The organism is Blautia sp. XA-2221, assembly GCF_028767025.1.
In the GTDB taxonomy this organism is placed as follows: domain Bacteria; phylum Bacillota; class Clostridia; order Lachnospirales; family Lachnospiraceae; genus Blautia_A.
Window position 1 is genome coordinate 1 of record NZ_JAJQXX010000009.1, and the last position, 57671, is coordinate 57671.

The 57671-nt window shown below is 40.8% G+C and carries 56 protein-coding genes and 6 pseudogenes; 38 read left to right on the plus strand and 24 right to left on the minus strand.

What is annotated here, in order from left to right:
- The first annotated feature begins 119 nt into the window (after window positions 1–119).
- Window positions 120–1340, plus strand: coding sequence for an MFS transporter (locus tag LU279_RS08630; RefSeq protein ID WP_002584949.1), 1221 nt, complete (start codon window positions 120–122; stop codon window positions 1338–1340).
- An 80-nt stretch (window positions 1341–1420) separates the two neighbouring features.
- On the opposite strand, the gene LU279_RS08635 is transcribed toward LU279_RS08630, so the two are convergent.
- Together LU279_RS08635 and LU279_RS08640 are read right to left on the minus strand one after the other, a co-directional pair.
- A complete protein-coding gene (locus tag LU279_RS08635; protein WP_002575858.1) occupies window positions 1421–2221 on the minus strand; it encodes a helix-turn-helix domain-containing protein in 801 nt (266 codons plus the stop codon).
- 78 nt (window positions 2222–2299) lie between these two features.
- The gene (locus tag LU279_RS08640; RefSeq protein WP_002575859.1) at window positions 2300–2563 is read right to left on the minus strand and encodes a hypothetical protein; all 264 of its coding nucleotides are present in this window, start codon (window positions 2561–2563) and stop codon (window positions 2300–2302) included.
- A 228-nt stretch (window positions 2564–2791) separates the two neighbouring features.
- Between LU279_RS08640 and LU279_RS08645 the strand changes: the two genes are divergently transcribed.
- The 6 genes and pseudogenes from LU279_RS08645 to LU279_RS13545 all read left to right on the plus strand — a co-directional run.
- Entirely contained in the window at window positions 2792–3205 is a 414-nt protein-coding gene (locus LU279_RS08645) for a cysteine-rich VLP domain-containing protein (RefSeq protein WP_002575860.1), read from the plus strand.
- Window positions 3206–3316: 111 nt separating this feature from the next.
- Window positions 3317–3712 carry a replication initiator protein A gene (locus LU279_RS08650; RefSeq protein ID WP_002575861.1) on the plus strand — a complete coding sequence of 132 codons (396 nt, stop codon included), beginning with the start codon at window positions 3317–3319 and terminating at the stop codon, window positions 3710–3712.
- A gap of 173 nt (window positions 3713–3885) precedes the next feature.
- On the plus strand, window positions 3886–4830 hold the full coding sequence (gene mobV, locus LU279_RS08655) for a MobV family relaxase (protein WP_002575862.1): 945 nt from the start codon (window positions 3886–3888) through the stop codon (window positions 4828–4830).
- 40 nt (window positions 4831–4870) lie between these two features.
- Window positions 4871–5026: a hypothetical protein gene (locus LU279_RS08660; protein ID WP_002575863.1), complete on the plus strand. Its 156-nt coding sequence runs from the start codon at window positions 4871–4873 to the stop codon at window positions 5024–5026.
- Between the two features lie 94 nt (window positions 5027–5120).
- Entirely contained in the window at window positions 5121–6632 is a 1512-nt protein-coding gene (locus LU279_RS08665; RefSeq protein WP_002575864.1) for a recombinase family protein, read from the plus strand.
- 58 nt (window positions 6633–6690) lie between these two features.
- Window positions 6691–6939: pseudogene (locus LU279_RS13545) on the plus strand (DUF4825 domain-containing protein); the annotation flags it as partial.
- A 140-nt stretch (window positions 6940–7079) separates the two neighbouring features.
- On the opposite strand, the gene mobQ reads toward LU279_RS13545, so the two are convergent.
- The 9 genes from mobQ to LU279_RS08715 all read right to left on the minus strand — a co-directional run bounded on the left by mobQ (window position 7080) and on the right by LU279_RS08715 (window position 16307).
- Window positions 7080–8789: a MobQ family relaxase gene (gene mobQ / locus LU279_RS08675; protein WP_274422167.1), complete on the minus strand. Its 1710-nt coding sequence runs from the start codon at window positions 8787–8789 to the stop codon at window positions 7080–7082.
- Window positions 8790–8926: 137 nt separating this feature from the next.
- The gene (locus tag LU279_RS08680) at window positions 8927–9148 is read right to left on the minus strand and encodes a DUF3847 domain-containing protein (protein ID WP_028087226.1); all 222 of its coding nucleotides are present in this window, start codon (window positions 9146–9148) and stop codon (window positions 8927–8929) included.
- Window positions 9149–9340: 192 nt separating this feature from the next.
- Window positions 9341–10174: an ATP-binding protein gene (locus LU279_RS08685; RefSeq protein WP_028087227.1), complete on the minus strand. Its 834-nt coding sequence runs from the start codon at window positions 10172–10174 to the stop codon at window positions 9341–9343.
- A complete protein-coding gene (locus tag LU279_RS08690) occupies window positions 10171–10887 on the minus strand; it encodes a replication initiator protein A (RefSeq protein ID WP_021739289.1) in 717 nt (238 codons plus the stop codon). The genes LU279_RS08685 and LU279_RS08690 overlap by 4 nt, the downstream gene beginning before the upstream one ends.
- A 22-nt stretch (window positions 10888–10909) precedes the next feature.
- A complete protein-coding gene (locus LU279_RS08695) occupies window positions 10910–11293 on the minus strand; it encodes an adenylate cyclase (RefSeq protein WP_274422168.1) in 384 nt (127 codons plus the stop codon).
- A 3-nt stretch (window positions 11294–11296) separates the two neighbouring features.
- Window positions 11297–12214 (minus strand): ParM/StbA family protein, encoded by a 918-nt coding sequence (locus tag LU279_RS08700; protein ID WP_274422169.1) that lies wholly within the window; start codon window positions 12212–12214, stop codon window positions 11297–11299.
- Window positions 12215–12528: 314 nt separating this feature from the next.
- On the minus strand, window positions 12529–13512 hold the full coding sequence (locus LU279_RS08705; RefSeq protein WP_274422170.1) for a zf-HC2 domain-containing protein: 984 nt from the start codon (window positions 13510–13512) through the stop codon (window positions 12529–12531).
- Window positions 13505–13969, minus strand: a complete 465-nt coding sequence (locus LU279_RS08710) for an RNA polymerase sigma factor (protein ID WP_330684617.1) — start codon at window positions 13967–13969, stop codon at window positions 13505–13507. Before LU279_RS08710 ends, LU279_RS08705 begins: the two co-directional genes overlap by 8 nt.
- 91 nt (window positions 13970–14060) lie before the next feature.
- Window positions 14061–16307, minus strand: a complete 2247-nt coding sequence (locus LU279_RS08715; RefSeq protein WP_274422171.1) for a tetratricopeptide repeat protein — start codon at window positions 16305–16307, stop codon at window positions 14061–14063.
- A gap of 279 nt (window positions 16308–16586) precedes the next feature.
- Between LU279_RS08715 and LU279_RS08720 the strand changes: the two genes are divergently transcribed.
- Window positions 16587–16748, plus strand: coding sequence for a hypothetical protein (locus tag LU279_RS08720; RefSeq protein WP_021739274.1), 162 nt, complete (start codon window positions 16587–16589; stop codon window positions 16746–16748).
- Window positions 16749–16790: 42 nt separating this feature from the next.
- Here LU279_RS08720 and LU279_RS08725 read toward each other — a convergent pair whose 3' ends face one another.
- Together LU279_RS08725 and LU279_RS08730 are read right to left on the minus strand one after the other, a co-directional pair.
- Complete coding sequence (locus tag LU279_RS08725; RefSeq protein WP_274422172.1) at window positions 16791–17399, minus strand: GNAT family acetyltransferase; 609 nt, start codon at window positions 17397–17399, stop codon at window positions 16791–16793.
- A gap of 1 nt (window position 17400) precedes the next feature.
- Window positions 17401–17577, minus strand: a complete 177-nt coding sequence (locus tag LU279_RS08730; protein WP_274422173.1) for a hypothetical protein — start codon at window positions 17575–17577, stop codon at window positions 17401–17403.
- A gap of 352 nt (window positions 17578–17929) precedes the next feature.
- Between LU279_RS08730 and LU279_RS08735 the strand changes: the two genes are divergently transcribed.
- Window positions 17930–19684, plus strand: coding sequence for a recombinase family protein (locus LU279_RS08735; protein WP_274422174.1), 1755 nt, complete (start codon window positions 17930–17932; stop codon window positions 19682–19684).
- 204 nt (window positions 19685–19888) lie between these two features.
- Here LU279_RS08735 and LU279_RS08740 read toward each other — a convergent pair whose 3' ends face one another.
- On the minus strand, window positions 19889–20338 hold the full coding sequence (locus LU279_RS08740; RefSeq protein WP_274422175.1) for an Rrf2 family transcriptional regulator: 450 nt from the start codon (window positions 20336–20338) through the stop codon (window positions 19889–19891).
- 229 nt (window positions 20339–20567) lie between these two features.
- On the opposite strand from LU279_RS08740, the gene LU279_RS08745 reads away from it, so the two are divergent.
- Complete coding sequence (locus LU279_RS08745; RefSeq protein WP_274422176.1) at window positions 20568–21194, plus strand: DUF3786 domain-containing protein; 627 nt, start codon at window positions 20568–20570, stop codon at window positions 21192–21194.
- Here LU279_RS08745 and LU279_RS08750 read toward each other — a convergent pair.
- On the minus strand, window positions 21116–21763 hold the full coding sequence (locus LU279_RS08750) for a TetR/AcrR family transcriptional regulator (protein WP_059085498.1): 648 nt from the start codon (window positions 21761–21763) through the stop codon (window positions 21116–21118). The genes LU279_RS08745 and LU279_RS08750 overlap by 79 nt on opposite strands.
- Before the next feature lie 168 nt (window positions 21764–21931).
- On the opposite strand from LU279_RS08750, the gene LU279_RS08755 reads away from it, so the two are divergent.
- The 12 genes and pseudogenes from LU279_RS08755 (at window position 21932) to LU279_RS08820 (ending at window position 30844) form a co-directional block, all read left to right on the plus strand.
- Entirely contained in the window at window positions 21932–22702 is a 771-nt protein-coding gene (locus LU279_RS08755; protein WP_117739801.1) for an ATP-binding protein, read from the plus strand.
- A gap of 85 nt (window positions 22703–22787) precedes the next feature.
- Window positions 22788–23720 carry an AAA family ATPase gene (locus LU279_RS08760; RefSeq protein ID WP_274422177.1) on the plus strand — a complete coding sequence of 311 codons (933 nt, stop codon included), beginning with the start codon at window positions 22788–22790 and terminating at the stop codon, window positions 23718–23720.
- 6 nt (window positions 23721–23726) lie between these two features.
- Window positions 23727–25544 (plus strand): cobaltochelatase CobT-related protein, encoded by a 1818-nt coding sequence (locus LU279_RS08765; protein ID WP_274422178.1) that lies wholly within the window; start codon window positions 23727–23729, stop codon window positions 25542–25544.
- Window positions 25545–25560: 16 nt separating this feature from the next.
- Window positions 25561–25755, plus strand: a complete 195-nt coding sequence (locus LU279_RS08770; RefSeq protein ID WP_274422179.1) for a hypothetical protein — start codon at window positions 25561–25563, stop codon at window positions 25753–25755.
- Window positions 25713–26081, plus strand: coding sequence for a TnpV protein (locus LU279_RS08775; protein WP_118601697.1), 369 nt, complete (start codon window positions 25713–25715; stop codon window positions 26079–26081). Before LU279_RS08770 ends, LU279_RS08775 begins: the two co-directional genes overlap by 43 nt.
- A gap of 122 nt (window positions 26082–26203) precedes the next feature.
- Window positions 26204–26371 (plus strand): annotated as a pseudogene (locus LU279_RS08780) (helix-turn-helix domain-containing protein); the annotation flags it as partial.
- Window positions 26372–26381: 10 nt separating this feature from the next.
- Window positions 26382–27098 carry a ParM/StbA family protein gene (locus tag LU279_RS08785; protein WP_274422180.1) on the plus strand — a complete coding sequence of 239 codons (717 nt, stop codon included), beginning with the start codon at window positions 26382–26384 and terminating at the stop codon, window positions 27096–27098.
- A 275-nt stretch (window positions 27099–27373) separates the two neighbouring features.
- Window positions 27374–28075 (plus strand): annotated as a pseudogene (locus LU279_RS08790) (ATP-binding protein); the annotation flags it as partial.
- A 9-nt stretch (window positions 28076–28084) separates the two neighbouring features.
- Window positions 28085–29253: pseudogene (locus LU279_RS13620) on the plus strand (hypothetical protein).
- 20 nt (window positions 29254–29273) lie between these two features.
- Window positions 29274–29402: a hypothetical protein gene (locus LU279_RS08810; RefSeq protein WP_274422184.1), complete on the plus strand. Its 129-nt coding sequence runs from the start codon at window positions 29274–29276 to the stop codon at window positions 29400–29402.
- A 392-nt stretch (window positions 29403–29794) separates the two neighbouring features.
- The gene (locus tag LU279_RS08815) at window positions 29795–30253 is read left to right on the plus strand and encodes an Hsp20/alpha crystallin family protein (protein WP_274422185.1); all 459 of its coding nucleotides are present in this window, start codon (window positions 29795–29797) and stop codon (window positions 30251–30253) included.
- 135 nt (window positions 30254–30388) lie between these two features.
- Window positions 30389–30844 (plus strand): Hsp20/alpha crystallin family protein, encoded by a 456-nt coding sequence (locus tag LU279_RS08820; protein ID WP_274422186.1) that lies wholly within the window; start codon window positions 30389–30391, stop codon window positions 30842–30844.
- Between the two features lie 73 nt (window positions 30845–30917).
- On the opposite strand, the gene LU279_RS08825 is transcribed toward LU279_RS08820, so the two are convergent.
- Entirely contained in the window at window positions 30918–31946 is a 1029-nt protein-coding gene (locus LU279_RS08825; protein ID WP_274422187.1) for a LacI family DNA-binding transcriptional regulator, read from the minus strand.
- Window positions 31947–32168: 222 nt separating this feature from the next.
- Between LU279_RS08825 and LU279_RS08830 the strand changes: the two genes are divergently transcribed.
- From LU279_RS08830 to LU279_RS08860, 7 genes and pseudogenes are all read left to right on the plus strand, one after another.
- Window positions 32169–33107 (plus strand): ABC transporter permease, encoded by a 939-nt coding sequence (locus LU279_RS08830; protein ID WP_274422188.1) that lies wholly within the window; start codon window positions 32169–32171, stop codon window positions 33105–33107.
- Window positions 33108–33123: 16 nt separating this feature from the next.
- Window positions 33124–34017 carry a carbohydrate ABC transporter permease gene (locus LU279_RS08835; RefSeq protein ID WP_118697337.1) on the plus strand — a complete coding sequence of 298 codons (894 nt, stop codon included), beginning with the start codon at window positions 33124–33126 and terminating at the stop codon, window positions 34015–34017.
- A gap of 21 nt (window positions 34018–34038) precedes the next feature.
- A complete protein-coding gene (locus LU279_RS08840) occupies window positions 34039–35718 on the plus strand; it encodes an ABC transporter substrate-binding protein (protein WP_274422189.1) in 1680 nt (559 codons plus the stop codon).
- A gap of 25 nt (window positions 35719–35743) precedes the next feature.
- Window positions 35744–37228 carry a glycoside hydrolase family 32 protein gene (locus tag LU279_RS08845; RefSeq protein ID WP_173750285.1) on the plus strand — a complete coding sequence of 495 codons (1485 nt, stop codon included), beginning with the start codon at window positions 35744–35746 and terminating at the stop codon, window positions 37226–37228.
- Window positions 37229–37363: 135 nt separating this feature from the next.
- Complete coding sequence (locus tag LU279_RS08850) at window positions 37364–38323, plus strand: carbohydrate kinase family protein (RefSeq protein ID WP_274422249.1); 960 nt, start codon at window positions 37364–37366, stop codon at window positions 38321–38323.
- An 86-nt stretch (window positions 38324–38409) separates the two neighbouring features.
- Window positions 38410–38964, plus strand: a pseudogene (locus LU279_RS08855) (DUF5131 family protein); the annotation flags it as partial.
- On the plus strand, window positions 38952–39860 hold the full coding sequence (locus tag LU279_RS08860; protein ID WP_015567824.1) for a radical SAM mobile pair protein B: 909 nt from the start codon (window positions 38952–38954) through the stop codon (window positions 39858–39860). The pseudogene LU279_RS08855 and the gene LU279_RS08860, both read left to right, overlap by 13 nt.
- 124 nt (window positions 39861–39984) lie before the next feature.
- On the opposite strand, the pseudogene LU279_RS08865 reads toward LU279_RS08860, so the two are convergent.
- Window positions 39985–40902 (minus strand): annotated as a pseudogene (locus tag LU279_RS08865) (Archaeal ATPase); the annotation flags it as partial.
- Window positions 40903–41153: 251 nt separating this feature from the next.
- Between LU279_RS08865 and LU279_RS08870 the strand changes: the two are divergent.
- Window positions 41154–41288, plus strand: a complete 135-nt coding sequence (locus LU279_RS08870) for a hypothetical protein (protein ID WP_274422191.1) — start codon at window positions 41154–41156, stop codon at window positions 41286–41288.
- A gap of 39 nt (window positions 41289–41327) precedes the next feature.
- Here the strand turns inward: LU279_RS08870 and cptIN are convergent, their stop codons facing one another.
- On the minus strand, window positions 41328–41816 hold the full coding sequence (cptIN, locus tag LU279_RS08875; protein ID WP_274422192.1) for a type III toxin-antitoxin system CptIN family toxin: 489 nt from the start codon (window positions 41814–41816) through the stop codon (window positions 41328–41330).
- 288 nt (window positions 41817–42104) lie between these two features.
- Between cptIN and LU279_RS08880 the strand changes: the two genes are divergently transcribed.
- From LU279_RS08880 to LU279_RS08890, 3 genes are all read left to right on the plus strand, one after another.
- Window positions 42105–43790 carry a recombinase family protein gene (locus LU279_RS08880; protein WP_274422193.1) on the plus strand — a complete coding sequence of 562 codons (1686 nt, stop codon included), beginning with the start codon at window positions 42105–42107 and terminating at the stop codon, window positions 43788–43790.
- 338 nt (window positions 43791–44128) lie between these two features.
- Window positions 44129–44614 carry a Panacea domain-containing protein gene (locus LU279_RS08885; protein WP_274422194.1) on the plus strand — a complete coding sequence of 162 codons (486 nt, stop codon included), beginning with the start codon at window positions 44129–44131 and terminating at the stop codon, window positions 44612–44614.
- Window positions 44607–45407: a hypothetical protein gene (locus LU279_RS08890; RefSeq protein WP_274422195.1), complete on the plus strand. Its 801-nt coding sequence runs from the start codon at window positions 44607–44609 to the stop codon at window positions 45405–45407. Before LU279_RS08885 ends, LU279_RS08890 begins: the two co-directional genes overlap by 8 nt.
- A gap of 132 nt (window positions 45408–45539) precedes the next feature.
- On the opposite strand, the gene LU279_RS08895 is transcribed toward LU279_RS08890, so the two are convergent.
- From LU279_RS08895 to tnpA, 3 genes are all read right to left on the minus strand, one after another.
- On the minus strand, window positions 45540–47156 hold the full coding sequence (locus LU279_RS08895; protein WP_274422196.1) for an IS66-like element ISRgn2 family transposase: 1617 nt from the start codon (window positions 47154–47156) through the stop codon (window positions 45540–45542).
- Window positions 47157–47307: 151 nt separating this feature from the next.
- The gene (gene tnpB, locus LU279_RS08900; protein WP_009246070.1) at window positions 47308–47652 is read right to left on the minus strand and encodes an IS66 family insertion sequence element accessory protein TnpB; all 345 of its coding nucleotides are present in this window, start codon (window positions 47650–47652) and stop codon (window positions 47308–47310) included.
- Window positions 47646–48059, minus strand: a complete 414-nt coding sequence (tnpA, locus tag LU279_RS08905) for an IS66 family insertion sequence element accessory protein TnpA (RefSeq protein WP_274422197.1) — start codon at window positions 48057–48059, stop codon at window positions 47646–47648. The genes tnpB and tnpA overlap by 7 nt, the downstream gene beginning before the upstream one ends.
- Window positions 48060–48314: 255 nt before the next feature.
- Between tnpA and LU279_RS08910 the strand changes: the two genes are divergently transcribed.
- A complete protein-coding gene (locus tag LU279_RS08910) occupies window positions 48315–49235 on the plus strand; it encodes a serine/threonine protein kinase (protein ID WP_274422198.1) in 921 nt (306 codons plus the stop codon).
- Window positions 49236–49270: 35 nt separating this feature from the next.
- Window positions 49271–50560: a hypothetical protein gene (locus tag LU279_RS08915; protein ID WP_274422199.1), complete on the plus strand. Its 1290-nt coding sequence runs from the start codon at window positions 49271–49273 to the stop codon at window positions 50558–50560.
- A gap of 29 nt (window positions 50561–50589) precedes the next feature.
- Here LU279_RS08915 and LU279_RS08920 read toward each other — a convergent pair whose 3' ends face one another.
- Complete coding sequence (locus LU279_RS08920) at window positions 50590–51312, minus strand: hypothetical protein (protein WP_274422200.1); 723 nt, start codon at window positions 51310–51312, stop codon at window positions 50590–50592.
- A gap of 300 nt (window positions 51313–51612) precedes the next feature.
- Here LU279_RS08920 and LU279_RS08925 point away from each other — a divergent pair, with 300 nt between their 5' ends.
- A complete protein-coding gene (locus LU279_RS08925; protein ID WP_274422201.1) occupies window positions 51613–51747 on the plus strand; it encodes a hypothetical protein in 135 nt (44 codons plus the stop codon).
- Window positions 51748–51788: 41 nt separating this feature from the next.
- Here the strand turns inward: LU279_RS08925 and LU279_RS08930 are convergent, their stop codons facing one another.
- Complete coding sequence (locus tag LU279_RS08930) at window positions 51789–52397, minus strand: GNAT family acetyltransferase (protein WP_274422202.1); 609 nt, start codon at window positions 52395–52397, stop codon at window positions 51789–51791.
- Window positions 52390–52575 carry a hypothetical protein gene (locus LU279_RS08935; protein WP_274422203.1) on the minus strand — a complete coding sequence of 62 codons (186 nt, stop codon included), beginning with the start codon at window positions 52573–52575 and terminating at the stop codon, window positions 52390–52392. Before LU279_RS08935 ends, LU279_RS08930 begins: the two co-directional genes overlap by 8 nt.
- Before the next feature lie 353 nt (window positions 52576–52928).
- Here LU279_RS08935 and LU279_RS08940 point away from each other — a divergent pair, with 353 nt between their 5' ends.
- Window positions 52929–55901, plus strand: coding sequence for a TOTE conflict system archaeo-eukaryotic primase domain-containing protein (locus LU279_RS08940; RefSeq protein WP_274422204.1), 2973 nt, complete (start codon window positions 52929–52931; stop codon window positions 55899–55901).
- A complete protein-coding gene (locus LU279_RS08945; protein ID WP_274422205.1) occupies window positions 55894–57576 on the plus strand; it encodes a recombinase family protein in 1683 nt (560 codons plus the stop codon). The genes LU279_RS08940 and LU279_RS08945 overlap by 8 nt, the downstream gene beginning before the upstream one ends.
- Window positions 57577–57671: the final 95 nt, after the last annotated feature.

Sequence of the window (57671 nt, forward strand, 5' to 3'; positions counted from 1 at the left end):
GTCTTTAGACTCCAGTGCCGGTAACAGACCCTTATAGGGTCAAAGCAAACCACCGGCTAAGCCGGTGGTCGTGATTGCAGAAACAAAGGAACAATGCAATAAAAAAGGAGGTTCGCATTATGACCCAAAACAACAATTCATGGAGAAAAACTTATTTTACACTTCTTGCCGGACAAGCAATATCCTTTATTAGCAGCGGTATTTTGCAAATGGCCATTATCTTTTATTTGGTTGCGAAAACTAATTCTGCAATCATATTGACGGCGGCAACACTGATTGGATTTTTGCCGCAAGCCTGTTTAGGCCCGTTTGCAGGTGCTTTTGTTGACCGGCACAGCCGTAAAAGCGTAATGATTGGTGCGGATTTGATAATTGCCGCCGCTGGCGGTATTCTGGCGCTGGTGGCGTTTTACATGGAATTGCCCGTATGGTCTATTATGGTTGTCCTGTTAATCCGAAGTGCGGGAACTGCTTTTCATTCTCCAGCATTCAGCGCAGCAACACCTATGATTGTGCCAAAAGAGGAACTTACAAAATGCGCTGGTTACACGCAGACCATGCAAGCAGTAAGTGCGATTATCAGTCCAGCTGCCGCAGCGTTTTTATATGCTGTTTGGCCTCTTAATGCAATTATATTGTTAGATATTGTGGGTGCAATCCTTGCCTGTGTGACTGTTGCGATTTCGTCCATACCAACGCCTGAACTATGTCCAGAAACGAAAAGACAACAGTTTTTACAGGATATGAAAGAGGGGTATGTGGTATTAAAGCAAAACAGGGGCCTCTTTGCTCTGCTCTGGATTGGTGTAATTTATATGTTCTTTTATATGCCAATCAGTACGCTTTTTCCTCTCATCTGTATGTCATACTTCAAAGGAACACCGGCCCATGCCTCTGCCGCTGAAATTGCTTTTGCGGTTGGTATGCTGCTTGGCGGAGTCATTCTGAGCATTTGGGGCGGTTTTAAGAAACGGCGGTACACCATCGGTCTTTCCGTTCTCCTGATGGGCGTTAGCAATATGCTCTCCGGGCTTTTGCCGCCAGACGCATTTCTTGTCTTTGTTGTGTGCTGTACTGTTATGGGAATTTCCGCTCCATTTTACGGTGTGCAAAATGCGATTTTTCAAGAAACGGTCAAACCAGAATATCTGGGGAGAGTTTTTTCTCTACTGACAAGCGCCGCTTCCCTCGCCATGCCGTTTGGCCTTGTCATTTCCGGGCCTCTGGCGGAGCGGCTGGGAGTTGAGAAATGGTTTGTCATTTGCGGAATTGGCATTATCATCGTTGCGCTTGCCGTATTTTTACTACCCGGTTTGAGAGAGATTGACAATACGCAATAATCAACTGCACCTTTTTCTATTACTAAACAAAATGCCTGGATGGTGGTTCTGAAAAACCAGAACCGCCGTTCAGGCATTTTTTATCTTCGTCCTCTCTGCGGTTTTGGATTCTTCAGCAAGTCGGATTTTTCCGCAATCTTTTTCAGCCACTTCCGTTCTTCTACTGACAGCTTCCTAAAATTCAGCTTGAGCCGTTTGCAGATAAACGCCAAGTACGCTTGTTCCGTGTCGCTGTCCTGGCTGACGATTTCACCAGCAGTTTCCAGCATTTCTTTTAGCGGGTTATCCTCTGGGACGCTGAAAAAATCGTCCTTGTGTGTTTCCCGCAGAGCAAGGGCAATCCCGTTTATGTCCCGTTGTATCACATAGCGGCAAAACTCGTCCTCATCAATATGGGCGGTGATAAGCTGTCTTAACTGCGTATCACTCATGCCAGGATTATGCTTTTTTATAACAGTTGCGCTCATCGTGTCCACTATGGCGTTTGCACCCTGCGCCTGTTTCAGTGCCGTTCCGTTCACATAGATTTCAAGGTCAGCCATCAGCCGGGGGAAATCCGGGTGCGCCGCCAGCTCACACAGCAGGGTATTGTCTATCCTCCCGCTTTTCAGCAGGTCAATCATTTCATCACTCAAACGCAGGTCTGCAAGATCGGCGTTTGGGTGATTTTTCATTTCAGACAGCCCCAGCAGATAATCAGCGGTCACACCGTAAAACTTCGCCAGCCGGATAAGGGCATAGTGGCTGATGTCCTTGAAGTCTTCCGTTTCGTAACTGCCCAGCGCAGACTTGGAAAGCCCGGTCTGCTCCGCAAGCTGCCCCAGCGTCAAGCCACGCTCCACACGTAGGTCTTTTAATCGCTCTTGTATGGATAAAGACATATTCACCCTCCTTGCTAGCTCAACGAAAGAGAAGCCGTTATGCTATGTACTATGCTCATAGCATAACGGCATAGGCATTTACAGTTTTATTTTACCATTTGCTACATCTTCACGAAATTTATCAACAAGCTTCGCTGTCAGCTTGGATTTACCGTAGTGTTCAAGTACAAAAGTACGATAACTTTTTCCATCTACAAGCACATCACTTTTTCTGGTCAACAACCAATTTCCGTTACCTCCTCCCTGTTCTCTAATATTCCAGTCTTTCCCATATCTTTTATAGATTTCATCTTTTTTACCTTGAACAGACATTGATTCGCTTGGAATATAAACAATTTGCATAATAGCTCCTCCTTTATTTTGTGCAAGAAGACCAGAAACCTGAATTTGTCTTTTATCTTTTTTTGATTATATCACAAATCCGAGAGCGTGGAAATAGGGAGTTTTTCAGGCTGATTTCCTACCTCTTGGATATACGGCACAGGCGGTCAAAAAGGTGTAGACTTGGGATAGTTCATCGATGGACAAGCACCTTGGAAACAGAACACGCCAAAGAAAACGGAGGGACGCATGAGCAAAAGACCCTATCAACACCTGCCGCCGCTGGAACACAGGCCGGACGGCTCCCCCTACCGCATAACCCCGCCCCAGAAGAGACGAGCCAGCGGCCTGATACGCCGGGAGTGCTGCAACTGCGAGGACGGAAACTGCCTTGCGCTGGACGATGGCGACACCTGCGCCTGTCCGCAGATGATTTCGTTCTCCGTCTGCTGCAAGTGGTTCCGCTGGGCGGTCTTGCCGCTGGACAGGACGCTGGAAGCGGAGATTTACCGGGACAGGGACTTGAAACGCTGTGCGGAGTGCGGCGGTGTGTTCGTCCCGAAGTCCAACCGGGGCAAATACTGCCCGGACTGCGCCGCCAGAGTTCACAGGCGGCAGAAAACAGAAAGTGAACGGAAAAGGAGGTCTGCTGTGGACAGTTAAGAGCGGGAAAAGCCTTGATTTGCAAGGCTCCGCAAGCCCTCAACCGGGGCGGCTGGTATCATTTATCATTCGCCCCGGAAAACGGGCCTCTAACCGTCCACAAAACACGCTATGACAAACACGATTTATATTCACCAGCCGGAAAAGGCGTTCAGTTTCACCCGGCTCCCCAATTTCCTTTTTGAAGCACCCACATTCCAGCCCTTGAGCAACGAAGCGAAGGTGCTGTATGCCTTTGTCCTGCGCCGGGCGGAGTTGTCCCGGAAGAACGGCTGGGCGGACGAGTACGGGCGGGTCTACCTGTACTACCCCATCTGCGAGGTGGTCGCTTTGCTCCGCTGCGGGCGGCAGAAAGCGGTCAACACCCTGCGGGAGTTGCAGTATGCGGGGCTGGTGGAAATCCAGAAACAGGGCTGTGGAAAACCCAACCGCATTTACCCGAAATCCTATGAAGCGGTTCCAAACACCGACTTCAAGAAATCCGGTTATGGTACGCCGGAGGGCTGAAAACCGTACTTGGCGAGTACGAAAATCAATCCTCTTGAAGTACGGAAATCTGACGGTATATAGAAATACAGAGATTAAAACCATCTATTTACATTCATTCCATTCCAATCCTATCAGAGATATTTTCGGCGGGAAAACCCGCCGGAAAGGAATGGAATGGGGAAAGGAGTTCAATGGCACAACACGCAATTTTGCGATTTGAGAAGCACAAGGGCCACCCGGCGGGGCCGCTGGAAGCCCACCATGAACGGAAAAAGGAGCAGTACGCCAGCAACCCGGACATTGACACCAGCCGGAGCAAGTACAATTTCCACATCGTCAAGCCGGATGGCCGCTACTACCATTTCATTCAGAGCCGCATCGAGCAGGCCAGATGCCGCACCCGCAAGGACAGCACTCGGTTTGTGGACACGCTGATTACCGCCAGCCCGGAGTTTTTCAAGGGCAAGTCCCCAAAGGAGATAGCGGCCTACTTCCAGAGGGCGGCGGACTTCCTCATTGACCGGGTGGGCCGGGAGAACATCGTTTCGGCTATGGTACACATGGATGAAAAAACGCCCCATCTGCACTTGGTCTTTGTGCCGCTGACAAAGGACAACCGCCTGTGCGCCAAAGAAATTATCGGCAACCGGGCCAATCTGACGAAGTGGCAGGACGATTTTCACGCCTGTATGGTGGAGCAGTACCCCGACCTGGAGCGTGGGGAAAGCGCCAGCAAGACGGGCCGGAAGCATATCCCCACCCGGCTGTTCAAACAGGCGGTCAACCTCTCCAAACAGGCGAGGGCCATTGAAGCGGTTCTCTCCGGCATTACCCCGCTGAACGCCGGAAAGAAGAAAGAGGAAGCCCTCTCCATGCTGAAAAAGTGGTTTCCGCAGATGGAGAACTTCTCCGGGCAACTGAAAAAATACAAGGTCACAATCAATGACTTGTTAGCGGAAAATGAAAAGCTGGAAGTCAGGGCAAAGGCCAGCGAAAAAGGCAAGATGAATGACACGATGGAACGGGCGAAGTTAAAAAGCGAACTGGACGATATGCGGCGGCTGGTTGACCGTATCCCGCCGGAGATTTTAGCGGAACTGAAACGGCAACAGCGGCAGCATGGAAAGGAAAGGTGATCTTATAAGTAATATCAGATACAAAAAGGAAATCGAAATCGTGACTTTTCAGGGAAAGGAAATCACACTGGAAAATCTCTCCCCGGTGTTCACGCCGGAACAGGAAGCAGCCAAACGCCGGGAACTGGAACAGCAGCTTTATGAGGTGTTCCGCAAGTACGCCGACAAGCGGGAGAGTGAGGAAGCCGGGACATAAGGTTTTCCAAACCCATCATTGATTTGCGGGGCTGCTGGCGGTATAATAGAACTGTCAGCAGCTCCGTTTCTTTTTTAAGAAAAGGAGCGACAATATGAACAATCGGATAGACGCAATCTATGCAAGACAATCGGTAGACAAAAAGGACAGCATTTCCATTGAAAGCCAGATTGAATTTTGCAAATACGAGTTGAAAGGCGGTAACTGCAAGGAATACACAGACAAAGGGTACAGCGGCAAGAACACAGACCGTCCGAAGTTTCAAGAACTGGTGCGGGACATCAAGCGGGGCTTGATTGCAAAGGTCGTGGTTTACAAGCTCGACCGTATCAGCCGTTCCATTCTGGACTTTGCCAACATGATGGAGCTGTTCCAGCAGTACAATGTGGAGTTTGTGTCCTCTACGGAAAAGTTTGATACCTCCACGCCGATGGGACGGGCCATGCTGAATATCTGTATCGTGTTCGCCCAGCTTGAACGGGAAACGATACAGAAGCGGGTAACGGACGCTTACTACTCCCGCAGTCAGCGGGGCTTTAAGATGGGCGGGAAAGCCCCTTACGGCTTCCATACGGAGCCTATCAAGATGGACGGTATCAACACAAAGAAGCTGGTGGTAAACCCGGAGGAAGCGGCCAATATCCGGCTGATGTTTGAGATGTACGCCCAGCCCACAACTTCCTACGGGGACATTACCCGGTACTTTGCCGAACAGGGGATTTTGTTCCATGGCAAAGAGCTGATACGCCCCACGCTGGCGCAGATGTTACGCAATCCTGTCTATGTGCAGGCAGACCTTGATGTGTACGAATTTTTCAAAAGTCAAGGTACAGTCATTGTCAATGACGTTGCCGATTTTACGGGCATGAACGGCTGCTATCTGTATCAAGGGCGAGATGTAAAGGCCAGCAAGAAAAACGACTTAAAAGACCAAATGCTGGTACTGGCTCCCCATGAGGGTATCGTCCCCTCCGACACCTGGCTGACCTGCCGCAAGAAGCTGATGAACAACATGAAAATCCAGTCTGCCCGGAAAGCCACCCACACATGGCTGGCAGGAAAAATCAAGTGCGGGAATTGCGGGTATGCTCTTATGAGTATCTACAATCCCTCCGGCAAACAGTATCTCCGCTGCACGAAACGGCTGGACAATAAAAGCTGTCCTGGCTGTGGGAAAATCATCACTTCGGAACTGGAAGCGGTTGTTTATCAGCAGATGGTAAAGAAGCTGGCAAGCTACAAGACGCTGACAGGAAAAAAGAAAGCGGCAAAGGCAAACCCGAAAATCACCGCCCTGCAAGTGGAACTTGCCCATGTAGACAGCGAGATTGAAAAGCTGGTGGACAGTCTGACGGGGGCAAACAATGTCCTGTTCTCCTATGTGAATGTGAAGATAGCGGAACTGGACGGGCGCAAGCAGGAACTTCTGGCAAGGATAGCGGAGTTGACTGTGGAGGCCATCAGCCCGGAACAGGTCAGCCAGATTTCCGGCTACCTCGATACCTGGGAGAATGTATCTTTTGATGACAAGCGGCGTGTGGTGGATTTGATGATCACCACCATAGCCGCCACAAGCGACAGCTTGAACATCACATGGAAAATCTGACTGGCGGCACCCCTCCCGTCAGATACCTACCCTGTGTAGTCCCTTGTAAACTGTACTTTCAAATGTTATAAATATTGTAAGCGGTCAAGAGTATCCGGAGGGATACTCATATGACAGTATAGAGATACAGTCTGAAACAGAGCCTTATGGATTAACAGTTTTTCTAAAAGATGAGCCGTCTGCAGCCAAGCTTGAAGATGAATTGCAGGTTAATGCAGATATGACATTTGATTTGATTGGTAATTTGGGAACAATTGATTATAAAACAGCAGATAGCAAAGAAATTATTGCATCATATGAACGGTGATATATTTTTAGTCAACTTTTAGACGATTTGAAGAGCGGAATATAAAAAGGCGTATGGAAGTTTTAGATCCATACGCTTTTTTGAAAAAAATCATTTTTGAACAAGAGATTTGTAAGAACATATTTTCTATTCAGAGCCGGTTACAATTCCATATCATATGACTTTTTCTTAGTCCGAGCAGGCTGATTTCGCCGTATTTCCTGTTTCCTCTGATATTCAAGTTCCCATGCACGATGGGAGAAAACATCAGGATCCTCCACATTGAGATAATCCACCTCATCGGCTGCAATATCACGACGGTGATAGTCATAATACTTACCAAAAGTACCTTTGAGCTGTTCAATCAGCTTATCCCGGAAATCAGGACGTATCTGGATTCTGGTATCCAGTAACTCGGTATATTGTTCTGGTTCAGGACGAAATTTTTCTTCACGGAAAGCGGCGGCGTCTTTTTCAAGCTGTTTTTGGAGCGAGATGTCCTGAAAATCCAGGACATTAAGATTGTTATTCATTTGGTCATATTTCTTGGATAGATTTGTCATATCTTTATCGGTAGAGCATTCTGCCTGGAAGATTAGCTGCTCTTTCCTTGATTTCAGTTCTTCGATTTCTTCGGTAATAGTGGTAAGCTGCTGATTTAATTTTATATGCTGGATGGGATTCAAAATACTGGTTTTATCCTTTTGCACATTCAGTTCTTTCCGTTCCGTAACTTTAGCTTTGAGTTTCTTTTTAACGGTGTTGTATTTATTCAGTATTGGATTAAAATGATTCATCCAGTCATGGATCACTTCTTTTTGCATCTCATTGTGGAGCAAATGATATTGTGTAAAAATCATGTGATTTCGGATTGCTTCCAGTGTTTCTGCAATTATCGGAACAGACTTTTCTACAGCTTCAGCCAGTTTTGCTACTTTTGCTTTTAATTCTCGGAGCATTTTGTTATCCGCACGAATCTGACGGTTGATTTCACAGCGGTCTGCTATCATGCCTTTCTTTTCCATATTCTGGGCAATGTAGCCTTCATGGATAGTTGGCTGTTCGGTGATTCCCTGATCTGCAAAGCTGCGGTGATCAATGGTAGCATTTATCTGATTACGTGCAAGCATTTTATTTACGGCATCTGCCCAGTTTGCCCGCCAGATGCAAAGTTGTTCATCACTGTTCCATTGTTCGGAAATAGGATTCTGTCTGCCATATCGGCTACTTTTGGGGTGTTTATCAATCCGTTCATATCCTTTTTCCTGTGCAACAGAGGAAGTCAGATATTCTTTCTTTTTCCCAACTTTATAGCGATATTGCTTTTCCCATCCCTGTTTCTGAGCAGTTTTAAATTCAGAAGCAGTAAATCCTTTTTCTTCTCCATCTTTGATACAGAGATATTCTTTTTCGGTTTTATACTGCCATGTTCCATTTTCATTTAGTGGGCGGACAGTAAGAAGAATGTGTGCATGGGGATTGTGACCATCTGTATCGTGAATAGCAAAATCAGCACACATCCCCATATCTACAAAATTCTTTTTAATAAAATCCTGAAGAAGAGAAATATTGCTGTCTTTATCCAACTCAACAGGGAGTGCGACAACAAATTCTCTTGCCAGTCGGCTGTCTTTGGTCTTTTCGGTTTCTTCCACAGCGTTCCAGAGTTGTTCCCGGTCAATCCATTTGGATGGAGCCATTGGAGGAAGCATCACTTCCTGATAGATCAGACCCTGCTTTCTGGTGTAGTCATGCTGAATGCCATCGTAATCATTGTACATGCGGCTACAGCTCATATAAGCAGAAGCAGCAACAGCAGACCGACCGGAACCACGGCTGACGACTTTAGCTTGCATATGATAAATTGCCATATCTGGCACCTCCTTTCGATGTTGCCTGCAACAGCGGATAAAGCCCTCGCCAGAGCGCACGAGCCCCGAAGGGGATACCACTGCCTGATTTATCAGGTGGTGAGTAAGTGCGCCCTTCGGGAGTAGAATTTCGGTATCTACAGCCCTCGTAACCGGATCAGAAGTTCCCGTTTCAAGAGATCTAAATCCATCTCCCGGACATGCGGAGCAACGCTTTCAAGAATAGCCCCTTCCTGGATCAATCTGTGTGTTCTGGCATTCCGTTCTTTTTTTCGGTTTCTTGCTTCGGCTTCCTCCTGCCGGTGCTTTGCCTGTAAAAGTGCTTTTTCTTCCGGTATCATAGTCTTTTTATCTGCCATGTCTGGCACCTCCTTTTTTATGCCCGTTTCCGGGCTTTTTTGGTTTTGATTTTTCATAACTGGTACTGATTTTTCTGGAAATAGCAGCGATACATTCAATCAATGTGCATCAATGGAGAGAGCAGTATCGCCGCTAAGTGATTATGGGTATCATATGGCACCAATTTCTGTTATTTTTGATACAGAATGTCATTACAACAATATTTTTTTCGCTTCATGTAGATTTGCAGAGGCATTGTCCTTTCGGATATTGCGGTTGTTGATTCGGATGGGAGCACAGCGTTCCAAAATCCTGTCATAGATTCGGCTGTGCGCCATGTCAGTTGGCTTGTTCAATTCTTCCAAGGTGAGGTTGGTCGTTACGATCAGTGGCTTTTTGCTGCGGTAACGGCTGTCGATCACATTGAATACCTGTTCAAGGGCAAATTCAGAATTCCGTTCAATCCCAAGGTCATCAATGATCAGCAGGCTATATCGGTTCAGACTGTCGATAAACTGGTTCCTGTCTTCAAAATGCATTCCGCTCAGGGTATTCAGGATCCGGGAAAAATTTGTCATCAGCACCGGAACACCTTTTTCCAGAAGGGCATTGGCAATGCAGCCTGCAAAGAAGGATTTCCCAGTACCGACATTTCCCCAGAGGAGAAGACCGGAGGAATTGGCTTTCATATCTTCCCAGTTCTCCACATATTTGTGGGCGTATGCCATCTCCGGGTTGATGCCGTTATCTTTGTCAAATGTATAATCATAAAGTGCCTTATCCTGTAACCCGCTGGCTTTCATCCGTTCGATTTCTGCCTGTTTCTCCAGCAGTTTCCGTTTGGTTTCTTCCTGTTCATAGAGTTCCTGCTGGCATTTGCACCGGATGGGCGGCATGAATACCCTGCCCTGCAAGGTGTACCTGCCCTGCCGGGGTGTATGGCATTTGGCGCAGTAAATCAGGTGGTCGGAGTCATGAAAATATTCATCCGACTGCAATTCTCTGTTTGGTTCCTTATTGGTCAGTTCTTCTGTAAACTTTTTCATAATGTTTCGTACTCCTCACTTTCGTAAATGCTTTGCCGGGAAGGGGGATTGTCCTGCCTTGCCCAGTTGATGATGGTGGCTGCATGGTTCTGGTAGTGCTTTCCGGTGGAAGCCATGTAGCCGGATAACCGTTCGATATATTCCTGCCAGTCTGAAACCGACTGTCTGACTTCTTCCAGTTCCTTTTCTGACAGGAATACATTTTGAAATTTTCCATAGGGAGAGCGTTTCTCCTGACTCTCTCTTTTTGATAAATCGTTCTTATTTCTCTCTTTCTTATTACCGGACAGTTTTCTGTCTGTCTCAGGGAAAGAATCCTGTCTGTCAGCCGGACAGTTTTCTGTCTGTCTTACGGAAAGAATGTTGTCTGTCTGGCAGAATGCTTTTTCCGGGAATTTCACATAGATCCGGTTCGGATGACCGGCACCCTGGCGTTTTCGGATGATCAGATCCTGTTTTTCTAGTGCGGCCAGGGATGTTTTAATGGTCATCTGGCTTTTGTGAAGGACTTCTGCCATGGATTCGATGGTAAAATAGAGAAACACATGACCGGATTCATCCGTCCAGCCTTCGTTTTTCAGGGAAAGTCTTGCACGGTCAAGCAGAACCATATAGAGCAGTTTCGTTGTTTCATTCAGCTCCATATCCAGAAGGAACCGGGGAAACACCATATAAGGCGGCAGGCTGGTGTCTGTTGTTATAAATTCTGTCATGTGCTCACCTCCTTACCTTCCGTTATTCTCCGAGAAAATCCCAGTCTATATCTGCTTCCGGTCCAGATTCTTCCGGTGCCGGAAAGGATGCCCTGTTTTGGGGCTCCCTTTGTGTCAGTCCTGCTGTCAGCCCGGAGAGGAAGAGGGGAAGTGCCTGTTTCAGGCTCCTTTCCACTGCCTCCACGATCTGGTTTACAAATTGTTCTTCCCGTTCCCTTGTTTCCAGATAAGGGTCTTCCTGTGTGCGGTAATAACGGTCAAAATAATCGACCAAGGCGAGGGCAATTACATGGCTGTAGGATTTGAATTCCTGCTTGTCCATGGTCTGCAGATATTCCCAGGCTTTCCTTTGCAGATCTTTCTCCAGATTAAAGCGGAGGTTTGTGCTTCGGATATTGTTTCTCATCGGCTACTCCCTCCTTTTCAGGGTCATCTGTGCCAGATATTCGTAACCTTTCGCTGTAGCACAGATATCATCAAGGATTGTGACACGGGCTTTGTCATACGTTCCAAAATTCCGAATCAGGCAGCCGCCACCGCCTACCACGTACAGCCGCATCAGGTCAGGATTGTATTCATATTTGCGGAGTGTGGCGAAAATATCAGCTACATACTGTCTGGCAACTGCTGTAATGCAGTCCAGGTATGGTGCGGCAATATCAGCTGTTCCGAACCGAAGAATCTGTTCTACGGTAGATTCCTCGATTTTTACTCCAAACCTGTCCAGAATGGCATTCTTTGCGGCAATCATGCACTGGTTTACCCCAAATTTTTCTGTCCAGCAGCGGCTCTCCTGAGCTTTTTTGTTGTTGATATATAGGATATTCATGGTTCCGTTCCCGATATCTGCAAGGAGATTGGTTCCCTTAAAATCTCCCAGATGGTTCACAACAGCCGGATATCCTTGTGGGTAAAGACTGCATCCTACAAAGCGGATGTGATAGTTTTTGCTGTTAAATGAGAAGAGGACTTCCGGGTTTTGGAGCAGATAGGAACGGAATGCCTCCCGTTGGTTCCGGATCCATGTCAGGGGAAGCCCGGCAGCCAGATGGACATCTGCTTCATGGATGGAAAAGACATTCAACTCCCGTGCCACTGCCATCAGTGTCAGGAGATAATAATCTTCATCCATAGCCTTATCCGGGATAAATTCTTTGTGCCCTTCGCCGATCCGGTAATAGGTTCCATTGTATTCAAGAATGTTTCCGGTAAAGATTGGCTCTGTTTCGTAAGCGGTGATTCCGGTAGGGGTGACCGTGTTGGCAGTTTTAATGTTGCCGTAGCCATGATCCACGGCAATGATTTTTGTGTTTCTGATTTCTCTCATAAAAATCCCTCCTGTTTTTGTATTGATTTCCTCAGCAGTTCGTACCTGTGTAGTACTGGCCTGCTGTGGGATAAGCATACAAAAATCAGAAAGGGAAGGCATTGAGAAGAAATTGAGTTTGAATTGAGAAAAATGGATACCAATATATAAGAGCGTATATGAATAATGTTGTATAGAGTATTCAAACAAATATATATTTGCTGAAATTAAAAGAACTTTCTCCCAAAAGTGGGAAAAAGTCATATAGACATAACAAAAGACACTTCGTATGACAATGTGTGATAATGCCATCCGAAGTGTCTTTGTTTCCAGGATTACCTTTTTTTCATTTTGATTATACCGATTCCAATAAGACAAGCACTGATTAATCCACCAGCAATTAAAATTATTACATAGACATTTGCATTGAAACTGATGTCTGTACTCCAATTTGAAAAGTTGACGTGACTGATAGTAAGTTGTCTTTTATGTTCAATAAGAAAAGTACAGATATCGTTGGAAAAAATCATCCATATACTACACAAGAAAGTACTGATTCCGGCTTTGATGAAAGAATTTACAGGTAAATATCTTATTGTGAGGAAAATGAGCCATACACCTAGCATAAGGACGAATGCAACAATGCTTCCTGTTTTCATTCCAGCCATTCCTGAGCGGTAACATACAATGAATATTGTAAGATATAGCCATAACGTGTCCCATATCATAGTAATAAGAGCTTTTTTATCAGATAAAACAGGTGGCAAAGTGATATTTCGTATTATAAAAGGGAAGAATACTACAGATAATCCGAATAAAGTAGGGATTGACCAATATAGGAATTCTCCGCCTCCATTCATGGCATCCACGAAAAAGAAAATCAGCAATAAAGCGGCAATACTGCATAGGATACATTTTAAAATTCTTTTTTGTGAAGATATCAAAGGAATTACAGTAAGTGCAGCAACAAGCATCATGGATGCAGTGACCACAAGAAATACACCAAGTCCTCCTCCGCTTGCCATAGATACAATAAAGGTAATAATGATTGGCAGAAGAAGGATACCTGCTATAACAACGCCGGCTTTAAACGCGGCATTCTGTTCTTTTTGAGCGTGACGGGCAAGAACTCCTTTTGATTCCTGTTTGATAACTGTGTTAATGGTATTATTCGCTAACTGTTCATAAGTATTTCTGCATTTAGGACAGTCAGTTAGATGCTGTTCTACCAGTTGGCAACTTGCCAAGCTGCATGCATGGTCATAATAAAGTGGCAGAAGATCCTGCACAATATCACATTGATTTTGATTATTATTCATGTTCATCCATCCTTTCTTTGATTTTTAATCTTGCCCTATGATAAGTAACTCTTGCCCAGTTCTCTGTTTTACCAAAGATAGTTCCAATCTGTGAAAATGATAATTCTCCAAATACCCTAAGCTGGAATACTTCTTTATAAGGCTCCTGAAGTTCATGAAGTATGAGATGGATCTGAAGAGCTGTGTCCTGATCTTCATAATTATCTACCATATCAAAAGATACTTCAGAGCTAGCTTCATCAAAAGATGCATATTTAGTATTTTTTCTACATTCATCAATTGCAAGGTTTTTAGCAATACTACAAAGCCAGGTAAATTCGCTGGACTTGCCTTCGTATGTGTGTTTTGCAGTCATAGCTTTATAAAAAGTATTTTGGGTAATTTCCTCCGCAAGAGACTGATTTTTTACAATAGTCATCACATATGAGTAAACCTGCAGATAATATGAATTGTACAATTTCTCATAATCCAGAACTGTTCACCTCCTTTTTACATAGATTAGACGGAGAAAGGATAGTTTCGTTACAAATTTTTTCGGTTTTATTTTATTATTTGTTTTTGGAAGCCAGGATTCCCCTTGCCAGTGCGATGCCTACCTGCGGATACAGTTCCTGAATTTCCTGATATTTCTCTTCAATCAGTTCCGGCTCATCAGCCCAGACATTCTCATAAATCTTCATGGCTTTTTTGAAATGGGTTTTAGCCTGTGAGATATTTGCTGTGATCAGGCAGATATTTCCCATGGATTCCTGTACCTGGGCATAGTCCAGACAGGTATCGGAGTTGTATTCTTTGATGATCTGCACAAGTTTCTGGAGGGCAGCCATTGCCCGTTCCGGCTCCTGCAATTCTGTCAATAAGGCAGCATAATTGTTGATCTGGGGAATGCTGTCATTGGTATAAAGCAGTTGGTACTGCTCAAGCAGGAAGATTCCCTTTTCCATGTGTTCTTTTGCAAGCGCTGCCTGACCATTTAGGCGGTAAAGACCGCCCAGATTCGCATGAAGGTTGGAGACAAGGTGGGCATTGTCTTCTGTGATTTCTTTGATCTGTGCAAGGGCTTCCTTTTCAAGTTTGATGGCTTTTTCCGGCTTTGTTTCCATACATGCCTGATAGTCCAGTAATAATGCACGGTCAGTATCGGCACCGTTTCCATTCCCTTTCAAAAGCTGCTTCATCTCACAGATAATCTCTTTCATACCTTTCTTGTAACGGTATTTCTCCATATATGGGAAGATATCTTCCAGAAACAGCAGGTATTTGGTCGGATCATCTTTTTCTATCATCCGCATGATATTCCCGACTGTCTGGAACAGTTTTTTATAATAGCTGACTTCTGTTCCATGCATCAGACATATTTTTTGCAGGGAATTAAGCAAAGTATGGCAGCCTGTGACCGAAGGTTTTGTTTCTGAAAGGGCAATCTCCTGAATCATCGGATGCAGGGAAATTGTATGCCGTGTAGTTGCTTGTACAAAACCTGTTTCAATCAGATCATTGATGTCATTTAAGTCAGTTAATCCAAGCCAGTCAGCAAAAATACGGGCGGAAATACCGGCAGGAGGCAGAAAGCAAAGGTTCCGCATGATTTCCTGTTGTTCCACGGATATGGAATAAAGAGAAAACAGAGTGTGGATATGGTTATAGTAAGTAGCCTTGCTGTTTTGCCCGTCTTTGATGGCACTGATTTTATCTTCATTTTCAAGGGATGCTTTTTCTTCCCGTAGCTTTTCCAGTAAGTGTTCCGGAGGTAGAATCCCATTTTCCAGTAGTTTTGCAGCCAGCTCTACTGCAAAGGTATGGCGATGGACGATTTCTATAATCTCTTCCACCAGTGTTTGGTGTACTTCTGCTTCAGAATAAAATGCAGCTGCCAGTTGAAACAGGCTGGCTGGATCCCTGATCTCTTTTAACTGCAGGATACAGTGTCCGTCAAATTTACTTCTGGTCGTGAAAAGAATCCTGCACCGGTATTTCAGAACCACCGGCAGAAAACTGTCCTGCGTGGCAGTGACGTTGAAATTGTCTATGATGAGCAGTGTATCATCTTTCAGAGAACGGAGAAACCGGTTGTGCTTCCGGAAACGTTCTTCTTCCCCATCTTCCGGCAGATCGTCGGTAAAATCCATGTCTGTGACAGCCTGATGTAAATCACCGGCATATTCTACATACAGGATGTTCGTATAATATTTTTTGTATTGCTTTGCATATGCTTTCGCCAGTTCACTTTTTCCAATCCCGGCAATTCCATAGAGAAATACTTTGCTGTTTTCTTCCAGCATTGTATGTAATTCGTCCAGTTCTTCTTCTCTTCCAAGAAAATGGCGGCATGGTCTGGGAACTTCACTGTCCATGATGTAATCCAGAATAACCGGGGAGAGAGAGCCGCCTGCAAGCAGCTTTTGGTTTCTGGTGTCCCGTTTGATAAATTGGCGTTCCATACCAAAGGAGATTAGTTTTGCCAGAAAGAGAAGCCGTGAATCAATCGGCTTGTATAGGGCTGCCAGCTTTTTCTTTTTTGCTTCGGAGATTGTGGCATCCTGCATGAACAGGAGATAAACATCCTGCAGTGCTTTGTTACAGTCGGTCATTAATGGTATAAGATTATGCTGCAGCGTTTCAGCCAGCTTTTCCTGCTTGCTTGGTCTTGCATAGTAAGTGCAGATTTTGGGACTGATCTTCGCCTGTCCGGTCATCCACCGGCAGACCAGCCCATTGTCAAAAGAAAAATCTTTGCTTTCCGGGCTGTCCATAAAATCCTCAAATACTTCATATAAAAATTCAGGCTGGTTCATCTGGTTACTTTCGCTGATATGATTTTTTAAACATGTAATTATGGAGCTAAAATCGCATCGATCCAAACGCAATCCCACCTTTTCGTATCAATTCTGTTTGTATTAGGTACTAAACTTCCTATATAATAACACAAACATATGTTCTGAACAATGGTATTTCAATTATATGAACCAAAATAAATGAGAAACAGTCAATTCACTCTCAATTTCTGTTCAATGAGAAGCCAGAAACTTTCCTGTAGAATGACCACAGAATAAAAAACAGGGAAGGAGAAGCTTGTGAAACAGAATATAGAATTTGAACGGTGCATTGATTTTCTTGTGCGGATGATAGATAAATATGGCGAAGAGCTGCTCCGGGAACTGGAGGAAGATAAGGAAAACAATGGACAGGAGAAAAAAGAAGAAAATGAAAAGAAAAAAGAAGCGGCAGCTTCCTGAGATAAAAATTTCAGGGCTGCCGCTTTTTTCGTGTATTTCCAATCAGATAAATTTTAAAAGCTGATGAAGAGTGTGTGGATCATTGTTCTGGGAAGAAGTAATACGAGTGTCAAATGGCTTGAAATGATTCTGTGTATAAAAGTTCAGAAGAAATTCATTATCCTCACATTCAAGAAATTCCATAACACCGCCTACGGAATATTGGAGATTGGATATGGTCTCCAGTGCAAATCCCAGTAGAATGTTCCCAGGAATCCGTTTTTCCTTTGGAAGAGAATAGTTCTTTCCTAACTGGGCAATCAGGTAAGCTGCTGTGGTGTAAGACTGTGTTTCTTCATCCAGAATGCTGACACGGGCAAGTTTTTTTGCCATGGTTTTGCTGATATTTGAGGCACGGACAGAAATCGGTTTAACTGCAAGGGAAAAATAGCCAACCAGTGAAGCATCTTCGGCATCAAATACCAGATAAGTAATAGACTGATCTTTTTTGGTAAATTCGATTGCATTATGTAATAAAAAGTATTCAACATCAGGGTTTTTTGGACAGAAAAAATCGGAGAGTAAATCGTAAAGACTTTCCTCTCCGATATAAGTCGGTTCGTCTTTATCCAAATATGCCCGAATGTTGATAGTAAAATATTTATCAGACATGTTATTTCTTCCTTTTTGCCATTAAAGCTAAAATTTCTTTTGGATCGGTTAACTGGCGTCCGGGAAGTGTCTGCTTTGGTGTGCGGTCACGATCGGCTTCGTCAATCGCTGCGACAAAACGCTTTACGCTTTTGGGATTGGATACGACAAAATTATGAGTAATACTTGAAGTAGCCATACTAACACCTCCTCTTTTTCTGGCTTTTTGTGCATTTATAGTATATGCAATGCGCGATAAAAACACAATATCGAAAACAGAAATAATTCTAAATAATTTTCGAACCGGATATTTATTAGACGCTTCCGGTGAGCGAGCAATATTTTCGAGTCGATCACTTATAAGCCGCCAACGGTGGGCGGGCAATATTTACGATGACAGGTCTTTCTGTCTCTATCATTATTATATGTTTTTGGGAAAAATATGTCAATTGGGTTTAAAAATTTATGAAAATCAAGTATTGAATACGGTTGGAACAAATGATAAAATTTAGTTGGGACAATAAAAACTCTAATGAATGAGGTAAATGTTAATGAAAAATAAGAAAATTAGATGTTATGTATATATACGAGTCTCCACCACCATGCAGGTGGATGGTTACAGTCTGGATGCTCAGAGAGATAAACTGCGAAAATATGCAGAGTATCAGAACATGGAGATTGTACAGGAATTTGCGGATGAAGGAAAATCCGGCAAAAGTGTAGAAGGCAGACCGGAATTTCAACGGATGTTGGACAATATTGAAAGTGGTACAGATAATATACAGTTTGTATTGGTATTTAAGCTGTCACGATTTGGACGTAATGCAGCGGATGTATTAAATTCTTTACAACGGATGCAGGATTTTGGAGTAAATCTGATCTGTGTAGAGGATGGCATTGACAGTTCTAAAGACAGTGGAAAACTGATGATTTCCGTTTTGTCAGCGGTGGCAGAAATTGAACGTGAGAATATTCTGGTGCAGACGATGGAAGGACGGAAACAGAAAGCAAGAGAAGGGAAATGGAACGGTGGATTTGCCCCATATGGTTATAAACTGGTAAATGGAGAACTTCGGATTGCAGAGGATGAGGCAGAGGTAATCCGATTGATCTATGATAAATTTATCCATACCAATATGGGAATGAGTGCCATTGCCTCATGGCTGAACCAGCATGGGTATAAAAAGAAAAAGAGACAGAATAATACACTGGATGCTTTTGCTACTTCCTTTATTAAAGGGGTTCTGGATAATCCGGTCTACTGTGGAAAGCTGGCATTTGGCCGCAGAAAGAATGAGAAAGTTCCCGGAACAAGAAATGAATACCGGATTGTGAAGCAGGAAGAATATATGCTGAACGATGGTATTCATGAAGGAATCATTTCCGAAGAGGATTGGGAACTGGCACATCAGAAACGTCAGAAAACAGGAGTATCTTATGAAAAGACACACAGTCTGGAACATGAACATATCTTATCCGGTATTTTAAAATGCCCTCTGTGTGGCAGTGGAATGTATGGGAATGTCAATCGGAAAAAACGAAAGGACGGTACGTTATATAAGGATTATTTTTATTATGCCTGCAAGCATCGGAGATTGGTGGATGGACATAATTGCAGCTACCGCAAACAGTGGAGCGAAGATAAGGTGAACGATGCGGTAGAAGAAGTAATCCGGAAGCTGGTGCGGAATCCCAAATTTGAAGAAGCCATTTTGAATAAAATCGGTGCAAGGATTGACACGTCGGAAGTGGAAAAGGAAATTGAAGAATTAGAAAAACAGCACCGACAGCTGACAGGCGCAAAGAACCGGATTGGACAGCAGATGGACAGCCTGGATATTACAGATCGTTTTTATGAGAAAAAATATCAGGATATGGAGACAAGACTGTATCGTCTCTATGATGAAATCGAGGGTGTGGAGAACAGCATCAGTGAAGTCAAGAACCGTCTGCTGAATATCAAACAGAAGAAAATATCAGAAGATAACGTCTACCAATTTTTGCTGTATTTTGATAAACTATATGACAAGTTCACGGATCTGGAAAAAAAAGAATTTTTAAACAGTTTTGTAGAACAGGTAGACATTTATGAGCAGGAGCAGCCGGATGGCAGATTCCTGAAGCACATTAAGTTCCGTTTTCCGGTGTATTTCAATGGTTCGGAAATAGAAGAACTTAGTTGGGACAATGAAAGTACCGTTGAGACTGTGTGCCTTTTGGGCAAACGAAAACCAGATGCCAAGGTAAAAATAGGCATTGATATGGATGATTATTACCGTATCAGGGAGAATGCCGAAAGCAAATAAACCTTTACAAAACTGAATAATACACTGAAACAAAGCAAGACAGAAGCTGTTGATGCGTTAGAAGATAACGTGTCAGCGGCTTTTTCTTTTTATCTGAAAATCTATTAGTAAAATCTGAAGGGAGTATGCATCAAGTGATACAGGAGAACTCTTGGAGTGAGTTTTACAAAATTATCACAAAATGTTTCCTGCCTATTTCTCCTGTCATATAATGTTTTGCAAATTATTTTGTAGGGATGTTCGCTGATAATAGGTATTTATGATATCATGTAAAGTAATCGTATTCATTTTTTCTTCAGCAGTTTTTTGGATTTCATCATAGAATCCCTGCAAAGACAACTGAATATTAATGCCAATGCCGCAATCAGGGTTGGTATGAGTATCTAAATGAAGCAGAGGTTTCTCGCCTTCAACTGCTTTATAAATATCCAGCAATGTGATCTGGTCTGCTGGTTTTGAAAGAGAAGGACGGGCATGTCCGGCTACACTGGTCATAAGTCCGGCTTTTTTTAGCTTTAACATAAGCTGGCGTACAAAGCCGGGATTTGTATGGACACTTTCTGCAATTGAGGCACTGGTGAGAGATTTTTCCTGGTTGATAGCAATCAGAACCATCACATGAACAGTATCACTTAATTTCGTTGAGTATTTCATGATAAGAAACTCCTTGTAGTATGATATAATGATCTTGTTTTCACGGTTTTGGGGTGAAAATATTTCTAGTTTGTTTAAAACATCCTAAGTTATCAACAGTTCTTTTTTATGTGTTAATAAACTGTACATTTTTTAGCATTTTGATGATTGTAAATAATATAATTACAACTATAATGGAGATTAAAAGAAAAGTCAACACAGTAATGAAACTTATGGCAAAGGAGAACTTATGAAATACAAAAATCAAACAGAAAATCGTGCATTTCAGGAAATGTTGCAGGCAGCAGTAAAACGGTTGCAAAATCGTTCCGGAGAGGATATTGCTGCAAAAAGTGGGGCTGTTTTTCATAGCAGCCGAAATGTGCTTGAAGTACTGAGTTTTTATGAAACGATTGAAATTCAACTCCCTGAATTTTGTATTAACTCAGACATGGACGAATGGCATTATCTGACATTGCTGCATTATCTGGATATGGCCGATGGAACAGAAGGTTCACAGAAGCTTATTACTTTTGGTAACCTGAAAGATGGATTGATTCGAGGAACCAAGTTTGACCGGACTGCAGAGCAGAAACTGGAAAAGCTTTTGCAGGATAAAGATCCTGAGAAAATTCAGAAAGCATGTAAAAACCTGGGTGCAGAATTCGCAGAGACAAAGGCGGATTTGTGTGCTGTTTTTCCAGTTCTGCCAAGATATCCGGTAACTTTAAAGATATGGTTTGCAGATGAAGAATTTCCTGTATCTGGCAAAATATTTCTTCAGGATCATGCCGATCATTATCTGAGTGTAGAAGATGCAGTAACAGTTGGAGAAATTTTACTGCAAAAATTATCGGAAGCATTTTCTTCTCTCTGATCATGAATCAGAAAACTTTCCAGCCCGGCTTTGATAAATTTGTCAATTGTTGTCTGAATCTGTTTCCAGTCATTACAGTGATTGCGGAGCATCAGTCTGTTGATGGAAAGGCAGCCATTCATTTGAAAATAAAAAACCGATTCTGCCTGTTCAAAGGTCAGGAGGCTGTGTGACATAAGCCAGGTCACATAGCCTTCTTTTGTATTTTCTGCTAATTTTTCCAGAAGAATGGGGGCAATTGCATCATCCAGAAACAGTGCCCTGTATTGTGATTCCATCTGTATTTTCTGACAGAACGGATAGGAACAGCTTTTTTGATTTAGACAGAATAAATGATCTACAGTTGTTAACATATCCTGAGTCATATCATTAAAAATATCTGATAATACATCATGGATATCGTAGTAATGAAGATAAAAAGTGCCACGGTTGATTTCAGCATTTTTGCAGATCTCTGTAACTGTAATTTTCGTAAAACTTTTCTGCTTTAACAATTCTAAGAACGTATCTTTTATGGTTTGTCTGGTATAGCGGGTACGGCGATCTTGTTTTCTCGTTTTTTCTGACATTATATACTCCTGTATTATTTGGGATCATATGATTTCTCAACAATTTTTCTGATGTGTTGAGTAACCATACAAATCTCACAGACTGATTGTTGTAATTTATATAGTAACAACTATAATGAGGTTAAAAGAAAAAGTCAACAGATTGTTCAGAATTTTAGGAGGAAAAACATGGGACATGTAATTGCAGTATCAGGAAAAGGCGGCGTAGGAAAAACAACTCTTTGTGGATTGTTGATCCAGTATTTATGTGAAAGCGGAAAACGTCCGGTCCTGGCGGTGGATGCAGATGCAAATGCAAATTTAAACGAAGTGCTCGGTGTTGAGCCGGAGATCACACTTGGGGAGCTGAGAGAAGAAATTGAGCGGGCAGGCGTAGACCCACGATATCAGATTCCCTCCGGTATGACAAAACAGGCATATCTGGAAATGCGTCTTTCTGATGCGATTGCAGAAGAAGACGATTATGATTTGATGGTAATGGGACGAACCCAGGGACAGGGCTGCTATTGTTTTGTAAATGGTCTTGTGCAGACCCAGGTTCAGAAACTGCAAAGCCATTATCCATATATTGTGGTTGATAACGAAGCAGGTATGGAACATATCAGCAGAGGAATCCTGCCAATGATGGAAGTTGCCATTCTTGTAAGTGACTGTTCCAGAAGAGGTGTTCAGGCAGCCGGACGTATTGCAAAGCTGATGAAGGAGTTAAACTTTAAACCACAGAAAACCGGATTAATCGTGAATCGTGTTCCGGATGGAAAACTGGATGCCGGAACTCTGGAAGAAATCCGAAATCAGGGATTGGAATTGTTAGGGGTTGTACCACATGATGACCAGGTATATCAGTATGACTGTGATGGAAAGCCGATCATACAGCTTCCGAAAGATTCTCCTGTAAGAAGTGCACTGGGAGAAATTGTAAAGAAGTTAGGATTGTGAGTTGGAGGATTGAAAGTTTGAAGATTGAGTAAACAGAAATATTATCTGACTTGGTATAACTAATTGCAAAGAAAGGAAAATCTTCATGAGAAATCATTGGACAGAAATAGAAAAATATTTAGAAGACCAGAAGATAGCGCAGGAACTGATTGGAGAACTGAGAGATTTTCACATGCGTTATGAGGTAGAGGATCAGGTAAAGGAACGGGTAGAAAAACCGGATATCCTATTTTATGGGAAAAAGATTTTGGAAATGTCAATAGCAGCGCTTCTTCAGGGAGATAACCTGTTACTTTCCGGTGCGAAAGCTACAGGGAAAAATGTACTATGTGAGACACTGGCATGGATATTCGGAAGACCGGAATACGACATTTCTTTTCATGTAAATACAGACAGTGCCGATCTGATTGGAACGGATACCTTTATAAATAATGAGGTTCGCCTTCGGAAAGGCCCCATCTACCAATGCGCGGAATTTGGAGGATTTGGAATCCTGGACGAAATCAATATGGCAAAAAATGATGCGGTTTCTGTACTGCATGCCACACTGGATCATCGGCGCAGAATTGATATTCCAGGATATAACAGGATTTTACTTCATCCGGCAACACGATTTATCGGCACGATGAATTATGGTTACGCAGGTACCAGAGAGCTAAATGAAGCATTGGTTTCAAGGTTTATGGTAATTGATATGCCTGAAATGGATGAGGATAGTGTCCTTTTTGTATTAAGACAACATTTTCCAGATGGGGAAAAAAGTGCACTGAAAGCTTTTGCAGGACTGTTTCTGGATTTGCAGATCAAAGCTTATCATGGAGAAATCTCAACAAAATCTCTTGACCTGAGAGGATTGATTTCTGCTGTAAAAGCCACAAGAAGCGGACTTTCTCCAATTGATGCAATCCAGATGGGAATCATAAATAAAAGTTTTGATGTATTTGAAAAAGAGATCGTAGAAGATGTGGTTTCTACCAGAATCCCATCTTCCTGGACCGGAAAAGACATATGGGGGTAAACTTGTATGGAGGATGTCAGATGGCCGGCAGAACAACTGGAAGAACATCGTCTGGAGGTCAGCAATCGTATCAGAAATCTTTTTTGGACAGTCAGTGGTGATTATGATATAGAATTTAAACCGGACACAGAAAAATATGTTTATTTAAAACAAACGGTTCTATATGAGGCAGTGAAGCAGGGTGCCTTTGCACGATATTTTGATCAGAAGAAACTTGGCATGTATTTGATGAAAAAAATACATTTTTCTGCTGGAGAAGATATACTTTTGCCTCTTGCTGGATTATGCATGGATGCTGCAGTGAATCGTTTTATCATTCGAGAACGTTTGGGAACAAAGGAAATCAGAGAACAGGCGTTCAGAGAATTGGAAAAGGCCGAGGAAGAACAGGTATCAGACAAAGCTGGAACAGACCTGATTCACAGGATCAGGCTTCTGTATATAAGGCATGTTCTGGAGAACACAGACGATAAGGGAATGGATCCACAGGTAGAGATTGCATTGTACAAGATTCTTTCTCTGAAGGATGCAGAAAATACGGAAGATGTCATAAACGTGATAGATGAGATTTATAATCATGTTCTGGATCCCTCTTTTGAAAAAAAGAATGGAAATCTGGAGAAGATTCTGAATTTACCGGATATGGCATTGGCCAATGACGCGTGGCAGGAATGCATGACGGATGAACAGATGGAAGACATCATTCAAAAATATCTTTCTAATCTCAAAAAAAAGATGATGAGTCTGGATATCAGAAACAAAAAGAAAAAAAGATTTTATTTCTCTCCGGAAAATGAAGAAGTTCCGGAAAGCTCGGAGAATATAAATCCACAGGCAGTGCGACGGATACGGGAATATGTGGAACTGAATTACGGAAAATCGTATCTAAGTGAAGCGGAGCAGGCCAGAGTCAACCGGAAATTTTGTACAGGAATCCACAAAAACTGTAACCTGTATCTTACAGACGGAATTTTACAGAACCCTGTGATAAAAAATAATCAATACCGTTTTGCTCAGCTGCAGTTTGAAAAAAATAAAGCCTATTATGGAAATAATCACTGGATCATCAAAAGAAATATTTCTGTGTTGGCAGAGTCACTGAAACGGGCCTTTATAATCCGAAAGGATGATTTTGTCAGCAGATCTGATGCAGGACAGCTTGTTCCTGAGAGATTATGGAAAATTGGAAGAACAGACGATGACAAGTTATTTAATAGAAAAAAGAGATCTGACGATTCTGAGTTTGTAATAGACGTCCTGATTGATTCCAGTGGTTCCCAGGCTGACAGACAGGCTCAGGTAGCGGCGCAGGGATATATTATCAGTGAAGCATTAAGCCAGGCAGGAATTCCTCATCGGGTGACAGGATACTGTGCTTTCTGGGGATATACAGTACTTCAGAGATTTCGGGATTATGAAGATCCAAGGGAAACAAATGAAAGAATCTTTCAATTTCGTGCATATGCCAATAACAGAGATGGGCTTGCACTGAAAACAGTCGGTTCCTCTCTCATGGAGCGACCGGAAAAAAATAAGATTTTAATCGTATTAAGTGATGGAAAACCCTGTGATACGAGCATACAACGACCAGGAACCCGCCAGCCCAAGATCTATGACGGAGAAAAAGCTGTGAAAGATACTGCATATGAGGTACGTCGGGCCAGAAATCAGGGAATTTTCGTAATTGGTATTTTTGTAGGGAATGAAGAAGAGCTCTCCGTGGAAAAGAGAATCTATGGAAAAGACTTTGCCTATATTCGTAATATCAGCAATTTTTCCCGTATAGTAGGAACTTTTTTGCGAAGACAAATTGATATGGAATGAAAATGGAGGAATCACTATGGGTAAAATTGAATTTGCCAATTGCCAGGATGTAAGAAATCAGAAAAAGATACAGGAATTAGATTGTCCACGCTGTCATGAACCGGGAGGCATTGAAGCCTTTGCGAAAGACGGGATACTTGCAGAGGACGGAGTATGTGATAACTGCGGATATATTCTTCCAGAAGGAACAGAACTGGAGGAAGTGGAGTAAGACAGTTTGAAGTAATCCCGAATCTCACCTATAAATCCGGTGAACAGATGGAGCAACTTGGAAAGTATGGTTTTCTTCGCAGAGATTATCTGAAAAACCATCGAAATTCAACCTATCAGGTGATGCTTCTGCAGGATACGATAGGAGAGCATCTTCTGGAAGTGGACAAGGCAGCCAGGGAACGGGAAGAAGTGATTCTGAAACAGTTGGAAGAAAAAGAACCACTGCCGGATAAGGAGAAAGATCAGATGGCATGGGTAAGAGCTGCCAATCAGCACAGAGCGATTGCAGAAGAGATTATCCTGAAAGAATTGATTTATGTATAAGGATTGCCAGTAACTAATCTGGCAGGTAACTGATAAAAATAGAATATTGTGAGCGAAGTAAGGCGTGAGTCATAAGATATGGCTTGCGTCTTTTTCTTTTGAACTGGAAAGGGGATGGGAGCATGGCACAGATTTTTCGTGTAGAGAGAACTAAGAATTTTACGGTAATGAGTAATCATCATTTCAAGAATAAGAATCTGACATTGAAAGCGAAAGGTCTATTATCGCTGATGTTAAGTTTGCCAGATGACTGGAATTACAATATGCAAGGACTGGCAACATTGAGCAGAGGACTATTATGTGCTGACACTGGCGGCTATCGCAAGGGAACTGGATGGGAAATGTATGAACCGGGCAACGGTACATATCGCTGCCGGACTTCCCCTTACCTGGGTAGCTACACAGAAAGAAGACTTTCAGAAATATCTTCTCCAGAATGAATGTGTAGATTTTACATTCCGTAATAAAGAGTATCATGTGGAGTTTGCAGGTGCTGATATTTACCCACAGGGATTTACAGCAGCCTTTTACCGCTTACAGGATTTCAAAGGAATCAACATGCTTGTGGATATTGGAAACGGAACTATGAACATCATGTATATCAACAATTCCCGTCCATTAGAGAAGAAATGCTTTACAGAGAAATATGGAACACATCAGTGTGTGCTTGCTGTAAGGGAATCCCTGCTGAAAGAACTGGGAACAGTAGTGGACGATCTAGTGATTGAGCAGGTGATCCGTACCGGTACAGCAGATATTGGTGAGAAATATCTGACAGTGATTCGTAAAACTGCCGGAGATTATACGAAAGAAATCTTTCATAAGCTGAGGGAACGGGAATACAATCCAGAACTGATGCGTCTGTATGTAGTGGGCGGTGGCGGTTGTATGATCCAGAACTTCGGAGAATATGACAAGAACCGAGTGACGATTGTACGGGACATCTGTGCCACAGCGAAAGGTTATGAAGCAATGACCGTAAGGAAGATCCAGAGAAACGGAGGGATGCTTGTATGAGAAAAGAACGGAAAATCATCAATACCAATATCCGTTTGAACCTTTGTGATGAACAGGACAGGCAGGCATGGGAATATTTGCAGACGATGGACAGGGAAAAATATAAATCGTACACCAGAGCAGTTGTAGTTGCTTTAAACGATTATTTTTCCAGAGAGTACAGGAATGAAGCAGATCCGTATCTGGAAACCAGAGAAAAGGAAGATGCTTTTCAGGAAAGGGTGGAAACAGCTATCCGGGATGGAGTAAAAGAATCCGTTCCGATGGCTATGGCGAAGAACCTGAGAAATATTCATCTGGGTGCTACAATTGTGGGAATTTATCGCCAGGATGTTTATGAGATTCCACCGGATGCCATTCGTGAGTTGATTATAAATGCTATGGTACATCGTAGTTATCTGGATCATGGTACGATACAGGTAGCGGTATATGACAACCGATTGGAAATTACTTCTCCAGGAAAGCTGCCAATGGGACAAACGATGGAGCGTATGAAAGAAGGCTATTCCAAAATCAGAAATGAAGCCCTTGCCCATGCGTTTGCCTATATGAACCTGATTGAGCATTGGGGAAGCGGCATTCCGAGAATTATTGATAAAGTAAAAGCTGCCGGATTGCGGGAGCTGGAGTTTATTGGTGGCGAAGTTGATTTGCGTATTAATATTTATCGAGATCAGGTTGCTACCAATAACGCCATGATTAACGCCAATGGCACTAAAAATGGCGCTAATGGCGTTAAATGTGGCGTTGATGATGGCACTAATATCGCTGAAGTGCCGCTTAATAAGGAACAGACGCAGATAGAAAAATTGTTGCAGATTATAGAGAAGAATCCGTCTGCAACACAGGCCTATTATGCAGAAAAAATGGGTATATCGAAAAGAACGATTTCTCGAATGTTCGCTTCTTTACAGGAAAAAGGTAGATTGGTACAGGGCGGAACAAAACGAAAAGCAAATTGGAAAATTATAAGGTAGGAGGACAGCATGGATACAGATAAAATAATACAAGATTTAAATCGCAGATTTGCTGCACCTCTTTCTGAGTTTTATCAGCGTCGTATCATTTTCTGGTACGATGAAGATAAGGAATTTGAGGATAAATTGGATGAAGTGGTTTTAGAAAATGCAAAGGTGATTGCACTGACTGGAAATAATGCGTTTTCTGTAAAAAACTGCTTTCAGTAGATGATTTGAGCACAAATTATCTGGTTTACAGTCTGTGTGTCTATAACCGCCCTGATGATAACTGGCTTCTGGATGTGGAGCTTTACAGCGAAGAGTTTCGGGCGAATCTGATTTCTATCTGGATGGATGAGATGGGACTTATATCAAATCCAGCAATGAGGAAACAGGTTAAGAATTATCGTGCTTATTTCAATGCGAAAGACCGTCGTTTGAAAGTTAGCACGCAGAATAAAGTTCCGGAAACACCGGCACAGTTACACATGGCTGTCATGGAGGCAATCTGTGGATTGAAAGATGCACAGCCTAATATGATTCTCCGTAGTGTGTTCCAGGCGGGACTGGATTTGAATAATAATACGGTTTATCAGGATTTTGTAAAATATCATGCAGACGCAGCATTTTGGGCGATGGTTCGTTAGGGATGCGGATTTGTGGAGGAAGAACCAGATCTTGGGCGGTTGGCAATTCATCTGCTTTTAACCGCGGCGACCCGTACCATGCGGCAGGAATATCTTGCCGGACTGGACGGTTTTATTTCTGAATGGCTTCATAGTGACAACATTCCGCAATTATATGATGTGGCACGTTATGTTGAGGATGAAGCTCGTCTGTATCAGCGTTTTGAAAAGCTGACAGTAGAAGATTTGGTAGGAACAGAGTGCTTTCCGTGTATTAACGAAGTAATTCTGACAAAGCTAATGACAGAGATTAGTGACCATCAGGTTTACTTTACAGATGAGGACGGCAAGCAGATTAGTGATATTCAGAAGATTATTGCAGATAAGACCAGTGATAACGGTGCAGAAAGAACTTTCCGTTGTCAGTTTAATCTAAAATCTCTAAAATACAGCAATACAGCTACTTATTATCTGGTAATTGCAGATGAACAGGGATTACAGATGCCACAGCGGGAGCCATTCCAGATTGACATCGCCTTTGCGGTGGACGAGTTTGATTTTTTTAGTTAATGCCGCAGGAGGAGAGAAAGATGGAGCAATTTGCAGAGGGTGAAAGTACCCATGAAGAAATAAAGAACAAGCTCCGTCAGAACTTTGACGGTAAGATTGTTCGGAAAGACCTGACAAAGAAAATTAAAGAAGTCTCACGTGGAAAATGAGATGTCTAAAATGAATCTGCCGGAAACCGTACCTGCTGTGGTATAAACCATAAGCCGTTGTCGTAAAATGTGGTAAGAAAATCAGACGAATATATTTTTCCAAGAATTTGTCGTAAAAATGTGGTCAAACCAAGAAAATCGAGTGCGAAAGTAAGTGAAAAATCCCTGTGAAGCCCGTAAAATTAAGGCTTCACAAAATCTTCACAAAAAAAATTAGCACTCACCTCTTGACAGTGCTAACAATAGGCGTTATAGTACAGCTAGAACAAAGGAAGAGGGATAAGAGATAAGAAGATTGAAAGAAAATCTCTTAGATGTCCTTCATACCAACCGGGTTCAGAACTTAAAACTTATTTCAAGATAGATCATAAAAGAAAAGGGAGAGATGACTTATGTTAATGCCTAGTATTTTTGGAGAAAACTTATTTGATGATTTCTTTACACCGTTCTATTATGATGACAAAGATGAGAAAAAAGCAGAAAAGAAACTGTACGGACACAGAGCACAGAATCTTCTGAAGACCGATATTAAAGAAACCAAAGAAGGTTATGAGCTTGTGATTGATGTTCCTGGCTTCAAGAAAGAGGAAGTTAAGGTAGCATTGAAAGATGGATATCTGACAGTCAGTGCAGCCAAAGGTCTCGATGAAGAAGAGGATGACAAGAAGACAGGACGCTACATTAGACGTGAACGTTACTCAGATGCCTGTGAGCGAAGCTTTTATGTAGGTGAAGATGTTACACAGGAAGACATCAAGGGTGAGTACAAACACGGTATCCTGAAACTGTTTGTTCCGAAAAAAGAAGCAAAACCGGTTTCCAACGATCCAAAATATATCACCATTGAATGATAATGGCAGCATCTGATCGATAAAAGTTCGTGATACTGCCCGGAGACTTCGGGCGGTATCCTTAAAATAGATTAGTAAGTAACAGTCGAAAGACTTAAAAATAGATTTGTTTGTCATGAAAAGGAGAGATGACTTATGTTGATGCCTAGTATTTTTGGAGAAAACTTATTTGATGATGACTGGATGGACTTCCCGTTTAAAGATGAGTTCTGGGGCAAGAAGAATCCGCTTTATGGTAAACATGCGCAGAACATGATGAAAACGGATATCCGTGAAACTGATGGCAGTTATGAACTGGATGTGGACCTTCCGGGATTTAAGAAAGACGAGATCAAGGTTCAGCTGAAGGATGGTTATCTGACACTGTCAGCAGCCAAAGGTCTTGATAAAGATGAACAGGATAAGAAGGGCAACTACATCAGACGTGAACGTTATGCTGGTACTTTAAGCAGAAGTTTCTATGTTGGTGATGCAGTCAGTGAAGAAGATATCCATGCGAAATATGAAAACGGTATTCTGAAACTTTCTGTTCCGAAGAAAGCACCGAAAGCCGTTGAAGAAAAAGATGGTTACATCGCAATCGAAGGTTAACTTCCATTGCTTATTCTCCCCCATATATAGCCGGGATCCGAAAGGGTTCCGGCTTTTTTACATGAGAAATAAATTATTCTGTTGTATTGCGGCGAATTAATATAGGTGTAATCTGTTTATGGATGGGTTCACCCAATGGTTTGGGAACACGCTTTTTCTGTTCCTCCATCTGCTGGACCAGAAGATCCATGGCAGTTTTTGCAATCACATCGATCTGCTGTTCGATGGTTGTGATCGGAAGGATTGCCTCGTTGGCAATCGGAGAATTGTCAAATCCAACAATCTCGTAAGTGGAAGGAAATGTCCCGTATTTTTGGAAAATTAAATTAAGAAACATATTAGCATAGGTATCGTTCGCAAGAAAGATACCTTTTTTTTGATCGGGGTATTTTGATTCTATCTTATTGAAAATCTCTCGGATTGCATCTAAAAGCTCATGATAAGAATCACCTGTTACACTCAAATCTATATCATATGGCACATGATATTCTTCACAAGTTGCCTGAAAGGCCCGGATTCGGTCATACGCCGGGGCGGATTTATTCACATTGACATTTATGTGAATTAATATATCACATTTATCTCGAATCAACAGAGAAGTAGCCTGAAGTGCTCCCATATAGTTGTCAGTATTGACGCTGCTGATATGTTCTGCTTCGCGTTCAATTGCGATGACAGGAATCTGGTAGGAAGCGAGTTTCTCAGATGGAAGAGTGTGACTTAAAACAATCAGTCCTTCAATCTGATAAGACAGAAGTTCTTCAATATACTGTTGTTCTTCTTCTGCGCCATGTTCGCTGACGAAAACAAGAAACTTATAATGATAATCACGGTAGCTGGAAAGAAATTGTGTCAGCATCTCAGAATAATAGTGCAGGTAAAGATTCGGAACAATGATTCCAATAAATTCACTTTTTCCATTTGCCAGAACTTTTGCCAGCTTATTCTTTTTATATCCAAGTGTGTCAAGAGCCTGTGAAATCTTTTCCTGGTTTTCTAAGGTAAGAGAATCAGGATGATTGAAGTATCTTGATATTGTAGTTTTTGAAAAATTGGTGTATTCCGCAATATCTGCAAAAGTTACCTGTTTCTTTTTACTCATAAAAGTTGAATCTCCTTCAATATGATGGCTGACGGTTAATAATATTTTTCAGTATAGCAATTTTGATGGAAAAACGCAACGATAAAATAACTGATTACGTAACCGGTTATTTTAGTATATAAAAGTGTTGACAGAAAGAAATGGATATAGTAATATCAAATTATAAAATAACCGGTTACGTAACCGGTTCTCATAAAATCAATGGAATGGAGGAAAAAGTGCATGAAAAGAATGCAAAATCAAGCAAAGTCCGTAAGCAAGCGAACGTTGAGAGAAAAGATGACTTATGTGAAGAAAAACTGGCAGTTATATCTTTTTTTCCTGATGCCAGGACTTTTACTGACAATTATTTTTAAGTATCTCCCGATGGGAGGGCTTCTGATTGCTTTTGAAGACTACAATGTAATAAAAGGAGTTCTTGGTAGTCCCTGGGTAGGGCTTGAGTATTTCAGACGATTCTTATCTTCACCAGATTTTATGAACTATCTGATGAATACGTTGAAATTGAGTATCTATGGATTACTGTGGGGATTTCCGGTTCCAATCATTCTTGCATTGCTTCTGAATCGTATTCGTAAGACCGGAATTAAGAAGAAAGTGCAGCTTTTGATCTATATGCCAAACTTTATTTCAGTCATCGTGCTTTGTGGTATGGTTCGTATGCTTTTATCTCCTGTAGGCCCACTGAATAAAGTATTAGGAATCAGTACAAACTGGATGACAATGCCTTCTGCATTCCGGACAATTTACATTGCAAGTGGAATCTGGCAGACCGCAGGATGGGCATCTATCATGTACACAGCAGCACTGGCGAATGCCAGCAAGGAGCTGGAAGAAGCAGCCCTCATGGATGGAGCGAATCTTCTGCAGCAGATCTGGTATGTAGAATTGCCGGCAATTAAGAATATCATTGTAATTCAGTTTATTTTGCAGGCTGGAAATATCATGAGTATTGGTTTCGAAAAAGCTTATGCTTTACAGACAGATATGAACCTTCCGGCATCAGAAATCCTGTCTACATATGTATACCGTATTGGACTTCTGAATGGAGACTATGGATATTCGACAGCGGTAGGTCTTTTCAATTCAGTTGTAAATGTTATCTTGCTGATCTTTGTGAACTGGGTTGTTAAGAAACTGAATGATGGAGAAGGATTATAGAAAAGAGGGAGAAGAGATGGAGAAAAAAAAGAGAAAATATTCAAGGACAGACAAAGTAATCCTTGGAATCGGATTTACTATTCTTGGTTTATTCGTCCTTTCTATAGCGATACCGATTATTTATGTAGTACTCGCATCCTTTATGGATCCTACTGTTTTGAATAACCAGGGATTGAGTTTTAACACCAAGGACTGGACATTAGACGCATATCGAAGAGTATTAGAGAACGAAATGATCTGGCGTGGATTTTTGAATTCCTTCCTGTATTCACTTGCATTTGCAGTAATTTCTGTTTTTGTGACATTACTGGCTGCGTATCCACTGTCAAAGAAGGAATTTGTAGGAAGAGACTTTTTCAATGTTATTTTCCTGATCACAATGTTCTTTGGTGGTGGAATGATTCCTACATTTATCCTGATCAATCAGCTGCACATGGTTAATACAGTGTGGGCAATCCTGATTCCAGGAGCATTTAATGTATGGAATATGATTCTTGCCAGAACTTATTATCAGTCAATCCCGACAGAATTAAGAGAAGCATCTGCGATTGACGGTGCAAATGAGATCCAGCATTTCTTTAAAATCATGCTTCCGGTATGTAAGCCAATCATCGCAGTACTGGCACTCTGGTCTTTTGTTGGAATGTGGAACAGTTATTTCGATGCAATGATTTATCTGAATGATGCAAATCTTCAGCCATTACAGCTGGTACTCCGTTCCATCCTGGTACAGAATACACCACAGCCTGGAATGATCGCTGATATTCAGAGTACAGCAGAAATGGCAAAAGTAGCAGAACAGCTGAAATATGCAACGATCGTAGTATCAAGTTTACCACTGTTAGTAATGTACCCATTCTTCCAGAAATACTTTGATGAAGGAATTATGGTCGGATCGGTAAAAGGCTAATAAGAAAGGAACGATACAGATATGAAGAAAAGAAAAGTAAATGCATTGCTTGCAATTATACTGTCCCTGACGATGATGGTGGGAGTTGCAGGATGTGGGAAAAAGCAGCAGCTTGAGGCTGAAATTGATCCGGGTACACCTGTATCGGAGGTGCAGTTTCCATTAAAGGAAACTGCAGAGCTTTCCTTTATTACAAGTGCACCGGCTACATCAACACAGGATCCGAATGAACGAGTAATTTTTCAGCGAATGGAAGAGCAGACCAATGTTCATATTGACTGGACTTGTTTTGTATCGGATCAGTTCTCTGATAAGAAGAATCTGGCGCTTGCACAATTTGGAAATCTGCCAGATGGATTATTCAATGCCGGAATGAGTGATTATGATCTGTTGCGTTATGCAAAACAGGGGATTATCATTCCGCTGGAAAATCTGATAGATAAATATATGCCGAATTTACAGGCAGTGTTTGAAAAATATCCAGAATACAGGACAATGTGCACCGCACCAGATGGACATATTTATTCCTTCCCATGGATTGAACAGCTTGGTTCTGGGAAAGAAGCCATTCAGGCAATCGGAGATATTCCGTATATTAATAAAAAATGGTTGGATTATCTAGGACTCGAGATTCCGACAACAACAGATGAACTGGAACAGGTATTGATTCAATTCCGTGATCATGCAGATGAGCTTGAAAAAGAATTTTCGATTGAAGGTGCTGTGATTCCAATGTCATTTATCATCAATAATGGTGACCAGGATCCGGCAATTCTGCTCAATGGATTTGGAGAAGGCTATGGAGATACAGGAGATCATTTCGCTGTAACGGACGAAGGAAAAGTTATTTATACAACCGTTCAGGAAGGATACAAAGAAGGAATTGAGTGGTTACATAAACTTGTAACAGAGGATCTGGTCGACCCGGAAGCATTTACACAAGAGTGGTCTACTTATGTCGCCAAAGGAAAGAATCACCGCTATGGTCTCTGCTTTACATGGGATATCGCCAATATTGATAATAATGAAGATTATGTTATGCTGCCGGCTCTGACAGGACCAGATGGTATGCGGAACATTACAAGACAGAATAACAGTGAAACAAGTGGATATGATCGTGGAAGATGTGTTCTTACATCCAGCTGCCGTAACACAGCACTTGCTGCTGCATGGATCGATCAGATGTATGCACCACTTCAGTCACCGCAGAATAACTGGGGAACTTATGGAGAGAAGGATTCCTTTAACATTTTTGAACTGTCTACCAATAAAGATGGTGGAGAAATGCTGAAACACATGGATCTGGGGGATCAGTCTCCGGTAGAAGTACGTGAAGCACAATCTGTAAATGGTCCTCTTGCAGTTCTGAATGAATATTATGACGTCTATGTAACACAGCCAGAGGATGCAAAATGGCGTCTGGACAATATGCATGAAACTTATTTACAGGATATGAACAGTAAATATGTTTATCCAAACGTATTCATGAGCATTGATGATACCAATAAAGTATCTCAGTATGATACAGATATCAAAAAATATGCAGAACAGAAGAAAGCAGACTGGATCCTGAATGGCGGAATTGAAAAAGAGTGGGATTTTTATCTGAAGAAAATGGAACAGTATGGACTTTCTGATTATATTTCAATTAAACAGAAATACTTTGATGAGTATCAGAAGTCGTTGAGTGAAGAAAAATAACGATACAAACAACAGGAGAATTTTCATGAGTGAGATGTTAGAAAAGGCTAGAAAATATGAAGCTGAACAGGGGCTGCAGATAAAAGCAGAGGATCGACCGGCTTTTCATGTGAGTCCATATGTTGGATGGATGAATGATCCAAATGGTTTTTCCTGCTATCAGGGAGAGTATCATTTGTTTTACCAGTATAATCCATATGATACACATTGGAACAGTATGCACTGGGGCCATGTGGTAAGTAAAGATCTGCTTCACTGGGAATATCTTCCGGCAGCTCTGGCACCGGATGAAGATTATGATAAGATAGGATGTTTTTCAGGAAGTGCAATAGAACTGGACGACGGCAGACAGCTGCTGATTTATACTGCTGTAGATCAGGAGACGCTTGAAGATGGAACGGCAAGGGATATTCAGACACAGGCAGTGGCTGTTGGAGATGGAAAAAATTATAAGAAATATGAAAAGAATCCGGTTCTGACAGCTAAAGACTTGCCGGAAGGTGCAAGTAAAGTGGATTTCCGGGATCCAAAGATCTGGAAAGAAAAAGATGGGTACTTCTATTGTGTGATCGGAAGCCGTCCGGCAGATGGAAGTGGACAGATTCTTCTTTATAAAAGTGCAGATGGATTTGAATGGGAATTTGTCAGTGTACTGGCAGAAAATAAAAAACGTTATGGAAAGATGTGGGAGTGTCCGGACTTTTTCGAATTAGATGGAAAACATGTTCTTCTGACAAGTCCACAGGACATGTTGCCGGAAGGACTGGAGTTCCATAATGGAAATGGGACCTTATGTATCATCGGAGAGATGGATCCGGAGACACATACCTTAAAAGAAGAGACAGTACAAAGCGTCGATTATGGAATGGATTATTATGCAATGCAGACTTTGCTTGCACCGGATGGCCGTAGAATTATGATTGCCTGGATGCAGAACTGGGATACGACTGCTCATCGTTGTAATGACTCAAAATGGTTTGCGCAAATGAGTCTGCCGAGAGAAGTGTCTGTCAAAAACGGAAGACTTTATCAGACTCCGATCAAAGAACTCGATGCAATGCGTAAAGACAGAGTTGAGTACAACGATGTAGTAATAGATAATGATGCGATCACATTAGACAAAATCGAAGGACGAACTATAGATATGGAACTTGTGATACGTCCGGAAGATAAAGAAAATGTGTATAAGAAATTTGTATTACGTTTTGCACAAAATGAGAAGTTTTATACAGAATTAAGTTTCCGCCCGGATGAGTCTGTCCTGAAAATTGACAGAAAATTTTCAGGAACCGAACGAGCATTAGTTCATCAGAGAAGGTGTCTGGTAAATGGCGATGCCAATGAATTAAAGCTTCGTGTGATCTTGGATAGATTCAGTGCTGAAATATTTATTAATGACGGTAAGCAGGTTATGTCTGCTGTTATATTTACAGAACAAGAGGCAAAAGGAATTTCATTCTTTGCTGAAGGTGCAGCTAAAATCGATATAGTGAAATACAATCTGGTTTAGGACAAAAATTATATTGAAATTGAAGATGCATGGATAATGATAGGGGATTCCTGAAACGGGAATCCCTTTTGCATATAGGAGCATAGTATCAATGATAGAAGAAATGTCGTTTTTTGCGGCAGAATGGAGAATATGATGAAAAAATATGATGTAGTGGCACTTGGAGAATTGTTAATTGATTTTACAGAAAATGGAAAAAGTAATCAGGGAAACCCACTTTTTGAGGCAAATCCAGGAGGCGCACCCTGCAATGTACTTGCAATGCTGACGAAACTAGGACATAAGACGGCATTCATCGGAAAAGTAGGTGAAGACTTTTTCGGAGAACAGCTGAGAGATGTGATAACAGAAGTAGGGATTGATGCAAAAGGATTATGTACAGACAAGGAAATCCATACAACACTGGCAATGGTGCATACTTATCCGGATGGAGACAGAGATTTCTCATTTTATCGAAATCCGGGAGCAGACATGATGTTGAATAAAACGGAAGTTCAGGCAGAACTTATTAAAGAAACAAAAATCTTCCATTTCGGAACATTGTCTATGACACATGAAGGAGTACGTGAAGCAACAAAAGAAGCAATCCATATTGCAGAAGAGTCTGGTGCAGTTATTTCTTTTGATCCGAACTTACGTCCACCTCTTTGGAATTCTTTGGATGAGGCAAAGGAACAGGTATTATATGGATTAGCACACTGTCATATTCTGAAAATTTCAGATAATGAGATTCAGTGGCTGACAGGTGAAGAAGATTATACTGCCGGGGTAAACTGGATTAGAGAAAGATATCAGATTCAGTTGATTCTTGTATCTATGGGGAAAGAAGGAAGTCGTGCATACTATAACGGAACGATGGTAGAAGTAAAACCGTTCCTTCAGAAAAATACAATTGAGACAACAGGAGCAGGAGATACATTCTGTGGTTGTGTATTACATTATATTTGTGAACACGGAATGGAAGGTTTAGATGAAAATAAACTAAAGGAAATGTTGACTTTTGCAAATGCAGCAGCATCTGTGATCACAACAAGAAAAGGAGCATTGCGTGTAATGCCGACGAGGGATGAAATTCAGAAAACATGTGAAATGTGAAGATGACATTCTGAAACTTTCTGTTCCGAAGAAAGCACCGAAAGTCGTTGAAGAAAAAGATGGTTATATCGCAATTGAAGGTTAACTTCCCGGGTAAGCTTAAGATGATGGAAAAGAAACGTCCGCAGAACTTTCTTCTTACCGGCATGAGCGATCTCTCCGGATGGAAGCCGGAATGGAGAGATGAGGTATTTGTAAAGATCCGTGAAAATCCGCAGCATCAGTTCCTGTTCCTTACCAAGCGACCTGATTCGCTGGATTTTGATACCGATCTGGAAAACGCATGGTTTGGCGTTACGGTGACGAGGAAAGCAGAACTGTGGCGTATCGACGCCCTTCGGAAAAACGTCAGAGCAAAACATTACCATGTTACCTTTGAGCCGTTATTCGATGATCCCGGCACAGTTGACCTTTCCGGAATCAATTGGATCGTTGTCGGCACCATGACCGGAGCTCAGAGCAGGAAGATTCATACGGAGCCGGAATGGGCATGGTCTCTGACGGACCAGGCACATAAGCTTGGCATTCCGGTGTTTATGAAGGAAGACCTTGTCCCTATCATAGGGGATGAAAATATGATTCAGGAAATGCCGGAAGAATTTAATAAAGTGTTAGAGGTACAGAAATCATGGAAGAAGTAATGAATGGAATCCTCATTCGTGAGGTGGAAACAAAGAACATCATGACTAAGTCTAGTCTGCCGGTAGGCGGTTACTCGGTCAATCCCTATGTGGGCTGTACACATGCCTGCAAGTATTGCTATGCTTCTTTTATGAAGCGCTTTACCGGGCACAAGGAGGAATGGGGCACTTTCCTTGATGTGAAGCATTGGCCGGAAATTAAAAATCCGAAGAAATATGCCGGACAGCGGGTGGTCATCGGTTCTGTGACAGATGGCTACAATCCACAGGAGGAGCAATTCGGGAATACCAGAAAACTTCTGGAGCAGCTGATCGGCAGTGACGCAGATATTCTGATCTGCACAAAGTCGGATCTTGTGGTACGGGATATTGATCTGTTGAAGAAGCTTGGACGTGTAACCGTTTCATGGTCGATCAACACACTAGATGAAAATTTCAAGAACGATATGGATTCTGCTTCGAGCATTGAGCACCGTATCGCTGCTATGAAGCAGGTATATGAGGCAGGTATCCGTACAGTCTGTTTCGTATCCCCGGTATTCCCCGGTATCACGGATTTTGAAGCAATCTTTGAGCGGGTAAAGAATCAGTGCGATCTGTTCTGGCTCGAAAATCTCAATCTTCGAGGCGGTTTCAAAAAGACAATTATGGATTATATCGCCGGAAAATATCCTGATCTTGTACCACTTTACGACGAGATCTATAACAAGCATAACCGCAGCTACTTTGAAGCACTTGAAGTAAAAGCTGAGAAAATGGCTAAGAAGTATGATTGTGCCTTTGTGGATAATGAAATGCCTTATGGCAGAGTCCCGCAGGGGCATCCGGTGATCGTGGATTATTTCTATCATGAGGAAATCCGTGGGACAGAGAATACCGGAAAAAGAAATCGCTAAATTCAAGTTTGTAGAATACAAAATTTAATATGAAATGTGAGATAGAGCGTATGGAAATAATCTATACGTTCTATTTTTTTGCCTTTTTGAAAAAAGTGATTAAAAAACTATTGACATTTTGTTACTGGAAAAGAGTGTTTATATCTTTTATTTCTTTTAGCTGAAAAGTACAGTATTCCTTCAGGTTACTTCTGGTTGTAAACAAAATCTGGTAGCGATATTTTAATACTACTGACAGAAAGCTGTCCTGTGTCGCAGTGACATTAAAATTATCTATGATAAGCAGAGTATCGGATTTCAGGGAACGAAGGAAACGGTTATGTCTTTGAAACCGTTCCTGTTCAGTGCTTTCCGGCAGATCGTCAATAAAATCCATGTCAGTAATATCCTGATGAAGATTGCCGGTATATTCTACATAAAGGATATTGGTGTATTGCTTTATGTACCGCTTTGCGTAGGCTTTGGCAAGTTCACTTTTTCCGATTCCGGCGATTCCGCAAAGAAAAACATGACGGTTTTCCTCAAGCATGGTATATAATTCTTCCAGTTCTTTATCTCTTCCGATAAAATGACGGCATGGTTTCGGAACCTCACTGTCCATAATATAATCCAGCACAATGGGGGATAAAGCGCCTCCGGCGAGCTGCTTCTGATTTTTGGTATTACGTTTGATGAATTGGCGTTCCATGCCAAAAGAAATCAGTTTTGCAAGAAACAGCAGTCTTGAACTGGCTGGTTTATATAAGGGAGTCAGATTTTTCTTTTTCGCATCTGAGATGCTGTCATCCTGAATGAATAAAGTGTAAATATCTTGTATAGCCATATTACAGTCAGACATCAGTGGAAGAAGATTCTGGTGGATGGTATGGGCTAATTTTTCCTGATTGGATGGCTTGGAATAGTAAGTGGATATTTTAGGACTGATTTTAGCCTGACCAGTCATCCAGCGGCAAACCAGACCGTTATCCATTGAAAAATCCTGATTTGCCGAATCATCCATAAAATCTTCAAATAATTCGTATAAAAAATCAGGCTGACTCATTTGATTACTTTCGCTGATATGATTTTTTAAGCAAGTGCTAATAGAAGAAAAATCGCATCGATTCAATAGAAATTCCCCTTTCGTAGTTAAGATTAAGTATATCTATCATAACACGAACATACATTCGAATTCAAGGGAATGCGGATATTTTTAAAGTGATTGTGTCAATTTACAATCAAATTCTATTCAATGTGGTTTTCCGGCAGGTTCTGTAAAATAAGCTCAGATCAAAACAATAACAGGAGGAGCTTATGCAACAGAATATTGAATTTGAGCGGTGCATTGATTTTCTGGTACGGATGATTGATAAGTACGGCGCTGAAGTCCTCCGGGAGTTGGAGGAAGAAAAACAGAATAAGGAAGAAAAAGAAGCGGCAGTTTTCTGAAATACAAAATGTAAATCAGACTGTCGTTTTTTTGTGAAATTATTCGGTTGCGTTATCTTTTACTTCTGCAAGCATAATCTGCTCTAGTTGGTCAATATCTGGAAATACCACTTTTTTGCCTCTGGAATGAAGTTGACGAATTTTTTTCATACGTGTTGTTACTTCCCTGTGAATGGAATGCTTAACAGGAACCGGATTATTATTTCGAGTATGTATATGGTCAAGATAGTAATCTCTGATTGGAAACATATTCTGGAGAAGAAAAGCAGCTTCTTTTCCATCAAATTCACCTAAAACAATCGTTAGGCACTTTCCGTATTTAGCCACCTGTTTATCGTGTATTGCTTTAAACTTTTCTACACGAGAACTGAGTGGAACCATCCATAACAGAGAAGTTTTATTGTCACGCAGACAGTAAAAAGTAGGACGGTATGTACCGCCCTCTTTGTTCTGCATTAAGTTGGAATCCTGTACTTTTTCAAAGTATTCATCTTTAATATGGTAAACGTATCCTTCTTGATATATCATGTTTATCACCTATAAAATAAGCCCTGCCATGCGGCAGGGCCGAAATTTTCGAGCCGGACATTTATTAGACGCTTCCGGTGAGCGAACAATATTTTCGAGCCGATCACTTATAAGCCGCCAACGGTGGGCGAACAATATTTTCGATGACAGAAATCCTGTCTCTATCATTATTATATGGTTGTAACGAAAATATGTCAATAAAAAATAAAAAGAAGTATTGAAAATAGTTGGAACAAGTACTAAAATAAAGTTGGGACAACAAAACGGAGTTATATTGCGAGGAAGATTATGAAGAATAAAAAGATTAAATGCGATATATATACCAGAGTATCCACAACCATGCAGGTAGATGGATACAGTCTAGATGCTCAGAAAGAAAATCTCAAGAGATATGCGGAATTTCAGAATATGGAAATCGTAAATGAGTATTCCGATGAAGGTAAATCTGGAAAAAGCGTAGAGGGCAGACCGGAATTTCAGAGAATGTTGGATAATATTAAGAATGGCACAGATGAGGTGCAGTTTGTGCTGGTGTTCAAGCTTTCCAGATTCGGTCGTAATGCAGCGGACGTTTTAAATTCTTTGCAGCGGATGCAGGATTTTGGAGTGAATCTGATCTGTGTTGAAGATGGAATTGACAGCTCAAAAGATAGTGGAAAGCTGATGATTTCTGTTCTGTCTGCGGTGGCAGAGATTGAACGAGAGAATATCCTTGTTCAGACAATGGAGGGACGTAAGCAGAAAGCCAGGGAAGGAAAATGGAATGGTGGATTTGCTCCGTATGGTTATGAATTAGTAAATGGAGAATTGCAGATTGCAGAGGACGAAGCAGAGATTATTCGTCTGATCTATGACAGATTTATTCATACCAATATGGGAATCTCTGCGATTGCTGCATGGCTGAACCAGCATGGATATAAAAAGAAAAAACGACAGAATAATACATTGGACGCATTTGCCTCTTCCTTTATAAAAGGCGTTCTGGATAATCCGGTATACTGTGGAAAGTTGGCTTATGGACGAAGGAAGAACGAGAAAGTTTCTGGTACAAGAAATGAATATCGCATTGTAAAGCAGGAAAATTATATGCTGCACGATGGTATCCATGAAGGGATTATTTCGGAAACAGACTGGGAGCTGGCTCATCAAAAACGGAAAAAAACAGGTGTGAAATATGAAAAGACACATAGCCTCGATCATGAGCATATTTTATCCGGAATATTGAGATGTCCGTTATGTGGAAGCGGTATGTATGGAAACGTGAACCGAAAGAAAAAGAAAGACGGAACCTTATATAAGGATTATTTCTATTATGCCTGCAAACATCGTCGCCTGGTAGATGGTCATAAATGTGGATATCGTAAACAATGGAGCGAGGAGAAGATTAACAATGCAGTGGAAGAAGTTATTCGGAAGCTGGTGAAGAATTCGAAATTTGAAGAAGCAATTCTGAATAAAATCGGTTCAAGAATAGATACAGAAGAAATAGAAAAAGAGATTGAAAGACTGGAAAAACAGCACAGGCAACTGACCGGAGCAAAAGCAAGGCTTGGACAGCAGATGGATAGTCTGGATATCATGGATAAATTTTATGAAAAGAAATATCAGGATATGGAGACACGCTTATATCGTCTATATGATGAAATTGAAGGCGTGGAGAACAGTATAGAAGAAGTTAAGAATCGCCTGCTGAATATCCGGCAACAGAAAATATCAGAAGAAAACGTCTATCAATTTCTTTTATATTTTGATAAACTATATGATAAGTTCACCGACCTGGAGAAGAAAGAATTTCTTAACAGCTTTGTGGAACAGGTGGACATTTACGAGCAGGAGCAGCCAGATGGCAGATTCCTGAAGCACATAAAGTTCCGTTTTCCGGTGTATTTTGGAGATAGGGAAATACAGGAACTTTGTTGGGACAATGAAAGTACCGTTGAGACGGTCTGTTTGCTGTCTAAGAAAGAAAAATAAGTACCAAAAAGTGGCGTATTTCCGGGATTTTTGTGAGGTTTGCACCATTACGGGAGCCTTGCGGAAAGTCCGGTTTTCTTGTATGAGAACTTATCTACCGGACAGCCGGACTGACCGGAATTGAAACGGTGAAAAATGCGGTAGGGTTTAGGCTGTGGATTAGATGTCAGAGGTTGAGGCAGTGATATAGATAACAGAGCCGACTGCAGTTCAGACCACTCGATACTCGAAGGGGTAGCAGGCAGTGGATTGGATAACAAGGAAAATTTTTAAAAAGTTCACCCAAAATGTATAAATAGTGATATAATAATTGATTACAAAGGAAGGAGGTTGAGATAATGAGCTATAGAGTTTTAGACGTATGTCGTCATGTAATTAATTACAGCAATGAGCATGATTATGGCATCTCAAATTTAAAACTTCAGAAAGTACTTTATTTTATTCAGGCTTATTTTCTGACAAAAAAGAAAGATCACACTTCTTGTTTTGATGAGAAAATTGAAGCATGGGATTTTGGGCCTGTTGTGCCAGAAGCATACCATGAGTATAAGCAGTATGGAAGCGGAGATATACCTACGATAGAATCATATATCATGTTCGACGAAGATGATATATGGAACTCTAAGAGAGTCGGATTTGAGGACACGGCTATTACAGATGAGGATAAAGCCCTTATTGATAAAGTCGTAGATAAATTTGCAGATTACTCAGCGACAGACCTTGTATCGTTGACACATAGACAGTCGCCATGGATTGACGCTTATGCTCCGTATCAAAATAACGAGATAACAATCAATGCGATAAGGGAGTATTTTAATGGCTGATGACAATTTGGATGTGTTGCTCCGAACTACAGACAATCGAACAATGTCGTTGGAGCAGTCAAAAAAATTTACCAATACCAAAAGAAAAATCAACGGGATCTGTAAGGCGTTGTCTCTGAATACACAGAAATATGACCCACAGAAAACAGTTGAAAATATTGCATCATATATTTCATCAAGTAATAAGTTGGATAGAATCCTTTATTCAGAGATAAGTAATTATGTTTACTCATTGGAAATGTCAGAGCGAGGAATTTTTGCTACAAACTTAGAAAAATTATTGCTGTATTCACTTGATGATAACAATGGGGTAAATGATGATTGCAAGAAAATGATTGTAAAGATTTACGACCATTTTCAACTGGCGCTACATCAGATTGAAAACGTTAATAATATTTTTGCAAATAGTATTGAAGATGCAAAAGAAAACCTGCAAAAGCAGATAAAAGGTGTTGAAAAAGAATACATCTCTATACTTGGTATTTTTGCTGCAATTGTATTGGCATTTGTTGGGGGGATAACATTTTCAACATCTGTTTTGCAGAATATTTCTGCTGTAAGCGTTTTTAGATTACTGCTGGTGGTTGATTTCTTGGCATTTGTGCTTATTAATGTAATATATATTTTGGTCAAATTCATTTTTACAATTAATGAGAAGAACACAAAACTCTTTAATATTAAGGCATTGAACATTGCATGTTTAGTTATTGCTATGATTATAGTTCTTTCATGGATACTCAATGCTAACCAGATTCCAGATTTTATTTCACAATTTTTGCCTTGGAGTAAATAATAAACAACCCTCTCAGCCATGATGGTCAATCATGGCTGAGAGGGTTTCTTGCGTCGTAAGCGCAAAATATTGCTACGCTACCCATGAATCACGCTTGCACCAAAATGATAGATGCAAGCGTTTTCCTCTATTTTAGTTTTGACAGTTCGCTTTCGCAGTCTCGCTCCATGGGGCAAGCTGTTCCAGCTGTTCATCTGACATTTTATCGTCTGGTCGCTGTGATAAGAGGTATGTCAGATATTTGTAGGTATTCAGGTCATTCGCTTTTGCCATCTCAACCATTGTATACACAATAGCACTAGAGGCCGCTCCCTTCGGACTGGCACTGAACAGCCAGTTCCTCCGGCCAACAGTGAATGGTCTGATTGCATTCTCGCTAAGATTGTTGGATAAACTGCAATGACCATCTTCCAGATAGGTCATCAGGGTGTCTTTTCGATTTTGGGCATAGTTCACCGCTTTCGCCAAACGGGTCCCCTTGTTTGGGCGCTGTTGATCCAGCCAATTCCAGAATGCCTCCAGTATTGGCTTCTCCTTTTCAAGACGGAACTGTTTTCTCTGCTCCGCAGTATGATTTTTTGCTTTTGAGTACCGCTCACAATCAAACAGCTTGGAGCAGAATTGTACTCCCTGCACCGCCGGAAGGCTGTAATCATACTCTTTCCCTTTCGGTATGGCATCTGTGAAATAACGTCTCACATGTGCCCAGCAAGAGCAGCGTTTTATATCCGGCAGATTGTTATAACCCTGATATCCGTCGGTCTCCAGATATCCACGGAACCCTTGCAGGAAAGATGCTGCATGGAACTTTGCCCTTGGCTCTGTGTAATGATAGAGCAGGATCGGCGGAAGCCCATCTTCTCCACTGCGGAAGAGCCACATCCAGGAATCTGTTTCAGGATTGCGCTCCGGCTCATTCAGTACCTGAACTCGAGTTTCATCTGCCATCAGATATTTACGCATTCGTAACTGGCGGTGAAAATAATCATAAACATGACAGAGGTAATTCTCGGCACAGTAAATGATCCAGTTAGCAAGCGTAGCCCGGCTTAATGGGACACCCAGCTGCTTCCATTCCGATTCCTGCCGGTTTAATGGCAGACCATTCTGGTACTTCTGGTGCATTGCCCATCCTACAACGGATTCCGATGCATAACTTTCTGGGATCAATGGTTCCTGAACAGGCGCTTTGACAAATGTCTGATCATCTGGGTGTTCCTCTGATATGGCACATTCCGGGCATTTATAGGTTTCACGATAGATATTTACTACTTTCCCTTTGGCAGGGGTAAACCGGAATTCATGGCGGACGAATTCTTTCCCAATACATTCCATCTGCGTTCCGCAGGTTGGACAGTTTCGCTCCTCCTCCGGAAGAGAAATGATCTCGTCGCAGGAAGGAACATTTTTAAAGAGATCCGCATGTGTCCGTCGTGCTTTTCGCTTATGTTCTGGAACAGTGATGTCATCAGGAAGTTCCTGTTTCCATGTCGGATCTGCTTCCTGCTCGGCTTCATCAAAAAAATTCAGCTGACCATCGATATCTTTCCGTTTTTCACTGGAAGTACCAAAAAGCTTCTTCGTGAGATATTCAATCTGCTGACGAAGATTTTCTTTTTCCAGACGGTCTGCTTCCAATGTTTTTTGTAAAGACTGGATCAGTTCTGTCTGTACGGAAATCGTTGTATTCAGTTGGTTGATCATGTCCTTGTACGCAAGGATTTTTGAATCTTTTGAATTACCAGCCATATGTCTTCTGCTCCTTTTTTACTGCTCTTATTATACCATAAAAAGCAATGAAAAAGAAGCAGAAAACCCAGTATTTACAAGGGATTGCAGACATGATACAGGGTGTGGAAAGCTCTCCATTTTTGTTGGTTGGCATAGAGGTTTTACACGATCATTCCGTAGGTTTGAATGCTTTTGGTTGTTCGATTTCAAGACCGGACATGAGCCAGTCGAATTGCTGCCAGGTCAGTTGCTTTACTTCCAACTGATTTCTGGGCCAGCGGAATCTGCCCTGGACTTCCATACGTTTATACAGCAACACAAATCCGTCAGATTCCCAGAGCAAAGCTTTGATCCTGTCACAACGTTTTCCACAGAAAAGATACAGGGCGCTTCGCCTTGGATCCATATGGAGTTGATCCTCTACAATAGCACACAGCCCGTCAATGGATTTCCGCATATCCGTTCTGCCTGTTACGATATAGATTTCATCGGCGGCTGTGATATCCCCTAACATTCCAACTCCTTCACAATGCGAAGCGTTTGAGCCAGAAGCTGAGGATCTGTTCCATTTGGTATTGTTAGATGAAAACTTCCTACAGACAGCTTCATTGGCTCTGCTACGGAAAGGTTATTTCTTTCCGTAGCTAACGGAATCACATTTAATGGCTGTTCATATGGGAGCGGGTCAGTATCATGAAAATCCACTCTGACAACTTCCTGGCTTTCCGGTGCACGATAGCTGCGTCCGGTTGACGCTGGCAAATCCACACAACCTTTCTGACGCAGTCTTTTTACCCAGTTGTAAAAAGTTCCCGGTTTGATGTCGTGTTCCACACACCATTGATGATCTGTCAATCCACTTTGACGGCATTCCATGATGAGACGGTATTGTTCTTCGGCAGGTATTCTTTTGCTTCTCATGAGCACACCTCCATAAATCGGATAGAGTAAAATGCTCGCATCTATCATTTCTAGCAAGAGAAGATGAAGTGAAATGCTTGCATTTTCTAATGATTATTATGGATTCATTTTTAGGGCAACACAATCCGTTGAAGTATTTTGCGCTTACGGACAAAAAATCCCATTTGTTCAGCTTTGATGTTTATAAAGTTGTAAAGAAGAATTGAAGGTAAAAGTATTAAAACAAAGTAGCAGACAGGAGAGATTGGTTTAGATATGGCAGAGTATATGGGTGAATATAAAATAATAAGAAGGATGGACGGTGGTGGAAATGCAAATGTTTTTGTTGCGGAGAATGTGAGCGGTGAAGCAGTAGCTATTAAAATTCTTCGAGAAGAAAGTGGTAATGGAAAAAAGGCGAAGAAAAGAAATAGAAAAAAGAGAATACGTTTTAAGATTGAAACGGAAATGGTAGTTGAGATTCAGGACGAAATTAAAGGGGTAATTCCTATTTTTTCTTATGGTTTACCTGATAAAAGAACAAAAAAATATTGGTACGCAATGCCAATTGCTATACCCCTTGAAGACAAATTAAAGGAAGTAAAAAGTCTTGAAGATAAAGTGAATTGTGTTTTGGAACTGGCAATAACTTTAGAAGCGTTACATAAAAAAGATATTGTTCATCGAGATATAAAGCCGAAAAATATATACTTTTATAATGGTAAATATTGTCTTGGAGATTTTGGCTTAGTTGACTATCCCGAAAAGAGAGATTTGACATCATTTCAAGAAGCAGTTGGTCCAAAGGCTACAATGGCTCCTGAAATGAGATATAATGCAAAAAATGCTGATGGTAAAAAGGCAGATGTGTATTCTCTTGCAAAAACATTGTGGATTGTGTTGACTGGAGTAGATCATGGATTTGAAGGTAGATATGAGGAAGATGATGCAATAATTGGATTGCGCAATGATAAGCGGTATAAAAAAGAACATTTAGTGGAATTGGAAGCACTATTAAAGCAGGCAACAGAGTATGATCCTGTATTGCGACCTAGCATGAGGACTTTTGTGACAACACTTGAAAAGTGGTTGGAGATAGTAAGCAATTTTCAAAAAGCAATTATAGTGAGTGGAAATATTTACAGAATAGGTTGTTTCCTAAAACTGTACCATTACATACTGAGTGGAGAGATATAGATTCTATTATAAAAATTTTAAATGATATAGGAAGTATGCCTGGACTAAATCATATGTTTTTGCCAATTGGAGGAGGAAAGGATATTGAAACGGCAAAATGTGCAAACGAAGAAAGCTGTATCTGTTTGGTAGCCGGAGGCTGTAACTATATATTTAAACCGCATAAGTTGGAATTGGAAAATTATGGAAAAAGTGATTATAGATGGAGTTATTTCAGATTACAATTAGAACCAATAGAACCTATTTCTGATGCGATATATGAGGATTGTCGTGAGTTATTGATAGAAGATTTTCCTGGACATTATATAGCAAGTGATCTGGCGAATTATGGAAGATATAATGATGGAACAGAGTTCCCTAAAGGGTACAGACAAGTTGACAGATTTTTGAATGGGTCGTTTGTTATTTTTTCAAAACAGTCTGTATATAATCATATCTCTGGAACTTATGATGCAAGGCATAATAAAATGAGCAGTATAGAATTTCGACATTATATTGGAACTATGAGACAATCATATTATATGATGAAAGATTTCAATAAATTTTTAAGCATTTATCAGAAGAATCCATTTAGTACTAAAGAAGAAAAAGAGAAAATAGAAATTCATAGGAAAATAGAGGAAGGTTGCAAGTTTGACAAATTTATTGAAGAAAATTGGGATAAGTGGTGTTTAAAAGAGATTTGTGATAAAAATAATAATAAAAATGATGGTAAGTTGGAATTTGCTATTATGTTTCATATAAACGGTGGAACTTTTGGTGCAAGAAAATATGTGGCGGAGAACGGATATATTTGTGAAGAAGATGTTATCCCATATCCAGTAAGCAAGGATGGGAAATATATATTTACAGATTTTAACGGAGCAGTTAAGGCCATTGTTGAAATGAAAGATTATATTAAAAAATTATGCAATGAATCAGGGATAGTATGGCAGGAAATGGGGATTTATTTTACAATAAAACTGTTTCGGATAAAACCACCATCACATGTGTTTACTGAAAAAGAAATTAAAGAAGTATTAAGATCAGGAAATGATTTTAGGAATAATCGATTGGTTATTGATGAAGAAGGATATGCTCAGTTAATAGATAGTGATTTACATTATGAACATTATCGTTATCCTGTATCCAAGGAGAGTTATGATGCTCGAAATAATTATGTTGGGCAATATGCAAATTTGGATGATGTAAGCGGGATTTATCAGGCTATGCTTGATGGTTGGTTACATCATTTGCGCACAGGGCAAAGGTATGATGTTGATTATTATGAGCAATGTGAAGACACAGAAAAGATGTTAGCAGAATTAGAACAATACTATCAATAGAGACACAGTCTGAAATAGAGCGTAAACGCTCAACAGTAAGTACCTTGACATTTTTTGGCGGCTGCTCGGAAACGTTCTTCTTCGGTATCCTCCGGTAAATCATCAGTAAAATACATGTCCGTAACAGACTGATGTAAATCTCCGGCATATTCAAAATATAGGATGTTTGTGTAATGTTTTTTATATTGCTTTGCATAGGATTTTGCCAGTTCGCTTTTTCCAATTCCGGCAATTCCGTAAAGAAATACTTTGCTATTATCTTCCAGAAGAGAATGTAATTCTGTTGTTTCATCCTCTCTCCCTACAAAATGACGGCATGGTCTTGGAATTTCGCTATCCATAATATAATCCAGTACCATTGGTGAAAGGGAACCACCTGCGATTAATTTCTGATTTTTGGTATCACGTTTAATAAACGGGCGTTCCATACCGAAAGAAATCAGTTTTGCCAAAAACAGCAGACGGAAATCGACAGGTTTGTATAGAGGAGCAAGTTCTGCTTTTTGGGCTTCAGAAATTGAAGAATCCTGGATAAATAAGGCATAAATTTCTTGAAGTGTCCTGTTATAGTCTGCCATTAACGGAAGAATATTCCGATGTATGGTTTCCGCCAGTTTTTCCTGATTGCTTGGTCTTGCATAAAAAGAAGATATTTTGGGACTGATTTTCGCCTGACCTGTCATCCAGCGGCAAACCAGACCATTATCCAGAGTAAATTCTTTGTTCTCAGGACTGTCTAAAAAAATCTTCAAATATTTCGTATAAAAATCCAGGCTGGCTCATCTGATTGCTTTCACTGATTTGGGTTTTTAAATATGTCATTATCGAACTAAAATCACAACGATCCAATAGGCATTTCCTCTTTTCTATAGGTTAAATTGAGTGAATAGGTTTTGAATAAGTATATCATATCACGAACATATATTCGCTTCAAGATAAAGAGGGATTTTCATCATATGATTTTCTCAATTTAAGGTCAATTCCGGTTCAATGCTGTTTATGAAGAAATTCTGTAAAATAAGCTCAGATTAAAACAATGACAGGAGGAGCTTATGCAACAGAATATTGAATTTGAGCGGTGCATTGATTTTCTGGTACGGATGATTGATAAGTACGGTGATGAAGTCCTCCGGGAGTTGGAGGAAGAAAAACAGAATAAGAAAGAAAAAGAAGCGGCAGTTTCCTGAAATACAAAATGTAAATCAGACTGTCGCTTTTTTATGTGTTTTCAGATGAATTTCAAAAGCTGATGCAGAGTGTGTGGCTCATTGTTCTGGGAAGTGATAATACGGGTATCAAATAGCTTGAAATGATTCTGTGTATAAAAGTTCAGAAGAAATTTATTATCCTCGCATTCAAGAAATTCCATAACACCGCCTACGGAATATTTGAGGCTGGATATGGTTTCCAGTGCAAATCCCAGTAGGATGTTTCCAGGAATTCGTTTTTCCCTTGGTAGAGAATAGTTTTTTCCTAACTGTGCAATTAGGTAAGCTGCTGTGTTGTAAGACTGTGTTTCTTCATCCAGAATACTGACACGGGACAGTTTCTTTGCCATCGTCTTACTGATATTTGAAGCTCGGACAGATATTGGCTTTACTGTAAGGGAAAAATAACCGACCAGTGAAGCGTCTTCGGCATCGAACACCAGATAAGTGATAGACTGATCTTTTTTGGTAAACTCAATCGCATTATGTAATAAAAAGTATTCCACATCGGGATTTTTTGGACAAGAAAAATCGGAGAGTAAGTCGTAAAGACTTTCCTCTCCGAGATAAGTCGGTTCATCTTTATCCAAATATGCCCGAATATTAACAGTAAAATATTTATCAGACATGTTTTTTCTTCCTTTTTGACATTAAAGCTAAAATTTCCTGTGGGTTCGTTAATTGACGTCCGGGAAGTGCCTGCTTTGGTGTGCGGTCACGATCAGCTTCATCAATCGCTGCAACAAAACGTTTTACGCTATTTGGATTGAATACGACAAAATTATGAGTAATACTTGAAGTAGCCATACTAACACCTCCTCTTTTTTGGCTTCTTGTGTATTTATAGTATATGCAATGTGTGATAAAAATACAATATCAAAAACTGAAATAATTTCTAAATAATTTCAAGCCGGATATTTATTAGACGCTTCCGGTAAGCGGACAATATTTTCGAGCCAGTCATTTATAAGTCGCCAATGGTGGGCGGGCAATATTTTGATAACAGAAATGCTCTGTATCTAACTTAATTATACGATTGACAGAGAAATGCGTCAATAAGAAAAATAAGCATTGAAAATGGTTGGAATGAGTACTAAAATAAAGTTGGGACATAAAATGAAGGTTACATTATGAAATAATAAGAATTGTAGGTGGAAGGTTTGAACATAGAAGCATATGATGCAGATTCATTGAGAAAGATGGTTAGGTTGCTTGAATATGAGAACAAGATATTAAAAGATAAATTGAAGAAAGCAGGCATTTCATATGAAGAGGTGAATCCTTTTGAAGAAAAAATAGAAAGTGCAGAAGAATATGACCTGGATCAAGGGAATCGTATTGTGAATCCGCCGTATATTACAGAGAAAATGGCAATACGTTTCTTTTCGATGTTTTGGGGAAGAGAAGATGTATATGCCAGACGGGGAAAGAACGGGGGGTATTTTCCACAATGCGCAAATCGTTGGAATGACCGGCTTTGTCCTAAACAACGTAAAGAGAAGGTATTGTGTGATGAATGTGAAAATACCAAATGGATTAGTTTGGATGTTAAAAAAATAATTGCTCATTTGTTAGGCACAAAAGAAGATGGATCAGATGCAATAGGTGTATATCCTTTACTGCCAAATGGTACATGCAGATTTATTGTATTTGATTTTGATAATCACGAAAAAGGAGCAGAGGTTACGGACTTTGCAAATACGGATAATGAGTGGCATAAAGAAGTGAATGCTCTTAGAAAAATGTGTGAGCTTAATGGTATCAGACCTTTAGTTGAGAGATCTCGATCTGGAAAAGGTGCCCATGTATGGATTTTCTTTAAAAAGGCAATACCTGCGGCAACAGCAAGGAATTTTGGATTTCTCCTATTAGACAAGGGTTCAACTTCCATCAATCTGAAATCGTTTCATTATTATGATAGAATGTATCCTTCGCAGGATGTGGCAAGCAGCATAGGTAATTTGATTGCATTGCCATTACAGGGGCAGGCACTTAAAAATGGAAATAGTGCTTTTGTAGATGAAAATTGGAATGCATATCCTGATCAATGGGATGCTCTTTTCAATAAAACAAGAAAGCTGGGAATAGAAGATGTTGAACAATGCATGGCAAAATGGCAGGGAGAATTAGCAGAAGTCAGAGGAATGCTTACTAATATTGAGAAGAATGTCAGACCGAAACCATGGAGGAAGAAATGTGAGTTTTGTAAGTCAGATGTTGTGGGCAAGCTTCACATGGTATTGGGCAATGGAGTTTATATTGATACTCTGAATCTTATGCCAAGAATACAAAATCAGATTCGTAGTTTGGCGGCATTTGATAATCCGGAATTTTACAAAAATAAAAGGCTGGGATATTCTAATTATTATAATTTCAGTGCTGTATATTTAGGTAAGGATATAGATGGATATATACAGATTCCGAGAGGACTGCGGGAAAATATTATACAGGAATGTGAAAAAGCAGGCATTTCAGTTGATGTTTCAGATCAAAGAGAAACAGGACAACCTATCAGAGTATCTTTTAAAGGTGATTTGCGAATGCAACAGGAATTAGCAGCAGAAAAATTATTATCACATTCAGATGGGGTTTTGAGTGCGGCAACTGCATTTGGAAAGACTGTAGTATGTAGTTACCTTATTGCAGAGCGAAAAGTAAATACGCTCATTTTGCTGCAAAGTAAAGATTTGCTTAATCAGTGGGTTGATGAATTGAATCATTTCTTAGAGATAAGAGAAGAACCACCGGATTATGAAACAAAAACAGGAAGAAAGAAAAAAAGAAATAGTGTGATTGGCATTTTGCACGGAAATAAAAATACATTAACAGGGATCATAGATGTTGCAATGGTTGGTTCAATGTACAGCAGAGGAAAATTTAATGAACGAATTAATTCTTACGGAATGGTAATTATGGATGAATGTCATCACGCAGCTTCTAACACATCTATGGAATTATTGCAGAAAATAAATGCAAAATACGTATATGGTGTTTCTGCTACACCTAAACGTGGTGACAGTCTTGATCGGATTATCTATATGCTGCTGGGACCTTTGAGACATAGATTTACTGCGTTGGAGAGGGCTAAGGAGCAAGGGATTGGACATTATTTTGTCCCAAGATACACAAGAGTAGTTGATACTGCAGAAAGCAAGGATAATATTAATAAAGCATATAATTTGATTAGCACCAGTAAGGTGCGCAATGAAATGATCATAGATGATGTTATAACTTGTGTTGCAAGAAAACAAACTCCTGTAATTTTAACAAGATTTAAAGAACATGCAAAATTTTTACATGATGCCTTAAAGGAAAAAGCAGATCATGTATTCCTTCTATATGGGGATAATTCGGATAAGGAAAATGCTGAAATAAGAGTAAAATTAAAGCAGATACCTGAAAATGAATCGCTTATTTTGGTGGCAACTGGTCAGAAAATAGGAGAAGGGTTTGATTTTCCAAGACTGGATGTATTAATGCTTGCAGCACCTGTATCTTTTGAAGGACGCCTGGAACAGTATGTAGGTAGATTAAACAGAGATTATGTCGGAAAAGAAGCCGTTTATGTGTATGATTATATCGATTCGCATGTGCGTTATTTTGATAAAATGTATGCAAAAAGATTGAGAACATATAGGAAGATGGGATTTTCAATCTGGACGCAAGAGTTGCAATCTAAACAAATAATAAATGCAATATTTGATTCTGTAAATTATACCGAAAAATTTGAGCAAGATATTGTAGAGTCTGAAAAAATGGTGGTAATTTCCAGTCCGGATATCAGACAAGATAAAATTGACAGATTTTTATTACTAATCAAGAAGAGACAGGAAGTAGGGGTAAAGGTCACAGTTATTACAACAGATCCGGAAGATATTATTTATGGAAAGTCGGATGTATGTTATGAATTAATCAGAACAATGCATTTGGTAGGAATAAATGTGATAACAAGAACAGAAGTAGAAGAATGTTTTGCCGTTATTGATGATGAAATAGTATGGCATGGTGGGATGAATCTACTTGGAAAAGCTGATGTCTGGGATAACTTAATGCGTATCAGAAATTCACAAGTTGCAACTGAATTGTTGGAAATTGCGTTGGGATGTTCTGAGGAGAGGAGGAAAAGTGAATAAAAAGATTAAATGCGATATATATACCAGAGTATCCACAACCATGCAGATAGATGGCTACAGTCTGGATGCTCAGAAAGAAAAAATCAAGAGATATGCGGAATTTCAGAACATGGAAATCGTAAATGAGTATTCCGATGAAGGTAAATCTGGAAAGAGCGTAGAGGGCAGACCGGAATTTCAACGGATGTTAGACAATATTGAAAATGGTATAGATGATGTACAGTTTGTACTGGTATTCAAACTTTCCAGATTCGGTCGTAATGCGGCAGATGTTTTGAGTTCTCTGCAGCGGATGCAGGATTTTGGAGTGAATCTGATCTGTGTTGAAGATGGAATTGACAGCTCAAAAGATAGTGGAAAGCTGATGATTTCTGTTCTGTCTGCGGTGGCAGAGATTGAACGAGAGAATATCCTTGTTCAGACAATGGAGGGATGTAAGCAGAAAGCAAGGGAAGGAAAATGGAACGGTGGATTTGCTCCATATGGCTATGAATTGGTAAATGGAGAATTGCAGATTGCAGAGGATGAAGCGGAAATTATTCGTCTGATCTATGATAAATTTATTCATACCAATATGGGAATCTCTGCGATTGCTGCATGGCTGAACCAGCATGGATATAAAAAGAAAAAACGACAGAATAATACACTGGACGCATTTGCCGCATCATTTATAAAAGGTGTTTTGGACAATCCGGTTTACTGTGGAAAATTGGCTTATGGACGAAGAAAGAATGAGAAAGTTCCTGGAACACGAAATGAATATCGTATTGTAAAACAGGAGAATTATATGTTATATGATAGTATTCATGAAGGGATTATCTCAGAGACAGACTGGGAACTGGCACACCAGAAAAGGGTAAAAAATGGAGTGAAATATGAGAAGATACATAGCTTAGATCATGAACATATTTTATCTGGAATTTTGAAATGTCCGTTATGTGGAAGCGGAATGTACGGAAATGTGAACCGAAAGAAAAAGAAAGATGGAACTTTGTATAAGGATTATTTTTATTATGCCTGTAAGCATCGTCGCTTAATGAATGGTCATAGATGTGATTACCATAAGCAATGGAGCGAGGATAAGATCAACAATGCCGTTGAAGAGGTTATTAGAAAGTTGGTACAGAATCCTAAATTTGAAGAAGCAATCCGAAAAAAAATCGGTTCAAGGATTGATACAGATGAAATTGAAAGAGAAATCGAAAATTTGGAAAAACAGCACAGGCAGCTGACCGGAGCAAAAGCAAGGCTTGGACAGCAGATGGATAGTCTGGATATCATGGATAAATTTTATGAAAAGAAATATCAGGATATGGAGACAAGGTTATACCGTTTGTATGATGAGATTGAAGGCGTGGAGAACAGTATAGAAGAAGTCAAGAACCGCTTGTTGAATATCCGGCAACAGAAAATATCAGAAGAAAACGTCTATCAATTTCTTTTATATTTTGATAAACTATATGATAAGTTCACTGACTTGGAGAAGAAAGAATTTCTCAACAGTTTTGTAGAACAGGTGGACATTTACGAGCAGGAGCAGCCAGATGGCAGATTCCTGAAGCACATAAAGTTCCGTTTCCCGGTGTATTTTGGAGACAGGGAGACACAGGAACTTTGTTGGGACAAAGAAAGCACCGTTGAGACTTGTGTGTTGCTACAAAGACGAACTATGTAGAAATCCTTAATTTTAGGCACTTTTTCAAGCATATCGTCTTTACGAGCGAGGGCGATAAAATCAGAAATAAAGAGATAAAAAACTATATCAATGTT

Excerpts from the sequence above, each read along its gene's own strand:
- LU279_RS08845 (WP_173750285.1), top strand. The coding sequence starts at position 35,744 with ATGAGTGAGATGTTAGAAAAGGCTAGAAAATATGAAGCTGAACAGGGG.
- LU279_RS08825 (WP_274422187.1), bottom strand. The coding sequence starts at position 31,946 with ATGAGTAAAAAGAAACAGGTAACTTTTGCAGATATTGCGGAATACACC.
- tnpA (WP_274422197.1), bottom strand. The coding sequence starts at position 48,059 with ATGAGAAGCAAAAGAATACCTGCCGAAGAACAATACCGTCTCATCATG.
- LU279_RS08895 (WP_274422196.1), bottom strand. The coding sequence starts at position 47,156 with ATGGCTGGTAATTCAAAAGATTCAAAAATCCTTGCGTACAAGGACATG.
- LU279_RS08650 (WP_002575861.1), top strand. The coding sequence starts at position 3,317 with ATGACAAACACGATTTATATTCACCAGCCGGAAAAGGCGTTCAGTTTC.
- LU279_RS08645 (WP_002575860.1), top strand. The coding sequence starts at position 2,792 with ATGAGCAAAAGACCCTATCAACACCTGCCGCCGCTGGAACACAGGCCG.
- LU279_RS08870 (WP_274422191.1), top strand. The coding sequence starts at position 41,154 with ATGCAACAGAATATTGAATTTGAGCGGTGCATTGATTTTCTGGTACGG.
- LU279_RS08890 (WP_274422195.1), top strand. The coding sequence starts at position 44,607 with ATGGCTGATGACAATTTGGATGTGTTGCTCCGAACTACAGACAATCGA.
- tnpB (WP_009246070.1), bottom strand. The coding sequence starts at position 47,652 with ATGTTAGGGGATATCACAGCCGCCGATGAAATCTATATCGTAACAGGC.
- LU279_RS08740 (WP_274422175.1), bottom strand. The coding sequence starts at position 20,338 with ATGAAATACTCAACGAAATTAAGTGATACTGTTCATGTGATGGTTCTG.
- LU279_RS08880 (WP_274422193.1), top strand. The coding sequence starts at position 42,105 with ATGAAGAATAAAAAGATTAAATGCGATATATATACCAGAGTATCCACA.
- LU279_RS08700 (WP_274422169.1), bottom strand. The coding sequence starts at position 12,214 with ATGAGAGAAATCAGAAACACAAAAATCATTGCCGTGGATCATGGCTAC.
- LU279_RS08630 (WP_002584949.1), top strand. The coding sequence starts at position 120 with ATGACCCAAAACAACAATTCATGGAGAAAAACTTATTTTACACTTCTT.
- LU279_RS08685 (WP_028087227.1), bottom strand. The coding sequence starts at position 10,174 with ATGAAAAAGTTTACAGAAGAACTGACCAATAAGGAACCAAACAGAGAA.
- mobV (WP_002575862.1), top strand. The coding sequence starts at position 3,886 with ATGGCACAACACGCAATTTTGCGATTTGAGAAGCACAAGGGCCACCCG.
- mobQ (WP_274422167.1), bottom strand. The coding sequence starts at position 8,789 with ATGGCAATTTATCATATGCAAGCTAAAGTCGTCAGCCGTGGTTCCGGT.
- LU279_RS08765 (WP_274422178.1), top strand. The coding sequence starts at position 23,727 with ATGGAGGATGTCAGATGGCCGGCAGAACAACTGGAAGAACATCGTCTG.
- LU279_RS08885 (WP_274422194.1), top strand. The coding sequence starts at position 44,129 with ATGAGCTATAGAGTTTTAGACGTATGTCGTCATGTAATTAATTACAGC.
- LU279_RS08860 (WP_015567824.1), top strand. The coding sequence starts at position 38,952 with ATGGAAGAAGTAATGAATGGAATCCTCATTCGTGAGGTGGAAACAAAG.
- LU279_RS08910 (WP_274422198.1), top strand. The coding sequence starts at position 48,315 with ATGGCAGAGTATATGGGTGAATATAAAATAATAAGAAGGATGGACGGT.
- LU279_RS08760 (WP_274422177.1), top strand. The coding sequence starts at position 22,788 with ATGAGAAATCATTGGACAGAAATAGAAAAATATTTAGAAGACCAGAAG.
- LU279_RS08915 (WP_274422199.1), top strand. The coding sequence starts at position 49,271 with ATGCCTGGACTAAATCATATGTTTTTGCCAATTGGAGGAGGAAAGGAT.
- LU279_RS08715 (WP_274422171.1), bottom strand. The coding sequence starts at position 16,307 with ATGAACCAGCCTGAATTTTTATATGAAGTATTTGAGGATTTTATGGAC.
- LU279_RS08925 (WP_274422201.1), top strand. The coding sequence starts at position 51,613 with ATGCAACAGAATATTGAATTTGAGCGGTGCATTGATTTTCTGGTACGG.
- LU279_RS08820 (WP_274422186.1), top strand. The coding sequence starts at position 30,389 with ATGTTGATGCCTAGTATTTTTGGAGAAAACTTATTTGATGATGACTGG.
- LU279_RS08770 (WP_274422179.1), top strand. The coding sequence starts at position 25,561 with ATGGGTAAAATTGAATTTGCCAATTGCCAGGATGTAAGAAATCAGAAA.
- LU279_RS08690 (WP_021739289.1), bottom strand. The coding sequence starts at position 10,887 with ATGACAGAATTTATAACAACAGACACCAGCCTGCCGCCTTATATGGTG.
- LU279_RS08850 (WP_274422249.1), top strand. The coding sequence starts at position 37,364 with ATGAAAAAATATGATGTAGTGGCACTTGGAGAATTGTTAATTGATTTT.
- LU279_RS08810 (WP_274422184.1), top strand. The coding sequence starts at position 29,274 with ATGGAGCAATTTGCAGAGGGTGAAAGTACCCATGAAGAAATAAAGAAC.
- LU279_RS08640 (WP_002575859.1), bottom strand. The coding sequence starts at position 2,563 with ATGCAAATTGTTTATATTCCAAGCGAATCAATGTCTGTTCAAGGTAAA.
- LU279_RS08830 (WP_274422188.1), top strand. The coding sequence starts at position 32,169 with ATGAAAAGAATGCAAAATCAAGCAAAGTCCGTAAGCAAGCGAACGTTG.
- LU279_RS08815 (WP_274422185.1), top strand. The coding sequence starts at position 29,795 with ATGTTAATGCCTAGTATTTTTGGAGAAAACTTATTTGATGATTTCTTT.
- LU279_RS08665 (WP_002575864.1), top strand. The coding sequence starts at position 5,121 with ATGAACAATCGGATAGACGCAATCTATGCAAGACAATCGGTAGACAAA.
- LU279_RS08680 (WP_028087226.1), bottom strand. The coding sequence starts at position 9,148 with ATGGCAGATAAAAAGACTATGATACCGGAAGAAAAAGCACTTTTACAG.
- LU279_RS08635 (WP_002575858.1), bottom strand. The coding sequence starts at position 2,221 with ATGTCTTTATCCATACAAGAGCGATTAAAAGACCTACGTGTGGAGCGT.
- LU279_RS08930 (WP_274422202.1), bottom strand. The coding sequence starts at position 52,397 with ATGTCTGATAAATATTTTACTGTTAATATTCGGGCATATTTGGATAAA.
- LU279_RS08730 (WP_274422173.1), bottom strand. The coding sequence starts at position 17,577 with ATGGCTACTTCAAGTATTACTCATAATTTTGTCGTATCCAATCCCAAA.
- LU279_RS08755 (WP_117739801.1), top strand. The coding sequence starts at position 21,932 with ATGGGACATGTAATTGCAGTATCAGGAAAAGGCGGCGTAGGAAAAACA.
- LU279_RS08750 (WP_059085498.1), bottom strand. The coding sequence starts at position 21,763 with ATGTCAGAAAAAACGAGAAAACAAGATCGCCGTACCCGCTATACCAGA.
- LU279_RS08735 (WP_274422174.1), top strand. The coding sequence starts at position 17,930 with ATGAAAAATAAGAAAATTAGATGTTATGTATATATACGAGTCTCCACC.
- LU279_RS08725 (WP_274422172.1), bottom strand. The coding sequence starts at position 17,399 with ATGTCTGATAAATATTTTACTATCAACATTCGGGCATATTTGGATAAA.
- LU279_RS08935 (WP_274422203.1), bottom strand. The coding sequence starts at position 52,575 with ATGGCTACTTCAAGTATTACTCATAATTTTGTCGTATTCAATCCAAAT.
- LU279_RS08745 (WP_274422176.1), top strand. The coding sequence starts at position 20,568 with ATGAAATACAAAAATCAAACAGAAAATCGTGCATTTCAGGAAATGTTG.
- LU279_RS08835 (WP_118697337.1), top strand. The coding sequence starts at position 33,124 with ATGGAGAAAAAAAAGAGAAAATATTCAAGGACAGACAAAGTAATCCTT.
- cptIN (WP_274422192.1), bottom strand. The coding sequence starts at position 41,816 with ATGATATATCAAGAAGGATACGTTTACCATATTAAAGATGAATACTTT.
- LU279_RS08705 (WP_274422170.1), bottom strand. The coding sequence starts at position 13,512 with ATGAATAATAATCAAAATCAATGTGATATTGTGCAGGATCTTCTGCCA.
- LU279_RS08840 (WP_274422189.1), top strand. The coding sequence starts at position 34,039 with ATGAAGAAAAGAAAAGTAAATGCATTGCTTGCAATTATACTGTCCCTG.
- LU279_RS08695 (WP_274422168.1), bottom strand. The coding sequence starts at position 11,293 with ATGAGAAACAATATCCGAAGCACAAACCTCCGCTTTAATCTGGAGAAA.